The organism is Pseudoxanthomonas sp. PXM02 (assembly GCF_014851805.1).
GTDB lineage: Bacteria > Pseudomonadota > Gammaproteobacteria > Xanthomonadales > Xanthomonadaceae > Pseudoxanthomonas_A.
In genome coordinates this window covers 57,672-114,139 of sequence record NZ_JACVAK010000003.1, presented here as the reverse complement: position 1 = coordinate 114,139, position 56,468 = coordinate 57,672, and the positions used below count along the sequence as shown (strand labels likewise).

General features: G+C 64.7%; 51 protein-coding genes and 1 tRNA gene (2 of these 52 cut by a window edge). 28 read left to right on the top strand and 24 right to left on the bottom strand.

Annotated elements, in window-relative coordinates:
• The 4 genes from IB225_RS14595 to IB225_RS14580 form a co-directional block, all read left to right on the top strand.
• Positions 1–1,215, top strand: partial view of an autotransporter outer membrane beta-barrel domain-containing protein gene (locus tag IB225_RS14595; RefSeq protein ID WP_192311998.1) — the 3' portion only. It extends 363 nt beyond the left edge of the window; only the last 1,215 of its 1,578 coding nucleotides appear in the window; the start codon falls outside the window, past its left edge; its stop codon occupies positions 1,213–1,215.
• A gap of 77 nt (positions 1,216–1,292) precedes the next feature.
• Positions 1,293–2,069: an SDR family oxidoreductase gene (locus tag IB225_RS14590; RefSeq protein WP_192311997.1), complete on the top strand. Its 777-nt coding sequence runs from the start codon at positions 1,293–1,295 to the stop codon at positions 2,067–2,069.
• Between the two features lie 31 nt (positions 2,070–2,100).
• Positions 2,101–2,388, top strand: coding sequence for a hypothetical protein (locus IB225_RS14585; protein ID WP_192311996.1), 288 nt, complete (start codon positions 2,101–2,103; stop codon positions 2,386–2,388).
• A gap of 148 nt (positions 2,389–2,536) precedes the next feature.
• Entirely contained in the window at positions 2,537–3,565 is a 1,029-nt protein-coding gene (locus tag IB225_RS14580) for a type 1 glutamine amidotransferase domain-containing protein (protein WP_192311995.1), read from the top strand.
• Between the two features lie 12 nt (positions 3,566–3,577).
• Here IB225_RS14580 and IB225_RS14575 read toward each other — a convergent pair whose 3' ends face one another.
• The 10 genes from IB225_RS14575 to IB225_RS14530 all read right to left on the bottom strand — a co-directional run bounded on the left by IB225_RS14575 (position 3,578) and on the right by IB225_RS14530 (position 13,876).
• Entirely contained in the window at positions 3,578–4,240 is a 663-nt protein-coding gene (locus IB225_RS14575; protein ID WP_225583894.1) for a DUF4124 domain-containing protein, read from the bottom strand.
• 2 nt (positions 4,241–4,242) lie between these two features.
• Positions 4,243–4,968 carry a hypothetical protein gene (locus IB225_RS14570; RefSeq protein ID WP_192311994.1) on the bottom strand — a complete coding sequence of 242 codons (726 nt, stop codon included), beginning with the start codon at positions 4,966–4,968 and terminating at the stop codon, positions 4,243–4,245.
• 60 nt (positions 4,969–5,028) lie between these two features.
• Positions 5,029–5,592, bottom strand: coding sequence for an L-threonylcarbamoyladenylate synthase (locus IB225_RS14565; protein WP_192311993.1), 564 nt, complete (start codon positions 5,590–5,592; stop codon positions 5,029–5,031).
• Between the two features lie 21 nt (positions 5,593–5,613).
• Positions 5,614–8,142 (bottom strand): DNA topoisomerase I, encoded by a 2,529-nt coding sequence (locus IB225_RS14560; RefSeq protein ID WP_192311992.1) that lies wholly within the window; start codon positions 8,140–8,142, stop codon positions 5,614–5,616.
• 208 nt (positions 8,143–8,350) lie between these two features.
• Positions 8,351–9,322, bottom strand: a complete 972-nt coding sequence (locus IB225_RS14555) for an RDD family protein (RefSeq protein WP_192311991.1) — start codon at positions 9,320–9,322, stop codon at positions 8,351–8,353.
• Entirely contained in the window at positions 9,319–10,209 is an 891-nt protein-coding gene (locus tag IB225_RS14550; protein WP_192311990.1) for an RDD family protein, read from the bottom strand. Before IB225_RS14550 ends, IB225_RS14555 begins: the two co-directional genes overlap by 4 nt.
• Positions 10,210–10,260: 51 nt before the next feature.
• On the bottom strand, positions 10,261–10,998 hold the full coding sequence (locus IB225_RS14545) for a pilin (protein WP_192311989.1): 738 nt from the start codon (positions 10,996–10,998) through the stop codon (positions 10,261–10,263).
• A gap of 26 nt (positions 10,999–11,024) precedes the next feature.
• Positions 11,025–11,498, bottom strand: a complete 474-nt coding sequence (locus tag IB225_RS14540) for a DUF494 family protein (protein ID WP_192311988.1) — start codon at positions 11,496–11,498, stop codon at positions 11,025–11,027.
• Positions 11,495–12,673: a DNA-processing protein DprA gene (gene dprA / locus IB225_RS14535; RefSeq protein ID WP_192311987.1), complete on the bottom strand. Its 1,179-nt coding sequence runs from the start codon at positions 12,671–12,673 to the stop codon at positions 11,495–11,497. The genes IB225_RS14540 and dprA overlap by 4 nt, the downstream gene beginning before the upstream one ends.
• A 78-nt stretch (positions 12,674–12,751) precedes the next feature.
• The gene (locus tag IB225_RS14530) at positions 12,752–13,876 is read right to left on the bottom strand and encodes a LysM peptidoglycan-binding domain-containing protein (RefSeq protein ID WP_192311986.1); all 1,125 of its coding nucleotides are present in this window, start codon (positions 13,874–13,876) and stop codon (positions 12,752–12,754) included.
• Between the two features lie 132 nt (positions 13,877–14,008).
• Here IB225_RS14530 and def point away from each other — a divergent pair, with 132 nt between their 5' ends.
• The 4 genes from def (at position 14,009) to IB225_RS14510 (ending at position 18,220) form a co-directional block, all read left to right on the top strand.
• Entirely contained in the window at positions 14,009–14,521 is a 513-nt protein-coding gene (def, locus tag IB225_RS14525) for a peptide deformylase (RefSeq protein WP_192311985.1), read from the top strand.
• 73 nt (positions 14,522–14,594) lie between these two features.
• Positions 14,595–15,515 (top strand): methionyl-tRNA formyltransferase, encoded by a 921-nt coding sequence (gene fmt / locus IB225_RS14520; RefSeq protein WP_192311984.1) that lies wholly within the window; start codon positions 14,595–14,597, stop codon positions 15,513–15,515.
• Positions 15,512–16,807, top strand: a complete 1,296-nt coding sequence (gene rsmB, locus IB225_RS14515) for a 16S rRNA (cytosine(967)-C(5))-methyltransferase RsmB (protein WP_345776627.1) — start codon at positions 15,512–15,514, stop codon at positions 16,805–16,807. Before fmt ends, rsmB begins: the two co-directional genes overlap by 4 nt.
• A 135-nt stretch (positions 16,808–16,942) precedes the next feature.
• The gene (locus IB225_RS14510) at positions 16,943–18,220 is read left to right on the top strand and encodes an O-antigen ligase family protein (RefSeq protein WP_192311983.1); all 1,278 of its coding nucleotides are present in this window, start codon (positions 16,943–16,945) and stop codon (positions 18,218–18,220) included.
• A gap of 27 nt (positions 18,221–18,247) precedes the next feature.
• Here the strand turns inward: IB225_RS14510 and IB225_RS14505 are convergent, their stop codons facing one another.
• The 3 genes from IB225_RS14505 to IB225_RS14495 are packed head-to-tail and all read right to left on the bottom strand — an operon-like array spanning position 18,248 to position 20,984.
• Entirely contained in the window at positions 18,248–19,135 is an 888-nt protein-coding gene (locus IB225_RS14505) for a glycosyltransferase family 2 protein (RefSeq protein WP_192311982.1), read from the bottom strand.
• Positions 19,132–20,043, bottom strand: a complete 912-nt coding sequence (locus IB225_RS14500) for a glycosyltransferase family 2 protein (protein WP_192311981.1) — start codon at positions 20,041–20,043, stop codon at positions 19,132–19,134. The genes IB225_RS14505 and IB225_RS14500 overlap by 4 nt, the downstream gene beginning before the upstream one ends.
• Positions 20,040–20,984 (bottom strand): UDP-glucuronic acid decarboxylase family protein, encoded by a 945-nt coding sequence (locus tag IB225_RS14495; protein ID WP_192311980.1) that lies wholly within the window; start codon positions 20,982–20,984, stop codon positions 20,040–20,042. Before IB225_RS14495 ends, IB225_RS14500 begins: the two co-directional genes overlap by 4 nt.
• A gap of 156 nt (positions 20,985–21,140) precedes the next feature.
• Between IB225_RS14495 and IB225_RS14490 the strand changes: the two genes are divergently transcribed.
• The 3 genes from IB225_RS14490 to IB225_RS14480 all read left to right on the top strand — a co-directional run bounded on the left by IB225_RS14490 (position 21,141) and on the right by IB225_RS14480 (position 23,923).
• On the top strand, positions 21,141–21,956 hold the full coding sequence (locus IB225_RS14490; protein WP_192311979.1) for a glycosyltransferase family 2 protein: 816 nt from the start codon (positions 21,141–21,143) through the stop codon (positions 21,954–21,956).
• The gene (locus IB225_RS14485) at positions 21,956–22,984 is read left to right on the top strand and encodes a CDP-glycerol glycerophosphotransferase family protein (protein ID WP_192311978.1); all 1,029 of its coding nucleotides are present in this window, start codon (positions 21,956–21,958) and stop codon (positions 22,982–22,984) included. Before IB225_RS14490 ends, IB225_RS14485 begins: the two co-directional genes overlap by 1 nt.
• 108 nt (positions 22,985–23,092) lie before the next feature.
• Positions 23,093–23,923: a glycosyltransferase family 2 protein gene (locus IB225_RS14480; protein WP_192311977.1), complete on the top strand. Its 831-nt coding sequence runs from the start codon at positions 23,093–23,095 to the stop codon at positions 23,921–23,923.
• Positions 23,924–23,932: 9 nt separating this feature from the next.
• Here the strand turns inward: IB225_RS14480 and IB225_RS14475 are convergent, their stop codons facing one another.
• The 5 genes from IB225_RS14475 to IB225_RS14455 form a co-directional block, all read right to left on the bottom strand.
• The gene (locus tag IB225_RS14475) at positions 23,933–24,979 is read right to left on the bottom strand and encodes a glycosyltransferase family 9 protein (protein WP_192311976.1); all 1,047 of its coding nucleotides are present in this window, start codon (positions 24,977–24,979) and stop codon (positions 23,933–23,935) included.
• Positions 24,976–25,731 (bottom strand): glycosyltransferase family 2 protein, encoded by a 756-nt coding sequence (locus tag IB225_RS14470; protein ID WP_192311975.1) that lies wholly within the window; start codon positions 25,729–25,731, stop codon positions 24,976–24,978. The genes IB225_RS14475 and IB225_RS14470 overlap by 4 nt, the downstream gene beginning before the upstream one ends.
• A gap of 28 nt (positions 25,732–25,759) precedes the next feature.
• Positions 25,760–27,292: a PH domain-containing protein gene (locus tag IB225_RS14465; protein ID WP_192311974.1), complete on the bottom strand. Its 1,533-nt coding sequence runs from the start codon at positions 27,290–27,292 to the stop codon at positions 25,760–25,762.
• Positions 27,292–27,789, bottom strand: a complete 498-nt coding sequence (locus tag IB225_RS14460) for a PH domain-containing protein (protein ID WP_192311973.1) — start codon at positions 27,787–27,789, stop codon at positions 27,292–27,294. The genes IB225_RS14465 and IB225_RS14460 overlap by 1 nt, the downstream gene beginning before the upstream one ends.
• A 92-nt stretch (positions 27,790–27,881) precedes the next feature.
• Complete coding sequence (locus IB225_RS14455; RefSeq protein WP_192311972.1) at positions 27,882–28,781, bottom strand: lauroyl acyltransferase; 900 nt, start codon at positions 28,779–28,781, stop codon at positions 27,882–27,884.
• 90 nt (positions 28,782–28,871) lie between these two features.
• On the opposite strand from IB225_RS14455, the gene dtd reads away from it, so the two are divergent.
• The 6 genes from dtd (at position 28,872) to IB225_RS14425 (ending at position 36,153) form a co-directional block, all read left to right on the top strand.
• Positions 28,872–29,312, top strand: a complete 441-nt coding sequence (dtd, locus tag IB225_RS14450; protein ID WP_192311971.1) for a D-aminoacyl-tRNA deacylase — start codon at positions 28,872–28,874, stop codon at positions 29,310–29,312.
• Positions 29,313–29,412: 100 nt separating this feature from the next.
• Positions 29,413–31,266, top strand: a complete 1,854-nt coding sequence (rpoD, locus tag IB225_RS14445) for an RNA polymerase sigma factor RpoD (protein ID WP_192311970.1) — start codon at positions 29,413–29,415, stop codon at positions 31,264–31,266.
• A gap of 172 nt (positions 31,267–31,438) precedes the next feature.
• Positions 31,439–32,962 carry a glucan biosynthesis protein G gene (locus tag IB225_RS14440; protein ID WP_345776626.1) on the top strand — a complete coding sequence of 508 codons (1,524 nt, stop codon included), beginning with the start codon at positions 31,439–31,441 and terminating at the stop codon, positions 32,960–32,962.
• Positions 32,959–34,929, top strand: coding sequence for a glucans biosynthesis glucosyltransferase MdoH (gene mdoH, locus IB225_RS14435; protein ID WP_192312821.1), 1,971 nt, complete (start codon positions 32,959–32,961; stop codon positions 34,927–34,929). Before IB225_RS14440 ends, mdoH begins: the two co-directional genes overlap by 4 nt.
• A tRNA-Ile gene (locus IB225_RS14430) sits at positions 34,892–34,967 on the top strand. The genes mdoH and IB225_RS14430 overlap by 38 nt, the downstream gene beginning before the upstream one ends.
• A 307-nt stretch (positions 34,968–35,274) precedes the next feature.
• On the top strand, positions 35,275–36,153 hold the full coding sequence (locus IB225_RS14425; RefSeq protein ID WP_225583893.1) for a site-specific integrase: 879 nt from the start codon (positions 35,275–35,277) through the stop codon (positions 36,151–36,153).
• Between the two features lie 141 nt (positions 36,154–36,294).
• Here the strand turns inward: IB225_RS14425 and IB225_RS14420 are convergent, their stop codons facing one another.
• From IB225_RS14420 to IB225_RS14400, 5 genes are all read right to left on the bottom strand, one after another.
• A complete protein-coding gene (locus tag IB225_RS14420) occupies positions 36,295–38,481 on the bottom strand; it encodes a xanthine dehydrogenase family protein molybdopterin-binding subunit (protein WP_192311967.1) in 2,187 nt (728 codons plus the stop codon).
• Positions 38,482–38,492: 11 nt separating this feature from the next.
• Complete coding sequence (locus IB225_RS14415; RefSeq protein WP_192311966.1) at positions 38,493–39,485, bottom strand: xanthine dehydrogenase family protein subunit M; 993 nt, start codon at positions 39,483–39,485, stop codon at positions 38,493–38,495.
• Positions 39,472–40,257 carry a 2Fe-2S iron-sulfur cluster-binding protein gene (locus IB225_RS14410; RefSeq protein ID WP_225583892.1) on the bottom strand — a complete coding sequence of 262 codons (786 nt, stop codon included), beginning with the start codon at positions 40,255–40,257 and terminating at the stop codon, positions 39,472–39,474. The genes IB225_RS14415 and IB225_RS14410 overlap by 14 nt, the downstream gene beginning before the upstream one ends.
• Before the next feature lie 332 nt (positions 40,258–40,589).
• The gene (locus IB225_RS14405; RefSeq protein ID WP_345776625.1) at positions 40,590–41,615 is read right to left on the bottom strand and encodes an XdhC family protein; all 1,026 of its coding nucleotides are present in this window, start codon (positions 41,613–41,615) and stop codon (positions 40,590–40,592) included.
• An 89-nt stretch (positions 41,616–41,704) separates the two neighbouring features.
• A complete protein-coding gene (locus IB225_RS14400) occupies positions 41,705–42,592 on the bottom strand; it encodes a LysR family transcriptional regulator (protein ID WP_192311964.1) in 888 nt (295 codons plus the stop codon).
• Between the two features lie 139 nt (positions 42,593–42,731).
• On the opposite strand from IB225_RS14400, the gene IB225_RS14395 reads away from it, so the two are divergent.
• From IB225_RS14395 to IB225_RS14365, 7 genes are all read left to right on the top strand, one after another.
• Positions 42,732–43,781 (top strand): NAD(P)-dependent alcohol dehydrogenase, encoded by a 1,050-nt coding sequence (locus tag IB225_RS14395; protein ID WP_192311963.1) that lies wholly within the window; start codon positions 42,732–42,734, stop codon positions 43,779–43,781.
• A gap of 13 nt (positions 43,782–43,794) precedes the next feature.
• Entirely contained in the window at positions 43,795–44,823 is a 1,029-nt protein-coding gene (locus IB225_RS14390; protein WP_192311962.1) for an alpha/beta hydrolase, read from the top strand.
• Between the two features lie 58 nt (positions 44,824–44,881).
• On the top strand, positions 44,882–45,373 hold the full coding sequence (locus IB225_RS14385; RefSeq protein ID WP_192311961.1) for a cupin domain-containing protein: 492 nt from the start codon (positions 44,882–44,884) through the stop codon (positions 45,371–45,373).
• Entirely contained in the window at positions 45,351–46,139 is a 789-nt protein-coding gene (locus IB225_RS14380) for a carboxymuconolactone decarboxylase family protein (RefSeq protein ID WP_345776624.1), read from the top strand. Before IB225_RS14385 ends, IB225_RS14380 begins: the two co-directional genes overlap by 23 nt.
• A gap of 141 nt (positions 46,140–46,280) precedes the next feature.
• On the top strand, positions 46,281–47,408 hold the full coding sequence (locus tag IB225_RS14375) for an MFS transporter (RefSeq protein ID WP_345776623.1): 1,128 nt from the start codon (positions 46,281–46,283) through the stop codon (positions 47,406–47,408).
• Between the two features lie 27 nt (positions 47,409–47,435).
• The gene (locus tag IB225_RS14370) at positions 47,436–47,957 is read left to right on the top strand and encodes a cyclophilin-like fold protein (RefSeq protein ID WP_225583891.1); all 522 of its coding nucleotides are present in this window, start codon (positions 47,436–47,438) and stop codon (positions 47,955–47,957) included.
• 1,356 nt (positions 47,958–49,313) lie between these two features.
• Complete coding sequence (locus IB225_RS14365) at positions 49,314–49,766, top strand: fasciclin domain-containing protein (protein ID WP_225583890.1); 453 nt, start codon at positions 49,314–49,316, stop codon at positions 49,764–49,766.
• Between the two features lie 495 nt (positions 49,767–50,261).
• Here IB225_RS14365 and IB225_RS14360 read toward each other — a convergent pair whose 3' ends face one another.
• Positions 50,262–50,591 (bottom strand): YkgJ family cysteine cluster protein, encoded by a 330-nt coding sequence (locus IB225_RS14360; RefSeq protein ID WP_192311959.1) that lies wholly within the window; start codon positions 50,589–50,591, stop codon positions 50,262–50,264.
• A 762-nt stretch (positions 50,592–51,353) separates the two neighbouring features.
• Here IB225_RS14360 and IB225_RS14355 point away from each other — a divergent pair.
• The 4 genes from IB225_RS14355 to IB225_RS14340 form a co-directional block, all read left to right on the top strand.
• Positions 51,354–51,971, top strand: coding sequence for a TetR/AcrR family transcriptional regulator (locus tag IB225_RS14355; RefSeq protein ID WP_192311958.1), 618 nt, complete (start codon positions 51,354–51,356; stop codon positions 51,969–51,971).
• Positions 51,972–52,045: 74 nt separating this feature from the next.
• Positions 52,046–53,146 (top strand): efflux RND transporter periplasmic adaptor subunit, encoded by a 1,101-nt coding sequence (locus IB225_RS14350; protein WP_192311957.1) that lies wholly within the window; start codon positions 52,046–52,048, stop codon positions 53,144–53,146.
• Positions 53,143–56,241, top strand: coding sequence for an efflux RND transporter permease subunit (locus IB225_RS14345; RefSeq protein WP_192311956.1), 3,099 nt, complete (start codon positions 53,143–53,145; stop codon positions 56,239–56,241). Before IB225_RS14350 ends, IB225_RS14345 begins: the two co-directional genes overlap by 4 nt.
• A 15-nt stretch (positions 56,242–56,256) precedes the next feature.
• Positions 56,257–56,468, top strand: partial view of an oxidoreductase gene (locus tag IB225_RS14340; RefSeq protein ID WP_192311955.1) — the 5' end (the start) only. It continues 622 nt past the right edge of the window; only the first 212 of its 834 coding nucleotides appear in the window; it begins with the start codon at positions 56,257–56,259; its stop codon lies beyond the right edge, outside the window.

Here is a 56,468-nt window from a genome sequence, read left to right as displayed (position 1 = left end):
ACCCTCGCGCCGCGCTACGTGACCACGGTGCAGACCACCAGCGGTGATGCGTCCAACAACATCGCCATCATCGGCGAACGCGGCGGCTGCTTCGATACCGGCGTCAGCGGCGCCACCAACTACGGGGCTTTCGATGGCGCGTTCGCAAACTGCGATAGCTACGAGGAGTTCGAGGTCGCGCCCGGCACGATCAACACCAACACCCATACCACCGCCATCATCGAGACCATCGAGACGTCGTTCACCAACGAGGACTACCTCAACCTGACGCACTACCAGGTCACCGGTACGCTGATGCGCATCGGCACCGTGCACACGGCGGCGCAGGGCGAGGCGATCGGTGCCGGCGCCGACCTGGCCACGCGGTTGCTCGACGTGGAAGCGCGCACCGGACGCGCGGCCGCGTGGGTCCAGGGCCACGCGATGCGCAGCGACCTGTCGGCCAGCGGAGGAATTCCCGGCTATCGCGCGGCACGATCGGGCGCCAGCCTGGGCGGATGGTTCACGCCGGCGGGCAACTGGTGGCTGGGGGGCGCGCTCGACCAGACCCAAGGACACTTGGAGATCGCCGCCGCATCGGAGCGCTCGGCGGTGGAGCTGACCCAGGCCGCGTTGCAGGCGGGCTACCAGGGCTCCGTTGCGTACGCACAACTGGCGCTGGCCGGCGGCCGCGGCCATGTGGCCACGCGGCATGGCGACGACGGCTTGGGCGGCGTCTCCCTCGCGCGTTACGACGTGGACGTGACGACGGCCGCGCTGGAGCTCGGCGCGCGCTGGCGCCACGGCGGCTGGTCGGCCAATCCGCACGCGGGCCTGGAGGCGGTGGAGGCGGAGACCGATGCCTTCGCCGAGTCCGGCGGCGTGGCGCTCGCGGCACCCGGGCACACCACGCGACGCGTGCGCGCCTGGATGGGATTCCGCGGGGCGCACGAATGGACCTGGGCCGAAGGACGCGGCTTGCGGGTGGATCTGCGCGCACGCTGGTACTCGGTACGGTCGGGTCGTGCACGGTCGCTGCCGGTGGCTTTCGTGGACATGCCCGACGACCCGATGCGCATCCATGGCGCCACCGAGGCCGCCACCACGGCCGAGATCGGTATCGCGGCGGATCTGCGCCTGGGCAGACATCTCTCGCTGTTCGCCGCCTACCATCGCCGGGAGGGCGGCGATGCCGATGCGCGCGCCGCGCAGGCAGGCCTGCGCATCGACTGGTAGCGTGGATGGTCGGGCATCGCCCGATCATGCATGCTGGGGGTCGACACGCTGCGGGGCGGCGCGAGGAACCGGAACGGATGAGTGCGATGCGGTGGCGGCTGGACGGACAACGGGCACTGGTGACTGGCGCGAGCGCGGGCATCGGGCTGGCGATCACCCGTGAGCTGCTGGATCTGGGCGCCGACGTGCTGATGGTGGCGCGCGACGTGGACGCGTTGCAGGCGGCGCGCGCCGATCTGGGCGAGGAGTTTCCCGAGCGCGAGATCGGCACGCTGGCCGCCGACGTCGCCGACGACGAGGACCGCCGCGCCATCCTCGACTGGGTGGAAGACCATGGCGATGGCCTGAACATCCTGGTCAACAACGCCGGCGGCAACGTCACCCGCGCCGCGGTGGACTACACCGAGGACGAGTGGCGCGGCATCTTCGAGACCAACCTGTTCTCGGCGTTCGAACTTTCGCGCTATGCGCATCCGCTGCTCACGCGCCACGCGGCTTCGTGCATCGTCAACGTCGGCAGCGTGTCCGGCATCACCGCGGTGCGCAGCGGCGCGCCCTACGGCATGACGAAAGCCGCGCTGCACCAGCTGACCCGCAACCTGGCCGCCGAGTGGGCCGAGGACGGCGTGCGCGTGAACGCGGTGGCGCCGTGGTACATCCGCACGCGCCGCACCTCCGGCCCGCTGTCGGACGCGGACTACTACGAGGAAGTGATCGAGCGCACCCCGATGCGTCGCATCGGCGAGCCCGAGGAAGTCGCAGGCGCGGTCGCCTTCCTGTGCCTGCCGGCGTCCAGCTACGTCACCGGCGAGTGCATCGCGGTGGATGGCGGGTTCTTGCGGTATGGGTTCTAGCGTCGTCGTCGCATCGGAGCTCGGTGGGCCCATGAAGAAAACCATGATGAAACTAGGTATAGGCGCAGCGATCTTCCTGGTCGTTGCTCCGACGTTCGCGCTTACGCTGCGCGGAGCGCCGCCGCTGCCGGTCTATCTGGTCTGCGGGGGCGTTTTCGCGATGTGCTTCGGGATCGCCGGAAAGCCGCTGCTGTTCGCGGGATTCCGGGGGCGGGGTCGGGTCGCCGTGTCATACGTCATCTCCGCCCTCGGCATGGGGGTTTGCATCTACGCACTCTGGCTGGTGTTCCAGTTCACGGCACCGAACGCCGGGACCTGACGAGGTCGCCAGCTCGCATCACGCGGTGTGGCATAGCGCGCGCCCGCACGCACTCTTGTTGACGTTCGTTTGATCTCTGTCGCGTAGGTTCCGTCCCATTCTTGGATATGGGGCGCCTGCAATGCGGCAATGGATCAAATGTGGACTGATGCTGTTCGCCGCCTTCGTGCTGGTGATCGGCATCGGCGGCGTCGCCTACGTGCGGGCGCTGGACCTGGACAGCCAGCCGCCGGCGAGCGCGGACAGCACGGTGGCGGATCTGGACTTCATGCGCGATGCGATGCCGGCGACGCGCGGGAAGATCCTGGCAGTGCTGACCAGTACGGCGCATTTCCCGGACGGGAAGAAGAAGGCCGGCTTCGAACTCACCGAGCTGTCGCGCGCGTATTACGTGTTCCGTGCCAACGGCTACGAGGTCGACATCGCCAGCCCGCAGGGCGGTTCACCGCCGATGCGGCTGGACGAAGAAGACGTGGTGATCGCCGACTACGCCTTCCTCAACGACGCCGAGGCGCGCGCGAAACTCGAGGCGAGCCTGCGGCTGCGCGATGTGTATCCGGCGCGGTATGCGGCGGTCTACTTCGTCGGCGGCAAGGGCACGATGTTCGACTTCCCCAACGATCCCGATCTGCAACGCATCGTCCGCACGGTCTACCAAGCGGGCGGCGTGATCGGTGCGGTCTGCCATGGACCGGCCGCGTTGCTGGACGTCGCACTGGACGACGGCACGCCGCTGCTGCGCGGCCGTCGCGTCGCGGGGTTCAGCAATGCGGAAGAACTGTTCCTGATCAAGGATGCGCGCGATCGCTTTCCGTACCTGCTGCAGGATCGCCTGGTGGAGAAGGGCGCCCGCTACGTGGAAGGCCCGATGTACGTGGACACCACCGTGGTCGACGGCCGACTGGTGACCGGACAGAACCCATGGTCAACGTGGTCCACCGCCGAGGCGATGGTGCGCGCGCTGGGCCATGAACCCGTCACGCGTGCACCGGGCCGCGATGAGCTGGCGGTGCGGGTGCTGGCGGCCTATCACCGCGATGGCATGGAGGCGGCGCGCATGTTGCGTGCGACGCTTCCGGAGGCGGACACGCGCCTGCTGCTGATGCATGCGCTGGTCGCCGGCATGCAGGGGCGCCTGCATGAGGCGTGGCAGCTGCAGGCGCTCGCGCTGGGCTGAGCGCCGGCGGCGTTACTGCCCGCAGCTGCTTTCGGAGAGGATGCGCACCACGCGCTCGTACTCGCCGCGGTTCTTCTCGACGTTCTCGGGACGGGCGAAGCGGAAGGCGACCTCGGTTTCGTCGCGGCGCTTCTTCCATGCATCGCACAGCGCGCCGTCCGGCACGCGGGCGCAGGTGTCGCGCACCACTTCACACGCCTCGCCGGCGCCGGACTGCGGATTGCCATCCAGGCCGACGGTGCGCAAGGCGACGCAACGCGAGGCCGGTTCCGGATCTTCGGTGACGTAGCCGCCCTTGTCGTAGGTGGTGCACTGGAACAGCACCGGCGGCGGAAGCCAGCGGGCGTCGGGCACCGCGGACGGCGTCGCCGGCGGCTGTGCCTTCGTCGTCGGTGCTTCGGTGGGCGTGGAGGTCGGTGCGGTGGCGGGGGGCGTGGGTGCTGACGGTGCGGCGGTACCTGCTGCGCCCGGCGCCATCGGCACGGTGTTCACGCCCTGCATGGTGCGTGCTTCCTGCTTCATGCCCTTGGGGCACGGCGAGTTCTGCAGCGTCAGCGCACCGCTGGCATCGGTGCAGCGGTAGATGGTGACTTCGGCATTCGCCGTGGCGATACCGAGGCTGCTGCAGGACAGCGCGAGCAGCAGGCGTGCGAAGGAACGTACGGGGGAACTCATCATTACCTGCAGTCGTTGGCGAGACGCGCGTCGATGCCGCGCTGTTCCAAGTCTAGCGTGCGGCGTTCGCTGGGCAGCGCAGCGCCGTAGCGGCGCAGGATTTCGTAGCGGCGGTCAGACAGGCGCGCGCAGACTTCTTCCTGTGGCAGCGGATGGCAGGTATCGCGCACCCACGCGCCACCGGGAACGAAGACCGGGCCGGTACCGGGGTGATGCCCGCCGCCGCCGGGAGGACGCGGGCGGCGATCACCGCTCCCGAACGACAGATTCCCGTTGCCGATCGACACGTTGCCCGACACGCTGCCGCCGCTGCGGGGATACACCGGATAACCGGAATAGACCCCGCCATACGGTACCCAGCGCGGATTGCCGTCGTCGTTGTCGCTGGTATAGGTCTGCCCTTCCGGCGTGGTGCATTCGTACATCGGCTTGGGCGGGCTGAGGTAGACGACGCGCGTGGAGGGCGGATCGGGCGCGGCTTGCGGTGCGGGCGCCGGTGCGACGGCGGCGGGGCGAGCCGGCGGATCCTGCGGGCGCTGCATCGCGCGGACTTCCTGCTTCTCGCCTTTCAGGCAGGGCGAGTCGCGCAGGGCGACGGTGCCGTTGGCGGCCACGCAGCGGTAGATGGTCACCTGGGCGGCGGACGGTGCCTGCGCGCGCGCTGCGGACGGCGCGGCCGTCAGCAGGACCAGCAGCAGGACCAGCAGCAGGGGCAGGACGGGACGCATGGTCCCATGGTGCGCGCCGGGGCAGGGGATGGGAAGGCGATGGCGCGGCCCGTATGGCCGTCAGTCACGCAGCGACTGGCCGGTCAGCGCATCCCGGATGACGGTGGGGCGATCCAGGCCGCCGGTGGCGCCTGGCACCACGGCGTCGACACGGGCCAGCAGGGCGGGATCCAGCGCGGCCTGCTCGCTGACGGCCGGCTGGCCGCTGAGGTTGGCGCTGGTGGACACCAGCGCGCCGCCATAGGCCTGGCACAGCCCAACGACGATGGGATGCTGGCTGACCCGTACGGCGATGCCGCGGTGCGCGCCGGTGATCCAGCGCGGTGCCTGCGCGGTGGCGGGCATGATCCAGGTATGCGGGCCGGGCCAGCTGGACAGCACCTCGGTCAGGCGCTCGGTCGGCACGGCGGACACGTCGATCAACGGCTTGAGCTGTTCCAGCGTGGCGGCGATCAGGATCAGCCCCTTGTCGACGGGGCGCTGCTTGATCGCCAGCAGGCGGTGCACGGCGCCCTCGTCGAACGGATCGCAGCCCAGTCCCCACACGGCTTCGGTGGGGTAAGCGACAACGCCGCCGCTACGGATGGTTTCCGCTGCTTCCTCGATGGTCCTTTCGATCGGCATCGCCCGGGTCCTTCGAGCAGGTCAGAACGGCGCGTCGTCGTCGGCCGCCGGCTTGGTGGCCTTTTTCACCGCGGTCTTCTTGGTCGCGGCTTTCTTGGTGGCGGTTTTCTTCGCTGCCGTTTTCTTGGTCGCCTTCTTCGCCGCCTTCTTGGCCGGCGCTTTCTTGGCGGCTTCCTTCTTTGGCGCGGCTTCCTTCTTCACCGCGGCTTCCTTCTTCACCGCGGCTTTCTTGGTCGCGGTCTTCTTGCCGAAGCCCTTGCGCACCGGCTTGCCGGTTTCTTCCAGCAGCTTCTGCACTTCCTCGAACGTCAGCGAGGCCGGCTCGCGGTCCTTCGGGATCTTGCCGTTGAGTTTGCCGTCGCTGATGTACGGGCCGAAGCGGCCGTTCAGCACCTGGATGTCGCTGCCGTCGAATTCCTTGATGATGCGGTTGCGCGCGATCTCTTCCTTCTCTTCGATCAGGAACACCGCGCGCGCCAGGTCGATCGTGTACGGATCGTCTTCCTTCTTCAGCGAGGCGTAGGTGCTGCCGCGCTTGGCGAACGGGCCGAAGCGGCCGATGCCGACGCTGACCTCTTCGTCCTTGTCCTGGCCCAATTTGCGCGGCAGCTTGAACAGCTCCAGCGCGTCTTCCAGGGTGATGGTATGCATCGACTGGCCGGGACGCAGCGACGCGAACTCCAGCTTCTCGTCAGTGTCCTTGTCGCCGATCTGCGCGTACGGCCCGTAACGGCCGAGGCGCACGCTGACCGGCTTGCCGGACTTGGGATCGGTACCGAGTTCGCGCGCGCCGGTGGCTTCGCTGCGGTCGACGGTCTCCGCCTTCTCGTCCACCAGCTCCTTGAACGGGCCCCAGAACTTCTCCATCAGCGGCACCCACTCCTCCTCGCCGCGGGAGACGGCGTCGAGCTCGTCTTCCAGCTTGGCGGTGAAGTCGTAGTCCACGTACTGGGTGAAGTGGCCGGACAGGAACTTGCTGACGGCGCGGCCGACATCGCTGGGCTTGAAGGCGCGGCCTTCCATTTCCACGTACTTGCGGAAGATCAGCGTCTGGATGATCGAGGCGTAGGTGGAGGGACGGCCGATGCCGTATTCCTCCAGCGCCTTCACCAGCGCCGCTTCGGTGAAGCGCGGCGGCGGCTGGGTGAAATGCTGGTCGGCGTGGATGCGGTCCAGCGGCACGCTGTCGCCGGGCTTCATCGGCGGCAGCTTGCGGCCTTCGTCGTCGTCCTCGGCGTTCTTCTGGTCCTTGCCTTCTTCGTACACGGCCAGGAAGCCGGGATCGACCACGGTGGTGCCGCTGGCGCGGAAACTGTGCTGGCTGCCGGCGGCGAGGTCGACGCTGACGGTGTTCAGCGTGGCCGGCACCATCTGGCAGGCGACGGCGCGCTTCCAGATCAGGTCGTAGAGCTTGCGCTCGTCGTCGCTCAGGTACTTGGCGACCTGCGCGGGCGTGCGCAGTGCACTGGTCGGGCGCACGGCCTCGTGCGCTTCCTGCGCGTTCTTGGATTTGGTGACGTAGACGTTCGGCTTGTCGGGCAGCGCCTGCACGCCGTAGTCACGGGCGATGACGTCGCGGATCTCCGCCAGTGCGTCCTGCGACAGGCTGACCGAGTCGGTACGCATGTAGCTGATCAGGCCGACGGTGCCTTCGTCGCCGATGGCCACGCCTTCGTACAGTTTCTGCGCGACCTGCATGGTCTTGCGGGTGGTGAAGCCGAGCTTGCGCGAGGCTTCCTGCTGCAGCGTGGAGGTGGTGAACGGCGGCGCGGGACGGCGCTTGCGCTCCTTGCTGGTCACGTCGGTGACGTGCAGCGTGCCCTGTGCGGCCTGCTGGATGCGCAGGCGCGCGGCTTCGGCGGTGTCGCCGTCGGTGACGGTGAACTGTTCGAACTTCTGGCCGTCCAGCTTCGTCAGCTTGGCGGTGAAGGACTGGCGCGGATGCGCGCACTCGGCCTCGATGCTCCAGTACTCGCGGGCGATGAAGGCTTCGATCTCTTCCTCGCGCTCGACGATCATGCGCAGCGCCGGCGACTGCACGCGGCCGGCGGACAGGCCGCGCTGCACCTTGCGCCACAGCACCGGCGACAGGTTGAAGCCGACCAGGTAGTCCAGCGCGCGGCGCGCCTGCTGGGCGTCGACCAGGTCGCCGGCGATCTGGCGCGGCTGGGTCATCGCTTCCTTGATCGCACGCGGGGTGATCTCGGTGAACACCACGCGGTGCAGTGGCTTGTCCTTCAGCAGGCCGCGCTCCTTCAGGATCTCCGCGATATGCCAGCTGATCGCCTCGCCTTCGCGGTCCGGGTCGGTCGCCAGGAAGATGTCGTCGGCGCCCTTGGCGGCCTTGGCGATCGCATCGACGTGCTTCTCGTTCTTGTCGATCAGGTCGTAGCGCATGGCGAACCCGTTGTCCGGATCCACCGCCCCCTCCTTCGGCACCAGGTCACGGACGTGGCCGTAGGACGCCAGGACGGTGAAGTCCTTGCCGAGGTATTTGTTGATCGTCTTGGCCTTGGCGGGCGACTCGACGATGAGCAGGTGCTTGGGCATGTCAGGGGTTCAGGGGAGTTCGGGTGGGCCGGCAGGGTCGGCTAGGGTGCCCGGGACGCGGGCGCCAGAGAAGCGGACGCCCGGGGCGGGGGCCCCGGGCGTTCAGTTTTCCTTTTTATAGTGGTGTCATGGCCGGACCCGGCCTGTCAAGCAGGAGCATCCGGGCCCGGCATGAGGCCGGGACGCCGGTCACGCCTGGCAGGCGGTGTCAGCGGGCCATGGACAGGAGCGTGCCGAAGGCCACCAGCAGCAGGATCAGCGCGCCGACGGTCAGCAGGCCGCCGATCACCAGCACGGCCGTGGCCACGCCCCCCAGTTCGTCACGCTGGCGCTCGGGCTGCGAGGTGAAGGCCCACTTGTCCACCACCAGCGTGTCGCACATGAAATCGTGCAGGCCCTGCTTGCGGGCAGTGAAGGCGGCCATGACCAGGCCGACGAACAGGAGCAGCGTGCTGAGGATGTAGGCAAAGTAGCGACCGAAGCCGCGCAGGAAGCTGATCTTCTCGCCGTCGGTACGCACCACCTTGATGCCGATGGCGAGCTTGCCGGGTGTCGCCATCAGGCCCGCACTGGAGTGGAACCAGGCGTAGATCGCCGCCGTCAGCGGGTAGGACACCAGCGTTTCGAGGGCGTTGAACGGTTGGGACGATTCGATATTGCTGAAGCTGCTTTCCCAGCCAAACAGTTCGCCCAGGATCACCAGCAGGATCGACAGCGGGATCCCGATGGCGAAGACGTCGATGAGGCTGGCCGCCACGCGCTTCCAGAAGCCGGCGTACACCACGTGCCCCGCGCGCACCGGCGTGGCATAGCCATAGGCGCCGATATCGGCCTGCGGCGCCGCGTAAGGCGAATCGGTCTGCGCGGCACGCACGATCGGCGCGGGTGCGGTGTAGGTGGGTTCGCTGGCGGTGAACACGGCACGGCCGGTGAGCGGACGCTCTTCCTTCACCTCGATCACCGGCGGCGCGTCGGGCGCTTCCGGCGCGGGCGGCGGTGGGGTCATGTCCAGCCGCAGTTCCGGCGCGACGTTGACCAGCGCGGTCCACTGCTGCATGCCCTCGCGCCAGACCAGCGAGGCGCGGCTCAACGTGCCGTTGCGGAAAAGTTCGCCCATCGCGCCGGCGTCGACCGGGCCATGGCGCTGCTGCTCGGCGTCAACGTAGTACCACTGCGTCATGACAGGTCCTTCATCAGCATGGCGCCCATCACCCCATAGATCGCAAGGGTGCCGAGGATGGCCAGACCGGCGAGGACCAGGATCACGATGGTGACCACGCCCAGCTCATCGCGCTGCCGCTCGGGGAACGAGGTGAACGCCCACTTGTCCACCACCAGCGTGTCGCACAGCATGTCGTGCGGCGCCTGCTTGCGCTCGGTGAACGCCACCATCAGGCCGGAGATCAGCACGCCCAGGCCGCAGGTGATCATGCTGAAGACCAGATAGGCCAGCGAGCGCAGGAAGCCGCGCCAGAACCCCGTGCGCTGGCCGTCGGTACGTACGACCTTGATGCCCACCGCCAGCTTGCCCAGGCTGGCCTGCAGCGACGAGGACTGCATCCAGCCGAAGTAGACGCAGGGCGCCAGGAACAGGATCGGATAGATGGCCAGCATCGAGGCGATGCCCGCGCCGGCGGCGAAGGGATTGTCGGAACCGCCCACGCCCATGATGCTGACGCCGATCAGCATCAGCGGGATCATCAGCGCATAGCTGATGATGGTGGTGACGATGCCGTCCAGGAAGCTGGCGGCGAAGCGCTTCCACAGGCCCGCCTGCACGACCGGGCCGGCCACGACCGGCTGGAACGTGGCGAGGTCTGCCGTCGGCGGCGTGTAAGGCGCGTCGGCGCTTGGCACCGCGACGTCCGCAACGGGCGTTGCCGGTGCATCGAACTGCAGGTTCAGCTCTTCCGCGACCGTGGACAGCGGCTGCCAGTCCGGCAGGCCTTCCCGCCACACCAGCGTGGCCGTACCCAGGTGTGCATGACGCACGTGGCTTTCCATTTCCTCGGCCGAGAACGGCCCCTGCCGCTGCCCGCTGGCATCGGCGTAATACCATTGCGTCATTGCGTCATTCCCCGGTGAAAAGCGTGGCCCGCGTCGCCACGCTGACGTTGTTCAACCGCGACAGTCGACGGGCAGCCACTTGTCGGCGATTTCCGACGAGCAGTTCCACTCGCTGTTGTCGCTGCCGAGATCCCACCACAGTTTCCCGCCGTCGATCTCGGTATTGCCCGTGTTGCCGAATTCCAGTTCGAACCCGCAGGTGCCGTCGTCGAATTCGCCGACGGTTGCGCGCGTGATGTAGGTGCCTGCGTAGCTCTCGGGTGTCCCGATGCCGTCCTCGCCATTGCCCGGGCAGCGCCCTTCGCCGGTGCGGATCGCTTCCACCTGCAGCTTGAGCGGCTGGCTCTCGGCGATGGCCTGGGACACCTTGGAACGCACCACGTAATCGTTGTACGCGGGAATGGAGATCGCGGCGAGGATGGCGCCGATGCCCAGGCAGGGCACCAGCAGCACGGCAGCGACGATCAGCGCGATCTTGCCGCCGGACATGCGGGGTTTCGCGGCGGGCGCGACAGGCTCGCGCAACAGGCGGTCGTGCGGCCCCGCGGTGGCGGTGGGAGCCGGCGCGGCGCGGGGGACCGGCGGCGGCAAGGTGGCCGTTTCCGCAGGGGAGGGATTCAGGCCGATTTCGTCGGCGAAGTCGCGCAGCGGCTGCCACTGCGCCATGCCTTCGCGCCAGACCAGGCTGTCCAGCGCAACACGTCCGAAACGATAGTGGGTGACCAGTTCATCCGACGAGACCGGACCGTGCTGCTCACGGTTCCGGTCGGCGTAATACCAACCCGACATGCTTCCCCCTGAAGCGGATCAACGCCTCAGTGTACCGGCTCGGGCTCGTCGGCAAACATCTGGGTTTCCATCCATGCATAGGCGGCTTCCGAGCCAGGCTGGTTGAACAGCACCATCAGTACGACCCACTTGAGGTCGTCCAGGTCCAGCTCGTCCTGGTCCAGGGCCATCGCGCGGTCCAGCACCAGCTCGCGCTGGTCGGCGTCCAGCACGCCGTGCTGCTCCAGGAACAGCAGGAAGCCGCGGCACTCGACGTCCAGCTTCTCGAGCTCCGGCCCGTGGAAGACGCGGGTCGGGCCGCCGACGCGCGGCGCGGACGCGGCGGGACGCTGGTCCGCCAGGGCGTCCAGCCAGTCGAAGGCCTTGCTGATCTCGGTGGGGCTGAAGCCGGCCTGGATCAGGCCGTTCTGGAGAGAGTCGCGGTCGCGGACAGGGTCCGCGTCTTCGGTGAAGTAGTGTTCAAACAGGTACAGCAGTACGTCCAGGATGCTCTCTTTCATTGCCCCTCGGCCTGCGTCATCGACGCTGTGGAGGTGAAGAAACCGGTCTTTCTCTGGTATCGGCCGTGTTCCGCCGTTACTAAGCCATCCAGTTCCATGACCAGCAGCATGGAGGACAGTTCCGCGGCCGTCAATCCGGTTCGTGAGACGAGTTGATCCATACCTGTTGGGTCATGACCGAGTGCTTCCCACAAGCACTGGTAGTCACGGTCCTGGCGGAAGGGCGTCTCGCCCGGGCCTGCGATCACCCCCGATTCAGCCTCGCCCAACCGTGCACGCAGGGCGTCGGCCAAGTCGGCAGCCAGATGCGCGAGCGCGTCGACGACTTCCCGCGGCTCCTCCACCAGGGCGGCACCGTCGCGGATCAAGCGGTGGCAGCCGCGCGCTTTCGGGTTATGGATCGAGCCGGGGACGGCGAAGACTTCGCGTCCTGCCTCGCCTGCCTGGCGGGCGGTGATCAGCGCCCCGGACTGCTCCGCCGCTTCGACGACCAGCGTACCCAGGGTCAATCCGGCCAGGATCCGGTTGCGGGCAGGAAAGTGGCTGCGCAACGCAGGCGTGCCGGGTGGATGTTCGCTGACCACCGCGCCCTGTGCAGCCAGCCGGTCGCGCAGGCGGTCATGTGCAGGCGGATAGGTGACATCAGGGCCGGTGCCGACCACGGCCACCGTGGTGCCGCTGCCCACGGCCAGCGCCGCTTCGTGCGCCACTGCGTCGATGCCTCGCGCCATGCCGCTGACCACGACGATGCCTGCCGACGCGAGGGAGCGTGCGAAGTAGTGGGCGTTGTCGCGGCCACCGCTGGTCGGCGTCCGGCTGCCGACAATGGCGACGGCGGGCCGCCAGAGCAGCCCGGGATCGCCGTCCACGAACAGGGCCAAGGGTGGGCTGGACATCGCGCGCAGCGGCGCCGGGTAGTCGGCGTCGTGCCAACCGACCAGGTGGTGTCCCGGTGCCTGCAGCCAGCGCTCGGTGCGGGCCAGCGCGCCGTCGGCATCGCCGCCTCGCAGACGTGCGATCTGCGAGCCATCCAGTCCGTCTTCCCGCCAGGCATCGGTACCGGCGGCGAGGGCGGCGGCAGGCGAGCCGCATCGCTCCAGCAGGCGCCGGCGGGCCAGGACAGGGCCGCCCGCCAGCACCAGCCGGGCCAGTGCAATCAGGTCATCGTTGAGCATGAGGCCAGCGTAGGCCGCATACGGCGACGGCGCCCTCGGGCGCCGTCGTGGTCTTGCGTAGGACTTGCCTGACGCGCGTCAGTAGGTCGCGTCGGGGTGCTTCAGTTCATAGCCGACGCGGGTGGCTTCCACGCCTTCCATCACCAGCGCATAGCTGACCTTGTCGAACGTGCGGAACACCATCGCATGGCTGGCGTACTCGTCCGGCAGGGCAACGCGTCCGGCACCCGATTTCGGCGTCTCGCTGATGCGTGAGGATTCCGGATGCGCCATGCGGTTGGCGGTGTGGCTGCCGTTGCGCCAGATCGAGAACACGGTGCCGTTGTCGACGCCGTCCAGGCGGCCGCCCGAAATCGCGATCACGTCACGCGTGCCGCCTGAGGTCAGGGCGTCCGCCACGGCCAGCACGCGCAGCTTGCCAGCCGGATCGGTGGTAGGCGGGTGCGGGAAGAAGTGCAGATCGTAGGGCTGCGCATCGACCGGGATCAGACGGTCGCCAACGCGCACCTCATGGCCGCCGATGTCGGCGACCAGCGTGCTGACCTCCGTGCCCGGCACGACGCCGCGGGTGAAGGTGGCCACATTGACCTTGGCCAGCTCGTAGCCGAGGAAGGCGCCCTTGCCGCTCTGCTCGACGATGTCCTTCCACTGGTCGACTTCGCCACGGATCGTCCGGCCGCGGAAGTCCAGGTCCTGGGCGCGCGGGTTGTCGGTGAACTTGGCGGTGGGGCGCACGACCAGGAAGCGCTGGCCGGCCTGTCCGCCATCCAGGCCGCGGACGTAGATGTTGTGGCCGCCGGAACCGCGCAGGCGATCCTCGTCCAGTCCTGCCACATGCGGCAGCTGCTCGAAGCTGTCGACTACGCGGCGGTCCTTCAGGTAGGCCTCGATGTCGGACAGCGGGATGGCATTGAGCGGCGCTTCCTGGCGCGGACCCGGCTGAACCGCCACGCGGTCCAGATAGGCCAGGCTGATGACGTCGCCGGGATAGATCAGGTGCGGGTTCTGGATCTGCGGGTTGGCCTGCCAGATTTCCGGCCACAGCCACGGCTTCTTCAGGAAGCGGGCCGAGATGTCCCACAGCGTGTCGCCACGCTTGACCACATAGGTATCAGGATGGCTTCCCGCCATCTCGGCGGCAGCCGCATAGGTGCCGACGGTCAGCACCGCGACGGCGAAAACCGTACGAAAACATTTAAACATGGCGGTATCTACCTGATTCCCCGACAGGTGGTCAGCACTATAGTCCAGAAAACCCGGCGCAACGCAAGCGCCCGCGTTAGAATTCGTGAGGCCTTGCCGGATTCCACTGGCGCCCCCATCCCGAGACGTACCATGGCCCTGCTCCCCATCCTCGAATTCCCCGATCCGCGCCTGCGCACGAAGGCGGCACCGATCGACGCTGCGCATGTGACGACGCCCGCATTCCAGCGTCTGCTCGACGACATGTTCGAGACCATGTACGACGCCCCGGGCATTGGCCTGGCGGCCAGCCAGGTGGATGTACACCAGCGCTTCATGGTTATCGACATCAGCGAAGAGAAGAACCAGCCGCAGGTCTTCATCAACCCCGAGTTGAGCGACAAGGCAGGTGAGCAGGTCTATCAGGAAGGTTGCCTCTCGGTGCCCGGCATCTTCGCCGATGTCACCCGTGCCGATGAGATCACCGTGCGCTTCCTCGACCGCCAGGGCCAGCCGCAGGAACTGCGTGCCGACGGTCTGCTGGCCGTGTGCATCCAGCATGAGATGGACCACCTGGACGGCAAGCTGTTCGTCGACTACCTCTCGCCGCTGAAGCGCGAGATGGTGCGCAAGAAGCTGGCGAAGCAACGCAAGCACGTGGCCTGATCGCCGCGCCACGGGATCGGACGCACGGGATGCTCCCGCCGGTTCCGTCCTCCTTTTTCGAAGCCAGTCCCCCATGAGAATCGTCTTCGCCGGCACGCCGGCTTTCGCCGTTCCCTGCCTGCGCGCGGCGCATGCCCACCACGAAGTGGTCGCGGTCTACACCCAGCCGGACCGGCCGGCTGGCCGTGGCCGAGGCCTGACGCCGTCGCCGGTGAAGCTGGAGGCGATCCAGCGCGGCATCCCGGTGCTGCAGCCGCTGTCGCTGAAGAAGAAGTCCACCCAGGACGCGCTGCGCGAGATGCAGCCGGACGTGATGATCGTGGTGGCATACGGCCTGATCCTGCCGCAGGCAGTGCTGGACATTCCCCAGTACGGCTGCTGGAACGTGCACGCGTCGCTGCTGCCACGGTGGCGTGGCGCCGCGCCGATCCAACGCGCCATCGAGGCCGGCGACGACGAGACCGGCGTCTGCCTGATGCAGATGGAAGCCGGCCTGGACACCGGACCGGTGCTGTTGGCGCAAAGCCTGCCGATCGGGCCCGACGACACCGGCGGCCAGTTGCATGACCGGCTCTCAGACCTGGGTGCACAGGTGCTGCGCGATGCCTTGGGCCTGTTGCGGGCTGGCGTCCGGTTGCCCCCGCACCCGCAGTCGGAGGTGGGCGTCGAGTACGCGCACAAGCTGGACAAGGCGGAGGCCAAGCTGGACTGGACGCAGCCCGCCGACCAGCTGGCGCGCAAGGTGCGCGCCTTCAACCCATGGCCTGTCGCCGAAGCGCAGGTCGCTGGCGAGCGCCTGCGCATCCACGGTGCCGTCGCGATCGACCAGGTGCATGGCGCAGCGCCGGGCACCTTGTTGGCCGTCAGCCGGCAGGGACTGGACATCGCCTGTGGTAGGGGCGTGCTGCGTCTGCGCGTGGTCCAGCGCGAAGGCGGCAAGGCGATCACGGCGGCGGACTACCTCAATGCGCGGCGCGACCTGGTGTCGCCGTGACCACGCAGGCCGGGGTGGCGGTGCGGGTGCTCGCGGCCCGCGTCGTGGATGCGGTGATGTATCGCGGTCGTTCGCTGAAGGCCGAACTGGCCACGAACCTGCCCCGCATCGAGGATCCGCGCGACCGCGCGCTGCTTGAAGCGATCTGTTTTGCGGTGCTGCGCGCGCGTGCGCGCAGCGATGCCGCGCTCGCGGCGTGGATGGCCAAGCCGCTGGGACGTGCTGACAACGAGCTGCGCGCGCTATTGCACGTAGGGTTCGCGCAGTTGGTGGTGATGGAACTGCCGGCCCATGCCGCGCTGTCCGCGACCGTTGAGGCGGTGCGCGCGCTCGGGCGCCCCCATCAGGACAAGCTGGTCAACGCGCTTTTGAGGCGTGCACAGCGCGAAGGTCTGCCGGAGGCGCCTGCTGACGCCTTGTGGCCGGCCTGGCTGCGGCGGCAGGTACGCGAGGACTGGCCAGCGGAGGCGAACGCGATCTTCGCGGCCAGCCAGCACGAAGCGCCGCTCTGGCTGCGGGTCAACTCGCGACATGGCACTCGCGAGGCCTACCGACAGCGCTTGCATGAAGCCGGCATCGCAGCCGAACCGGTTGAGGGCATGGCGGATGCTCTGGTCCTGCAGACCCCTGTGGCGGCCACCGCCCTGCCGGGCTTCACTGCGGGCGATGTCTCCGTACAGGACGGCGCTGCGCAACAGGTGGCCGACCTGTTCGCGGATCTTCCTCCCGGCGCGCGCGTGCTGGACATGTGCGCAGCGCCCGGCGGCAAGACCGCGCACTTGCTCGAACGCGATCCTTCATTGCAGGTGCTGGCGCTGGATGTCGACGAGCGTCGCCTGCAGCGCGTGCGCGAGACGCTTGGGCGCGTCGGCGTGGAGGCAACGTTGCGCGCAGCTGATGCGGCCGACACGGCAGCGTGGTGGGATGGCCAACCCTTCGATGCGGTGTTGCTGGATGCCCCCTGTTCGGCGACCGGCATCGTGCGCCGGCAGCCGGATGTGCTGCTGCATCGGCGCCCCGAGGACCTGGTCGCGCTGACGGCGCTCCAGTCCCGTTTGCTAGACGTCGCCTGGCAGGTGCTGCGGCGTGGCGGGGTGCTGGTCTACGCCACCTGTTCGATCCTGTCGTCCGAAAACACCGCGCAGATCACGCATTTCCTTGAGCGCACGAAGGATGCGGTGCCGGGAGACCTTCCCGAATCGCTGGGCCGACAAACGGCGACGGCTGCGCAGCGGTTGCCAGGAGAGCAGGCGATGGATGGCTTCTTCTATGCGGTGATGCGGAAGGCCTGACGCAGCATCGTCGTCCCGCAAGTGCGGGCATTGTCCAGGCGCTCGTCGTTCATGCTTCCTTGACGCTGACACAGCGATCTCTACGGGATACTCGCCGTCCACGCGCTCCGTAGCGCGCCGTGCCCGGACATCGGAATGTCGGTTGCCTCGCTCCACGTGCAGGAGCGCACGTTCTCCACCCTGCCCTGGATCATCGGGCGCATGTCGATGTGGATGGCAGCGTTCAGTGCGTGCGGCTTACTGGTCGTGCCCAAGGGGCTGTCTCTTTTCGCGGTGACACTGGTGATTGCCACGCTGCTGGCACTGCCGCAGGCGTTTGCACGGCAGCGCCCACCACTGCCCGGCGCGATCCGCTGGCTCGCGGTGCTTGCTGCTGCCTTGGTGCTGACGGCAGGCGTGTCCGCCGTCTGGTCGGGCGCCGGATGGAATGCGTTGGATAATCCATCCCGACTGCTGCTGTTGCCCTGGTGCGCGTGGCTGATGTGGATGTATCGATTGTCGGCATCCGCCTTGGGGTGGGGGGCAGTGGCAGGATTGCTGGTGGCCTGCGCGATCTCGATGGTCGAGGCGAGTCAGGGTGTCGGTCGCGCAGGGGGCGGCATCAACCCCATCGTATTTGCGAACGCGGTCCTGGCCTTGCTGGTGCTCGCCGTTTTCTGCAGGCCTGCCATGCCGAAGATCGCGGTGCGGTGTCTGCTGGTCGCGGTAGTCGCCATCGCTGCAGTGACGATCACGTTCAGTGGATCGCGTGGCGCTCTGCCGGGCCTAGCGCTGGTGCTCGTCGCGACGATGGCGGGCGGTCACGTCGGACGCTGGAAGAGGATCGCGGTTGCGTCGGTCGTACTGCTGGTGGCGTCGTTACTGGTATGGAACGTGTCGTGGCTGTCATCCAAGTTCAGACTGGATGACGTGCAGATGGAGGTCGAGCGCTATGCGCTCGGTGACGTGGATACGCCGGTGGGCGCCAGATTGGCGCTGTGGGGCGTCGCGTGGAAGGCCGTTAGTGAGTCACCGATGTCGGGCGTCGGCATCGAGGGTTTCGAGGCCAGGATCGATGCGAGCCCTTACTGTCAGCAGGGGCCGCGGCATTTCTGCGATCTCAACCATGCACACAACGATCTGGCGCAGTGGGCCTCGACCATGGGCATTCCCGGACTGGGTGCGTTGCTGGCGCTGTACCTCGTCCCGTTTCTGCTGGCGACTCGCTTGCTACGCAAGGCATCCGCATCGAGCGGTGACGGCGTGGCTGCGCGATCCTGCGCCCTGCTGATCGCGGCCTACGTCGTATCCGGACTTACCCAGTCCATGTTCGCGCATGCGCTGAGTGCCAGCGCCTATGCGATCTTCGTCGGGATGCTGCTTGGCGCCGCTGTGGCGCGAGTGGATCCGGTGACTCGCGTTGCGCCAGAATGAAACGCGGGCAGTGCGCCGTTGGCTCCGTTACGCAGCGCGCACTGCGCGCGAACGCGGAATTTCGAGATCCGGCGTCTGCAACGCGTTCTCTTGGTGTGCAAGATGCGAGTCCAGCCCGATCGGGCTTCGCGTGTAGTCACCTTTCAGTGCTTCCGCGATAAGCCTGTCGTTGGGACTGGTTTCGCCATCGTGCCGTTCGGGGTGGTAGAGGTGGGTCGCCAGTCCGGCAAAGCGGAGCGAGCGGCGCTTAATGCCGGCCCGGACGGCGCGGACGGCGAGGTCGACGTCCTCCCGTCCCCATCCCTCGTAGCGCTCGTCGAATCCATTGAGTGCAACCAGGTCTGAGTGCCACCACCCCTGGTTGCAGGTCTTGATCGCTTTCAACGAGGTGCCTTCGCTTGCATCCGCAATCAGCGTGGCGAGCCAGGGCAGGCGAAGCGTATGGCGGCGGCGGCGGATGCCGCGATCGAAGAAGCCCAGCGTATTCCGATCGCTGGCCATCAGATCGTCACGCCCGGTCTCGTCGGTCAGGACGCGCATGCCCTGGATGAAAGAACCCGGCCGGGCGGCCGCGAGATGATCCGCGATGAATGACGGGTGCGGCACCATGTCACCGTCCAGCATGATCACGTACTCGCCGGTGGCTGCCGCGATCGCGCGGTTGCGCGACAGCGCGGCACGGAAGCCCTGGTCGGGCTGCCAGCTGTGGCGGAGCGTGACGGGATACCACTGGGCGATGGACGCGATGCGCGCCCGGGTCTGCTCGCCGGAGCCATCATCGGCCACGATGACTTCGTGCGGCAGCATGGTCTGGGCGGCCAGTGCCAGCAGCACCTTCTCCAGCGCCTCGGGCCAGTTGTAGGTGGTGACGAGGACGCTGACGGTGTCCGGGCGCGAGGTGGCGTGCATGGTCATGCTTTTCCTTTGCGGCGACCGGCAAGGATGCCCACCGCCCGCTCCCAGCGCTTCCACCACGGCGCCGCACCGCGCAGGGCGAGCGACGCGTAGCGTTTGCGCTCGCCACGGGATGGCGAAACCTTCGTGCGATATTCGTACTTGCTCAGATCGGCGGCCGAACGGTCGAGCCCGACGATGGCGGCGTAGTGGTTGATGATGCCGAGATTTCGCATGCGGTTGCGATACAACGAGACTGGATCGCGCCGCGTGGCCCACCATCCGTTCTTGCCGTGCGAGCGATAACGGACATTGCCGGTGGGCAGGAAGTACTTGCGTGCGCCCAGGATGCTGGCCCCATGGACGACACAGGCGTCCGCGCACAGACGCCACAGCGCGTCGAAGGATGCCGGAAGGTCCAGTGTGCGCAGTGCCCACGGGCGACGCAGGGACAGCGCCGACGTCGGTGCCCCGTACCAAGGATGCAGGATCAGCGTGCTGATCGCAGTGAAACCCAGGTCAACGGCCTTCTCATCGAACCGGATGTGTTCTTCGTCGTCGCCAAAGACATGCAGGTCGCTGAAGACGAAATCGATATCGCGACGCGCGTCGTAGAGTTCGCCGATGGCTTCCAGGTAACCGGGTTCCCAGAGGTCGTCCGCATCAAGAAAACAGACGACGTCGGCATTCGTTGCCAGCACGCCTTTCCGGAAGGCCGCCAGCTGTCCCTGGTTCTCTCCGAACAGCAAGGTGACGCGCGCGTCGTTGCTGTAGCGTTCGCGAAGCAGGTCGGGCGAGCCATCGGTGGAACCGTCGTCCACGACGATCACCTGCAAGGGTGCCCGCCGTTGCGCAAGCGCGCTGTCGACCGCGGCCTCGACGAAGGACCGGTAGTTGTAGTTGGTGACGACGACGGCGAAGCTCGTCATGCGCTTTCCCGCAACAGCTGGCGGAAATAGTCGATGGTCCTGCGCAGGCCTTCGTCGAGCGCGATCTTCGGTTCCCAGTCCAGTTTCTGTTTCGCGAGCGCGATATCGGGCTGGCGCTGGCGCGGGTCGTCGTGAGGCAGCGGCTGGAACGCGAGCTTCGATCGTCCGCCGACCAGTGTGATTACCTTCTCGGCGAGCTCCAGCATGCTGAATTCGCTCGGATTGCCGATGTTGATCGGTCCGGTGAAGCCGCGCTCGGTGTCCATCATCCGCTGCATCGCCTCGATCAGGTCATCCACGTAGCAGAAGCTGCGTGTCTGGCTGCCGTCGCCGTAGATGGTGATGTCCTGCCCGCGTAGCGCCTGGACGATGAAATTCGACACCACGCGTCCGTCGTTCGGATGCATGCGCGGGCCGTACGTGTTGAAGATCCGCACCACCTTGATGTCGAGCTCGTGCTGGCGGAAATAGTCGAAGAACAGGGTTTCGGCGCACCGCTTGCCTTCGTCGTAGCAGCTGCGGATGCCGATGGGATTGACGCGTCCCCAGTAGTCCTCCTTCTGCGGATGCACTTCCGGATCGCCATATACCTCACTCGTCGAGGCCTGCAGGATGCGCGCATCCAAGCGTTTGGCCAGTCCCAGCATGTTGATGGCACCATGCACGCTGGTCTTGGTGGTCTGCACGGGATCGTGCTGGTAATGCACCGGCGATGCGGGGCAGGCGAGGTTGAAGATCCTGTCCACCTCCACGTACAGCGGGAACGTCACGTCATGACGCATCAGCTCGAAGCGGGGATGGCCAAGCAGATGGGCCACATTCTGCTTGCTGCCGGTGAAGAAGTTGTCGACACACAGTACGTCGTGGCCTTGTTCGACCAATCGCTCGCACAGGTGCGACCCGAGGAAGCCGGCTCCGCCGGTGACCAGGATGCGCTGCATGGGGGGGTGGTGGGGGGAAAGTCGCAATTGTCCGGGGACGGCGTGTCAGTGCTAGGTGGTATTGAGAAGCGAGACAGCCGTCAGTCATATAAGTCGGCGAAATGGCGATTTCGCGGGCGCTCGCGTCATCGCGCGCGTGGGCTCTAGAATGTGTCTATGTCGACCTTGCCCCTGTCCCTCGTGGTCATCACCCAGAACGAGGCGGCCAACATTGGCAGGTGCCTTGATAGCGTGCGGTTCGTCGCAGAAAAGCTGGTTGTCGACAGTGGCAGTCAGGACGATACCGTTGCGATTGCGCGGGCGCATGGCGCCAAAGTGGTGCATCAGGACTGGCTGGGCTTTGGGCCCCAGCGCAATTTCGCCAGTACCCAGGCGGCACATGATTGGATCCTCGTGCTGGATGCGGACGAGTTCCTGTCTCCGGAACTGGCCTCGCAGCTGGAGGCCGGGCTGCCCACGCTGATGGCCTCGGGCAAGGCGGGTGCCTGGCTGCGTCGGCGAACGTGGCTGATGGGTGGGCCGATGCGCTGGTACCGACCGATGGTCGGTGAGCGCTCGGCGCGCCTCTATCATCGCGGCCGCGCGCGCTGGACGGACGTGCGCGTCCACGAGTCCTTGCGATTCGACGGCGAGACGACGGAATTCAAGGCGCCGTTCAACCACGCCGACAATCCCAGTCTGGTGCACAAGCAGTTGAAGGTGCTGCGCTACAGCGAGCTGAAGGCGCTGGACTGGCGTGACAAGCAGCGGCCGGTACAGATGTGGCTGAGTCCGCTCGTCTACCTGTCGGCTTTCATCAAGGACTATCTGCTGCGACTGGCTTTCCTGGATGGCTGGCGCGGTTTCATCATTGCGCAGACGGCGGCCAGCTACGCCCTCTACAAGCGCATGCGTTACTACGAGATGCTGCACAACCCCGCCTCGGTCGACGCCGCGCATCGCAAGCTCGCCCGCCACGAACTGGAACACTGATGGCCAAGCACTATCTTCTCTACGGCTCGGAGCGCTATGCGCTCGCCATCCTTCGTCCCGTGCAGGACGCCATCCGTGCGCGCGGCGACGAGGCTGCGTGGTTCTTCGATGGACCCGGCGCAGAGGACCTGCGCCCGGACGAGAAGCTGCTGGCGACCACGGAAGAGGTCCGGCGCTGGAGTGCCATCGCCGTGATCACCGGCAGCAATGCGGTGCCGCATTTTTTTCCTGGTGTGAAGGTCGAGACGTTCCATGGCTTCGATGCCGGAAAGCCGCGGCACATCTATATCCGCGGCTTCTTCGACCTCTACTGCACCACCGGACCGAACGACACGCGCGCGTTCTCGGATATCGCCGAGCGCGTTGGCCACTTCAAGGTCGTCGAGACCGGCTGGCCGAAGATCGATCCCTTCATGAAGGACATCGCCGGTGGCCTGCCGCCGGTACGGAAGCCGCCCGTCATCCTTTACCACTCCACGTTCTCGCCTTCGTGGAGCGCGGCGGAGACGTTGTACGAGGAAGTGAAGCGGTTGTCGCGTAGCGGCGAGTGGTACTGGATCGTGACGTTCCATCCCAAGATGAACCCGGACACGGTGGCGAAGTTCCGTGCGCTCGAGAGCGAGTACCTGCGGTTCGCCGACGACGACAACATCCTCGACCTGTTTCCGCAGGTCGACATGATGTGTTCCGACACCTCGTCGGCGCTGAATGAGTTCCTGCTCACGCACAAGCCGGTGGTGACGTTCAAGAACCGTCGTCCGGGCCCGCAGCTGATCGACATCGATGACGCATCGCAATTCGAGCCGGCGATCCGCCGTGCACTGGAGCGTCCGCCGGCGCTCATGCAGGCGATCGTCGACTACGCGGACAGCATCCATCCGTATCGCGATGGCCGGTCGAGCGAGCGCGTGCTGGATGCCATCGATGCGTTCATCGCTTCGGGGGCGCGCAACCCCAGGCCAAAGCCGATGAACCTGTGGCGCAAGCTGAAGATCCGCCGTCGCATCGGCTACTGGGGCCCGGCCTGACACCAGGCCGATCGTCACTACCAGCTGTCATCAAGGCGCGGGACAATCCACGTGGGAGCAGGCGCCGTGCCAGGGTCACGGGCGCCGCACGGGTGGGGGAGGAGCACCATGAACATCACGGTCATTGCCAGTACGTACAACGCCGAGGAGTGGCTTGAGAAGGTCCTGCTCGGTTATCGCAACCAGAGCTGGCGAAACTTCGAACTGATCGTTGCCGACGATGGCTCCCGCGATACGACCCGCGCGCTGGTGGAGCGCTTTGCCGCCGATTTTCCGGTGCCGCTGCGGCATGTGTGGCACGAAGATGATGGCTACCGTCGCCAGGAGATCCTCAACGTCGCCATCCTGGAGGCGAAGCACGACTACATCCTGTTCACCGACGGTGACTGCATTCCACGCCGCGATTTCGTGCAGGTCCACGCCGAACAGGCCGAGCCGGGCCGCTTCCTGTCGGGCGGCTACTGCAAGCTCAGCATGAAGCTAAGCAAGGCCATCACCGCCGCCGACATCCTCGATGGCCGCTGTTTCGACCGCGGTTGGTTGCGCGGACAGGACCGCCTTGGTCTGTCGAATACGCTGAAACTGGGGGCCGGCAAGGTGGCCGGCGGTCTGCTGGATACCCTCACCACAACGCGGGCGACGTTCAACAACTGCAACTCGTCCGCATGGAAGGCGGATCTGCTGGCGATCAACGGATACGACGAGCGGATGAAGTACGGAGGGCCCGACCGTGAACTCGGCGAACGGCTGGAGAACTACGGTATCCGTGGCAAGCAGATCCGCCATCGGGCTGTCTGCGTGCACTTGGACCACGCGCGAGGCTACAAGACCCGCGAATCGGTGGAGCGCAATCTAGCGATCCGTGCGCAGACGCGCGCCCAGCGAATCACCTGGACACCGTACGGCATCGACAAGTCCGCCCACCACCAGGCGGGTTGAATACCGGATTCAGCCCGTCCCGCGGGCAGGCAGGGCCGTCCAGGCCGCGATCACGTCCTCGGCGGGAATGTCGCGCACGCGACTGGCTTCCCCACGTTCTCCACCCAGAACGGTGATCGCGCCGGGGCCGATCGGTCGCCATTTTGCTGGCGACGCGGCGCCGAACATCACCACCAGCGGGCAGCCCAATGCCGCCGCCGCATGCGCGGGACCGGTATCCACCGACACCAGGCTGTGCGCCTGTTCCAGCAGGGCCAGCAGGCGAGGAACAGGCAGTTCGCGCGCGGCGTTGTAGAGGCGTGGGTCGTTCCCTGTGGCGGCCGATATCTCGTCAAGGACACCATGTTCAGCAGGCGAGCCACACAGCACGATGCGGGCCTGCGGCAGGTGCTGCCAGATAGCGGTGGCGACGTCGGCCCATGCCTGCGGTGGCCAGTACTTGGGGTGCGATGCGGTGCCGACGTTGCCACGCTTGTGGGTGCGCTTGTTGCCGGGCTGGAACAGCACGCACTGGCCTTCCAGCTGAGTTGCAGCGCGCCAGGCCGCGAGATCGTCGCGATCCGCCTCGGTGATCTGCAGTTGTGGAAAGCGGTAGATGGACGGTTCGACAGCGTGCGTCGGGTATCCGCTTGATGGGTCACGCATGCCGATCCGCAGCCAGCGGTCCGGCCACAGGCGGGTCACGCCGTCGCTCTCGTCATCCTCGCGGGTGCGCTGCACGATGTCGTCGGCATTCAGGCCTGCCCGGGACAACAGCTGCAACGTCGCCGCGTCGGTGTCGCAGACGTAGACCGGACCATTGCCCCGGCCGCGCAGCCATCGCACGGCAGCCCACTGGCTGGGGCACAGCAGGTAGGGCGTGTTGCGGCTACTCACGATCTGGACATGGCCGACTTCGGGCAGAGGTGTGAGCAGTGGTGGCGTCCAACCGCCTGAGCCGAGCACATCGACGCGCTGACCGTAACGGGCATGCAGCAGGCGGATCATCGTGGTCAGCATCACCACGTCCCCGAACGCGCCGCATCGGACCACCAGCGGCGGTGCATTGCCGCTCATGATTGCCTCCCCAGTGCGTGCAGATGGCGGTATTTGTCGATGACAGCCTGCGCGTGGCTGGCGTGGAACCACCAGCCCTGCCGGCCGTCGCGCCACGCAGCGCGCAGCAGGTACATCTTCAGCCAGTAGGCGGTCGCATGCGTCCAGGGGCTGAGCGCGGAACAGCGCTTGCCGTCGGTATGCCGCTGCTCGGCCCACAGGCGCGCATAGCGGGCATTCTTCGCGCGGTGCGCCTCCAGCGTGCGTGCGGTGTTGTGTTCGATCGTGATGTCGCTGTCCTTCACGCGTTTTCCCGTCAGATCGGGCTTCTCGTGCACGCGCATCGGCAGGTAGCGGTGATCCGGGCGCACCAGGCGCTCGGTGCGCTCGAAGCCGCTGAGCATGCGGCCCAGGAACCAGTTGCGGCGCTTCAGCCGCCACACATCGGCGTGCTCGACCTCGCCGCTGGCGAACAGCGCGCGCAGCGAAGCCTCGCTGCCCTCGGCAAGCCACTCGTCCGCGTCCAGCAACAGCAGCCACGGTTGCGTGGCGCGGCGGATGGCTTCGTTCTTCTGGCCAGCGAAACCCAGCCAGTCCTGGTGCTCCACGCGTGCGCCATGCGACTGCGCAAGGGCGACGGTGCCGTCTTCCGAGCCGCAGTCGAGTACCAGGATTTCGGTGCAGACACCCTGCACCGACGTCAGGCAGCGCCCCAGCCGGTCGGCTTCGTTCTTGGTGATGATGACGGCGGAGAGTGGAAGGAGCGTGTTCATGGCGTGCAGGCGTCGGTCAGCATCGGTATCACCAATGCAGGCGGCGTTGAGCCAGGGCCGTGGCGAGTCGCTCGTGGACGGCCCGGGCTTCGGCCTCGGGGACGAAACGCAACGCCAGCGGCGCAGAAATACCGCTCGCGCCGGCCGTGTCCAGCCACAGTGTCGCGGTGCCGCAGCGATGGTCCAGCGGCGAGCGCGACAGGCGCAGTGCCTGCAACTTGTCGATCTCGGCGAAGCGCCAGTAGCGGGACCACCATCCGCTGCGCACGGCAACCAGATGCCCGTCCAGCGTCCATCCCATACGACGGGCCTGTCGGTGAGCGGCGTACGCCGCCGCGGCCATCCAGGCGAGTCCCGGCAACCAGAGCCAGCCACCGAGATGCCACGCGGCCAGCGCGGTCACCGGGAGAAGCCAGGCAAGGGAGGGCAACCACAGGCGCCAACGTGCGGAGGCGTCCACGGGCTGCCAGTCATTGCGTGGCCAGTGCGCGTGCGGCAGCAGGTGGCTGATCAGCGCGTCGCAGGCATCGGGAGGCGCGATGGGGGCGACGTCCTTGAGGGCGCGCATGTCCTGCTGTCCGGACTTCTCGGCGACGGCGGTATCGATGCGCAGCGAGCGACGGCCGAACAGGCGGTGCAGGATGCCTTCATGCAGGGTCCATGCCTGGATGCGCCGCCGCGAAACACTGGTACGCAGGCGCGCGAACAGGCCGCGCTCCACCATCAGGCGACGCGGCTCTTCCGTCAGCCGGAAGCCGTGGAACTGCGACAGGGCCAAGGCGACGGACAGCAGACGCACCAGCGCCAACGCGATGCCGATCAGCGCGATACCGCCCGCAGCGCCGGTCAGCCAGCCCAGGTGCAGGCCTTCGGCGTAGCCATACGCCTGCTTGGCGCCCTGGCGGAAGAACTGCTCGATCATGTTCTCCGGCAGGATCTGCCACGCAGCGCCGAAGCCCGCCGCCACCACGATCATGCCGCGGTTGGAAATCAGGCCCAGCCGGATGACCTCCGGCGTGGACAGCGACAGCAGCGTGGTGCCTTCGGCGCGCGGCATCGCGCCCGGCTCGGATGCGGCGAGCGGGGCTTCCTGCGTCCGGTGCCGCGCCAGGTCTTCCAGCGCCAGCGCATCCTGCAGGCCGAGCACGCGCATCTCCGCCTCGGGCTTCGTTCCGCCGGCCGACTCCAGTCGCACCTCAGCCACGCCGAACAGGCGGTGCAGCAGCGACTGGTGCACCACCACGTTGTGAATGCGCGAGAACGGAATTTCCCGGCGCGAACGGTGCAGCAGGCCCTCGCGCACGGTCAGGCCGTCGCGGCCGATCGTGTAGCGGTACGTGAAGTACTGGAGGATCGCCAGGATTACCAGCACGGCGATGCCGATGACGGGAGCCAGTGATGCCCACAGCTCGCCATCGCCACCGCCCCGGCGCGCGCCAAACACGAGCAGGGCGACCAGCGGGAAGATGAACTGCTTGAGCTGCTGCAGCAGCACGAACAGCCACGACCAGGGGTGCAGGCGACGTTCGTTGGCCGCGTCGCGCGGGACGGCGTCTTCCATCACAGCGCGTCGTCGTGGTCGACCTGCGTTGCCAGGCGCTCGCGCAGGCGCTCGGCGTCGTCCGCGTCCAGGCCCGAGACGGACACGGCGGCCATTCTCGTGCCGGCGGTATGCACCACCAGTGTCGACAGGCCGGCGCTGCGTTCCAGCGGACCGCGTTTCAGGTCGAGATGCTGCACACGGGAGATCGGCACATGGGTTTCGCTCTGCCACCAGTTGCCACGACGGACAGCGAACCCGCGATCATCCAGGCGCCAGCGCGTGCGCCGGTGGCGTTTGACCGCCACCCACGCGCCCACCACGGCGCCGATGACGGCGGCTGCCGGGACGGCCAGCCAGGGCGATACGACGTCCGTCGCCCGCGAGATGAAGAAGACGGGGAAGCCCAGCGGGAACAGCAGCGCCGCACCTCCAAGGGCTGCCAGCCAGGCGCCGCGGGAGGGGAGGGCCTGCCAGTCCGGTGGCGGTACCGCGTCTTCGGCAGCGAGGGTGTGCATGGTGTCGATCATTGCGGCTGGCGCGTCCTTGTTGCATGGAATGCGTCGCGGAAACGTCGTCGTTGCGTCGTGTTCCCCGTCCCCTGCCGGCGTCAGCGGTAGGGAGTGTCCTCACCGCTGCCCGGAGGCCGCAGCGTATAGCGTTTGTACGTCCACTGGTACTGCGCGGGATCGCGTCGCGCGATCCGTTCGACGGTTTCGTTGAGTGCGGTGACGGCGGCGACCGGGTCCGCATCGGCGATGGCTGGCGACGCAGGTTCGACATGCAGCGCGAAGTCCGGCCCAGGCCCGATCCGCTCGCACCATGCGAACAACACCGTCGCGCCCGTGCGCTCGGCGAGACGCGATACGAGTGTCATCGTCAGCGCCTGCTTGCCGAAGAATGGCGCGAATTCGCCGTCACCGGCCTTGGGCTGCTGGTCGGGCAGGATGCCGACCGCACCGCCTTCCTTCAGTACCTTCCACAGTTGCCGTACGGCCGGGCCTTCCGCGCGCACCTGGCGGATGTTGTCCGCACCACGCACACGCAGCAGGAAGGCATCGCCGACCAGTGACGCAGGAGGCCGGTAGACGATGGCGAGCGGGCCACGCGAGGCGAGCCACTGGTTGAGCAGTTCCCAATTGCCGAAATGCGGTGCGGCGACGATCACGCCCTTGCCGCTCGCCAGCGCGGCGTCGTACAGCGCCTCGCCGTGGCGCTCACGCAGATAGGCCAGGTTCTCCGCGGGAGGGCGGGTCCAGAAGCGGAGGGTTTCCAGCGCCTGCCGTGAAGTGGTACGCAGGATGGCCTGGTGCAGGTCCTCGCGTTGGCCGGGCAGCAGGTCGGGGTAGGCGATCTCGACGTTGCGGCGGGCCACCCGGCTCTCGCGAGCGTCCGCCTTGCGCCAGGCCCACGCCATCAGGTCGCCCAGGGCGCGCAGCCAGGACCAGGGGAGACGCCCGACCAGGGCGGCGGCGTGGTAGCCGAGAGCGGCGAGGGTGTCCGGTTTCATTCGCCGAGTGTAGCCAACCCGCATGGCGGTCCCTGGCGGGTCGGACGGCGAGCGCCGTTATCCTGTCGTTCCCGGTCCGGACACTTGCCCATGCTCTCCCTGATCCAGCGCGTTACCCGGGCGTCCGTGGTGGTCGATGAGGTCGTCGTCGGCGCCATCGACGGTGGCCTGCTGGCCCTGGTCGCTATGGAGCCCGGGGACAGCGAGTCGCAGATCGCGCGCATGGCCGAGCGCCTGCTGGGCTATCGCGTGTTCGCCGACGAAGCGGGGCGGATGAACCGGTCCCTTGCCGATACCGGCGGCGGCCTGCTGCTGGTGAGCCAGTTCACCCTGGCCGCGGATACCCGCTCGGGCATGCGCCCCAGCTTCACGACGGCAGCCCCACCCGCCGAGGCTGAACAGGGCTTCAATCGACTGGTGGCGATCTGCCGCCAAACGCACGCAGGAAGGGTGGAAACCGGGCGTTTCGGTGCCCATATGGTGATCAGCCTCGTCAACGACGGGCCCGTGACCTTCCTGCTCCGCCCCTGACGTTCTCCCCTTGCCGGGTGTAGGGCTTCAGGAACCGAAGCCGGTCCGGGCTGGTATAATACGGGGTTCTCCCTTCCTTACTCCCGGTGGCGCAACCTCCATGGCCAACGAACGTCCTGCGCAGCAGTCCGATATCAAGCTCTTGATCAGCAAGGGCCTGGAGCAGGGCTATCTGACCTACGCCGAAGTCAACGATCACCTGCCGGACGACCTGGTCGACCCGGAGCAGATCGAGGACATCATCGGCATGATCAACGGCATGGGCATCGACGTCCATGAAGTTGCCCCCGATGCCGAAACCCTGCTGCTGGCCGACGGCAACACCGGCAACCGCGAAGTCGACGAGACCGCGGCCGAAGAAGCCGCCGCCGCGCTGACCTCGCTGGACACCGAAGGTGGCCGCACCACCGATCCCGTGCGCATGTACATGCGCGAGATGGGCACCGTCGAGCTGCTGACGCGCGAAGGCGAAATCGCCATCGCCAAGCGCATCGAGGAAGGCCTGGGCCAGGTCCAGGCCTCGCTGGGCAACTTCCCGTGGTCGATCGAACTGCTGCTGGAAGAGTACGAACTGCACAAGGCCGGCAAGAAACGCCTGGCCGAAGTCGTCGTCGGGTTCAACGACGTCGAGGAGCCGGCCCCGGAAGTACCGGCCGCCGAAGAGGTTGCTGACAGCGCCGAGGATGCCGACGAAGACGAAGACGGCGACGATGACACCGCCGAGGAAGCCGCGCCGACCGGTCCGGATCCGGAGGAAGTCGCGCGCCGCATGCAGGTGCTGGCCGATGGCTATACCAAGTTCAAGAAGTCGTATGCGAAGAACGGCGCCGACAACAAGGCCGTCGCCAAGTTGCGCACCGAATTGGCCGAAACCTTCGTCACCCTGAAGCTGCCGCTGCCGCTGACCGACACGCTGGTGCGCAAGCTGCGCGAGGTCGTGGCGCAGGTGAAGGACCACGAGCGTCGCGTGCTGCACCTGTGCGCCAATGTCGCCAAGATGCCGCGCAAGGAATTCCTGCGTGCATGGGAAGGCAACCAGACCAACCTGGGTTGGGTGGACGAAGTCCTCAAGCGCAAGCAGAAGTGGTCGTCGGGCTTGCGAGACGTGCGCGAGCAGATCGTCGCCGAGCAGGAAGCCACCATCGCTGTCGAGCAGGCAATGCACCTGACGCTGGCCGACATCAAGGAAATCAGCCGTGCAATGGCCTATGGCGAAGCCAAGGCGCGCAAGGCGAAGAAGGAAATGGTCGAGGCCAACCTGCGCCTGGTCATCTCCATCGCCAAGAAGTACACCAACCGCGGCCTGCAGTTCCTCGATCTGATCCAGGAAGGCAACATCGGCCTGATGAAGGCGGTGGACAAGTTCGAATACCGCCGCGGCTACAAGTTCTCGACCTACGCCACCTGGTGGATCCGCCAGGCGATCACCCGTTCGATCGCCGACCAGGCGCGCACCATCCGTATCCCGGTGCACATGATCGAGACGATCAACAAGCTCAACCGCATTTCCCGCCAGATGCTCCAGCAGTACGGCCGCGAGGCCACGCCGGAGGAGCTGGCCAAGGAAATGGACATGCCCGAGGACAAGATCCGCAAGGTCATGAAGATCGCGAAGGAACCGATCTCCATGGAAACGCCGATCGGTGACGATGAAGACTCGCATCTGGGCGACTTCATCGAGGACACCAACGTCGAGTCCCCGATCGAGAACACCACCAACATCAACCTGTCGGAAACAGTCCGCGACGTGCTCGCCGGCCTGACCCCGCGGGAGGCGAAGGTGTTGCGCATGCGTTTCGGCATCGACATGAACACCGACCACACGCTGGAAGAAGTCGGCAAGCAGTTCGACGTCACCCGCGAGCGCATCCGCCAGATCGAAGCCAAGGCGTTGCGCAAGCTGCGTCACCCGTCGCGTTCGGAGCAGCTTCGCAGCTTCCTCGACATCGACTGACGCGTTCCGACGCGGCGACTGCACCAACGAAGCGCGGCCCCGATGGGCCGCGTTTCTTTTTGGTGCGAAGCGGGCGTGACCGCCGCGATCGCCTTGTCATTTTCATCACGGACAGACGCCTACACTGGCGATACCCCACGAGTCAGACTTCCGCGTGCAGCGACGGGATGCAGTGAAATCCGTCCTCGCCATGGCGTTGCTGGGCATCATGCCCCGCGCAATGGCGCAGGCCTCGACACCAGCGAATACCGCCGCCACACCCACACGCTTCACCTTGGAAACGGTTCCACGCCTCGCAGAGGCGTTGGCGAAGCAGCCTTACCGCGCGCCCGACGCGCAACTGCCCGCCGTCCTCGACGCCGACTACGACGCCTACCGCGACCTGCGCTTCAATCCCGCGCAGGCGATCTGGCGCAAGGAAGGGTTGCCCTTCCACCTGCAGATGTTCCATCGCGGCTTCCTGTTCAAGCAGCGCGTGGACCTGCACCTGGTGCACGAAGGTGTTGCCACTCCGCTCGCGTATTCGCCCGATCTGTTCACGCTGCCGCCCGGCACGGGATCGGCGCTTGATGGCGACATCGGCTTCGCCGGGTTCCGCGTGCATACGCCGCTCAACCAGACGACGGTATACGACGAACTGATCGCCTTCCTGGGTGCGAGCTATTTTCGCGCACTCGGAAAGGGGCATATCTACGGACTGTCGGCGCGGGGTCTGGCGCTGGGCAGCGGCGATCCGGGCGCGGAGGAGTTTCCGTTGTTCCGCGCCTTCTGGATCGAACAGCCTGCATCAGGTGCCGACCATCTGGTTGTGCACGCCCTGCTCGACAGCCCCAGCGTCGCCGGCGCCTTCCGCTTTGCGATCCGTCCGGGCGGCGAAACCGTCATCGACGTGCAGTCGCGCCTCTATCCTCGCGTGGATCTTGCACGTGCAGGCATCGCGCCGTTGACCAGCATGTTCGAGTTCGATGCCGGTGACCGCGTCGGCATAGACGACTACCGGCCCGCCGTGCACGACTCGGATGGACTGGCGATCCTCAGCGGCGCGGGCGAACAGATATGGCGTCCGCTGGGCAATCCGCCGCACGTACGGATCTCCGGTTTCGCGGACACGCGACCGAAGGGCTTCGGTCTGATGCAGCGCAAGCGCCGTTTCGCCGACTACGCCGACACCGAGGCGCGCTATCACCAGCGTCCCAGCCTGTGGATCGAACCCGTGGGCGACTGGGGCAAGGGGGCGGTGACGCTGGTCGAGATTCCCACCGCCGACGAGTACCACGACAACATCGTGGCGTTCTGGCGTCCCGAGCAACCCTTGCGCGCGCACCGCGAGCATCGTTTCGATTACCGCATGCACTGGTGCGATACGCATCGCTGGCAGCCCGGGCTGGCCGTCGTCACCGACACGCGCATCGGCGCCGCGCCGGACCCCGCGCGGCGCTTGGTGGTGATTGATCTGGAGGGTGGCCGACTGCCGTCACTGCCACACGAGGCCAAAGTGACGCCGGACGTCTGGGCCACCGGCGGTGAGGTGGTGAGCGCGGTGGCGTATCCGAATCCTGAAACCCAAGGCTGGCGTCTGAGCTTCGAAGTCCGTCCGAAGCCGGGCGAGCGCGATGTGGAACTGCATGCCCGCGTGCTGGAGGGGCGCGCGCCGTTGTCCGAAACCTGGCTGTACCGCTGGAGCCTGCAAGCATGAGCAACAACCGAATCCCTCCTCCCCCGCAACAGGCCTGGCTGCCGCAGGAATCCCCGCTGCCCATGCCGGTGCAGGACCTGCATGTCCGCCATCCTTCGCCGCGTGTGGTCCCCACGTCGCCGGCCATGATCGGAGCGCGTCGCGCGCTGGTCCTCGGCATGGCCATCGTGCTGACCGTGTTCGCGACCTACCAGGTCTGGTGGGTGTTGCGGGGCGGCGGCATCGACGTACTCGAAGCGGTGTTGCTGGCCTTGTTCGTCGCGCTGTTCGCGTGGATCGCGCTGTCGTTCTCCAGCGCGCTTGTGGGCTTCGTCCTGCTGCTGCGCAGGCGTCCGCAACCGCTGGGCATCGACGAAGATGCACCGTTGCCTCCGTTGGCCACGCGCACCGCACTGCTGGTGCCGACCTACAACGAGGATCCGGGCCGCGTGCTCGCCGGCGTGCAGGCGATGCACGAATCGCTGGCGGCCAGCGGGCAGGGCGATCGCTTCGACTTCTTCCTGCTCAGCGACACGACCCGCGCGGAGGTGCAGCGCGAAGAGCTGGCAGCCGTGCGTCAGCTGATTGCGCGGCTGGGCGACAACGCCCGCATCTACTACCGCCGTCGCGAAAAGAACACCGAGCGCAAAGCCGGCAACATCGCGGACTGGGTCCGCCGCTTTGGTGGGGCCTACCCCCAGTTCCTCATCCTGGATGCCGACAGCCTGATGACCGGCGACACGCTGGTCAGGCTGTCCGCGGCGATGGAGCGGCAGCCCACGCTGGCGCTGCTGCAGACGCTGCCGATGATCGTCAACGGACGGACGTTCTTCGCACGCATGCAGCAGTTCGCAGGACGCGTGTACGGTCCGGTGGTGGCGCATGGCATCGCGTGGTGGCATGGCGCGGAAGGCAACTACTGGGGCCACAACGCCATGATCCGCACGGCCGCGTTCGCACGGCATGCGGGCCTGCCCCATCTGGGCGGCGGCAAGCCGTTCGAAGGCGCGGTGCTGAGCCACGATTTCGTCGAAGCGGCACTGCTGCGTCGTGGCGGCTGGGGCGTGCACATGGCGCCTGGCCTGAGTGGCAGTTACGAAGAGGGTCCGCCGTCGCTGACCGACATGCTGGTGCGCGACCGGCGCTGGTGCCAGGGCAACCTGCAGCATGGCGCCGTGCTGCCCGCGCGCGGGCTGCACTGGATCAGCCGGCTGCACCTGCTGGTGGGCATCGGCCATTACTTCACCGCGCCCATGTGGGCGATGCTGATGCTGGTGGGTCTGGCGATTCCGCTGCAGCAGGCCGGCTTCAACCTGTCCCAGCTGCATCTCGATGGATTCACGCCGGCGCTTTACTGGCGCGGAGGCGATCCGGAGCGGTTCCTGTGGGTGTTCTACTTCACCATGGCGATCCTGCTCGCCCCGAAAGTCATGGGCTGCATCACCACCATGCTCGACCCGGTCCTGCGTCGGCAGTGCGGCGGCGCGCTGCGCATCACCGCCAGCGCACTGCTGGAAACGGTGATGGCGGCGCTGATGGCGCCGGTCACCATGTACGTGCAGTCGCGTGGCGTGGCCGAAGTGCTGGCAGGCCGCGATTCGGGTTGGGAAACGCAGCGCCGCGACGATGGCAGCGTGCCGCTCGGCAGCCTGGTGAAGCGGTATGCCGGCCTCACCCTGTTCGGCGCCTTCAGCGGCGTGCTTGCCTACCTGGTATCGCCCGCACTCGCGGCGTGGATGGCGCCGGTGGTGCTGGGCATGGTGCTATCCGTCCCCATCAACGTCCTCAGCGCATCGGTGCGCGCAGGCGATCGCCTGCGCTCGTGGGGATGGCTGCGCACCCCCGAAGAGCTCGTCCCGCCGCCCGTCATGGAGCGTGCGCTGCAGCTGCGTGCACCGCCCTCCGCAACGCCATTGGTCGCCGCCGCCTCCGGTACAATCGCCGCGGCGGGGGCCTATAGCTCAATGGTTAGAGCAGAGGACTCATAATCCTTTGGTTCCAGGTTCGAGTCCTGGTGGGCCCACCAGATAAATCAATTGGTTAGCTTGTGGCCTCCCTTTTCGTCTGATCAGCTGGTACATTTTCGGTACAGTTCTTGGCCGGTGTACTGAGTGGCGACCATAGTCAAAACCTCTTCGAGTACCTGGAAGGCGGTAGTCAGAAAGGTCGGGTGGCCGACGGCTGCCAAGACCTTTCGCCTTCGACGAGATGCTGAAGATTGGGCTCGCAGGACCGAAGACGAAATGGTCCGCGGAGTCTTCATAGATCGCGCGGCTTCTGGGAGGCTGACATTCGGAGCGGCACTAGATCGCTACCTGTCAGAAGTAACGCCTTTGAAGAGGCCAACGTCTCAGCGAGCTGAGAAGCTGAAGGCTGTACCTCTTCGGCAATTCTTTGGTTCCTATTCGCTTGCAGCAATCACTCCAGAGTTGGTAGCACGCTACCGAGACCGTCGCCTTACGACCGTGGCTGCAAGACGGGACAGAGAGGGCAACTCAAAGGTACTGAGTCCCAATACGGTAAGGCTAGAACTTGCCCTGCTTGGCCATCTCTTCACCACCGCGATTCGCGAGTGGCAAATCGGGTTGCCCGCAAACCCAGTAGCGAACGTTCGAAAGCCCGCTCCTGGCCAAGGCCGCAATCGCCGTCTTCGTCCAGACGAAGAGAAAAATTTGCGCGAGGCCATCGAAAGTCATTCCAATCCAATGATTGGTTGGATCTTCGAGATAGCGCTGGAAACTGGCATGAGATCAAGCGAGATCACCGGTCTCAAGCTTTGGCAGGTAGATGCCGAGCGAAGACTTGCACGTCTGGACTTCACCAAGAATCACAGTGCCCGAACCGTTCCGCTTACGAAGCGTGCGGCAGAAGTCTTCCGCGCGGCTATTGCCAATCCGACCCGCCCGCCAAGCTGCGAACTGATCTTCTTTGGCGAGCCTGGTCGTGACGGAGCTCGGAGGCCATACACCTTCACTAAGGCATGGAATGACATCAAGAATTCCCTTGGGTTGGGGGATTTCCGTTTCCATGACCTTAGGCACGAGGCGGTAAGTCGCTTCGTTGAAGCGGGACTGAGTGATCAGGAAGTCGCGACGATAAGTGGACATAAGTCCATGCAAATGCTCAAGCGCTACACGCATCTCAGGGCAGAAGATCTCGTGCGTAAGCTTGATCAATTGTCGGATGTCAAGACTGAAGTTGAACGCGGCTAGCAAGAGCCTTTAGCGACTCTTTTCAATTTTCGGCCAACGTCAGCTTCCGACCCGAAGCGGACATGATGTGGTGGCCCGCTTGATGCAGCGGGCTGATCGACCCCTGCACCTGAGCTCGGCTACACGTGAGCTGCTGGCTGGTTAGACCAGTTTGTCGGGCGTGATGGGCAGATCACGAATGCGCTTGCCTGTGGCGTGGTAGACCGCATTGGCAATAGCAGCCGGAATACCGACCATCCCCAGCTCTCCCATGCCCTTGACGCCCAGTGGGTTGACGATGGTGTCGTCTTCCTCGACGAAGATCGTCTCGATGGCGTGGATGTCGGCATTCACCGGCACGTGATAGTGCTGCAGGCTGGCGTTCATGATGCGGCCGTAGCGGTGGTCGATCTCGGTGGCTTCTTCCAAGGCCATGCCGATACCCCAAACCACCCCGCCGATTTCCTGGCTGTGGGAGGCCAGGGGATTGAGGATTTTGCCGCAGGCGGTGATCTCGATGACGCGGCTGACGCGGACGGTTCCCAGTTCGGGATCGACCTTGACCTCGACGAACTGGGCGCCGTGGGCGAGCGATGTGTACTTCTCGCGCTCGGGGGAAGGCTTTGAGTCGTAGACCTCGGTCAGCTCCTGCGTTCCGGCCCGTTGCATGATCGCGGCGATGTCGACCGAACGAGCGGCGTCGTTCTTCAGGCGCAGGCGGTTCTCAAACATCTCCACCTCATCGATTGAAGTACCTCGCAACGGCGAGCCCGCATCCTGGTTGGCTAGGCCCAGCAGCTTCTCAGTGATCGTCAAGGCAGCTCCGCGTACTGCGGACCCGACGCTGGACGTGGTCCATGAGCCGCCTTGCGCGGGCGCGCGCGGCTGGTCGGTGTCGCCCAGTTCGAACGTCACCTTCTCCAGCGGCAGACCGAGGAACTCGGCGGCGATCATGGTCATGACCGTATAGGTGCCGGGCCCGATATCGCTGGTCGCACTGGCGACGCTGGCGGTGCCATCTGCACGGTATGTCACCCTCGCACTGGCCGGCATCTGCATGGCACCCCACACGCTGGACGCCATGCCCCAACCGACCAGCAGGTTGCCATCGCGCATCGAGCGTGGCTCGGGATTGCGCTTGCTCCAGCCGAACTTTTCGGCACCCAGTCGGTAGCACTCGCGCAACGCCTTGCTGGAGAATGGCTTACCACTCTCTGGATCGACCTCGGCGTAGTTGATCAGGCGCAGTTCCAGGGGGTCGATTTTCAGCGCGTAAGCCAGCTCATCCATCGCGCTTTCCAGGGCGAACATGCCGCTCACCGCTCCGGGAGCCCGCATCCACGTGGGCGTGGCCAGGTCTGTGGCGGCGATCTTCAGAGGCGCGTGCAAATTGGGGCAGGCATAGACCTGCTTGAGAAAGCCCGTGGTGTTGTCCGAGAAGGACTCGAAGGAGGAGGTGTTGTGGAAGGCCTCATGGATGATGGCCTGCAACTTGCCGTCGGGTGCTGCGCCCAGTGCCACCTTCTGGATCGTCTCGGGGCGGTACCCGTGCCCGGTGAACATCTGCGCGCGCGTGAAGACCACCTTGACCGGCCGCTTGAGCTCGCGCGCGGCCATCGCGGTCAGCGAAGGATAGTAGTTGGGCTTGAGCGAGGCGCCAAAGGCACCGCCCACGAAGGGGGACACCACGCGGATGTTGCCGGTCGGCACCCCGAGGCCTTGCGACAAATGCTGCTGTACGCCGTAGACGTTCTGGGTCTTGTCGAAGATCGTCAGTTGATCGCCTTCCCAGAATGCGATGGCGGCATGCGGCTCCATCGGATTGTGGTGCTCGATCGGAATGCGGTACTCGGACTGGACCTTGACCGAAGCGGCCTGCATGGCGGCCTGTGGATTGCCCCGCGGCGGCGCTTCCTGCGGAGCCGGCTTGGCACGGCCCAGCACCGCCGCCACGTTGGTCTCATGCGGCTGCGCCTGATAGCTCACCTGCACCAGCCGCGCGGCATGACGCGCTTGCTCGTAAGTCTCCGCCACAACGAGGGCGATCGGTTGGCCGTTGAAGAAGACCTGGTCCGATTGCAGGGGCCAAGCCCACGTGGGTGACGCATCGGCCGCGGACGGCTTGCCCAACTTGCCGGCGTTGAGGTGTGTAAAGACCTTGATTACGCCGGCGGAGGCTTCGGCCGCACTGGTGTCGATCTGGATGATCCGCCCCTTGGCGATGGTGCTCAGGACGATGAAGCCGTACGTCAGGTGGGGGATCTGGAACTCGGCGGCGTACTTGGCCTTGCCGGTGACTTTGGCGATCCCATCTACGCGTGTTGTTTCCTTGCCTAGGTAGCGAGCCATGGTGGTTCTCCTTAAGCCAGGTGCGCCGCACGCGTCAGGGCGCGCACGATGGAGCGTTGGACCAGTTCGACCTTGTAGGCGTTGTGGGCCAGAGGCCGTGCCTGCTGCAGCGCCGCCTGGGCGGCCTGCTGGAACACAGCCTCACCCAGACGCTGGCCCTTCAATGCCGCCTCGGCCTCGGCGCTACGCCATGGCTTATGCGCCACGCTACCCAACACCAGTCGTGCATCCTTGATGGCTCCGTTCTCTATGCGGAGTGCAGCGGCCACGGCTACCAGGGCGAACGCGTAGGAACTGCGGTCGCGGACTTTCAGGTAATAGGAATGGCGGGCAAACTCGGCCGAGGCCACCGGCAACTGGATGGCCACGATCAGATCACCATGCCCCAGCACAGTGTCCCTGTGCGGCTCGTCGCCTGGCAGGCGATGGAACTCGCCAATGGGAATCAAGCGTTCTTTCCCGCCGGCACCACGGACACGCACGCTCGCATCCAAGGCGTAGAGCGCATTGGCCATGTCGCCGGGATAGGTCGCCACGCATCCCTCGCTCCAGCCCAGGATCGCGTGGATCTTGTTCAGGCCCTCGCGCGCGCCACAGCCACTGCCCGGCTCGCGCTTGTTGCACGGCATGGCGGTGTCGTAGAAGTAGTTGCAGCGCGTGCGCTGGAGCAGGTTGCCACCGTTGGTGGCCATGTTGCGTAGCTGGCCGGAGGCCCCGGCGACGATGGCCTGCGTCAGCAGCGGATAGTTCTCTCGGATCAGCGGATGGTTGGCTGTCTGCGTATTGGTGGCCAAGGCCCCCAGCGACAGGCCCGCTCGGGAGCGCTCGATCTTGTGCAGCGGCAGGTGGGAGATGTCCACCAAGCGGGTGGGCCGCTCCACGTCCTCCTTCATCAGGTCGACCAGATTGGTGCCACCGGCCAGAAATTTAGCCCCGGGTACGCCGACGACAGCGTCCACCCCGGCACCCGCGTTTTCGGCGCGGACGTACTCAAACGGTCTCATGGCCCGTCTCCTTGCGTACCGCAGCCAGCTGGGTTTCGGTCGCGAACTGCCAGGTCTGGGCGCTCTGACGTCCCGAATGCGCTTCCTGGACAGCCGCCACGATGCCGGGATAGGCACCGCACCGGCAGATATTGCCGCTCATCCGCTCGCGAATCTCGTCATTGCTCAATGACGTCGTGCCAGCACCCACATCAGCGGTGACATGGCTGACGTGGCCGCGACGGGCTTCGCTCAGGGCGCCGACGGCCGAACAGATCTGGCCCGGCGTGCAATAGCCGCACTGGAAGGCATCGTGCTTGATGAAGGCGGCCTGCACGGGATGCAGCCGATCGCCCTCGGCCAGTCCCTCGATCGTGGTGACCTTGCGCCCTTCCAGCGTGGCGGCCAGCGTCAGGCAGGACAGGACGCGCTCGCCGTCGACGAGGACGGTACACGCACCGCACTGGCCTTGGTCGCAGCCCTTCTTGGTACCGGTCATGCCCAGGCGCTCACGCAGCGCGTCCAGCAGCACCACGCGGGAGTCCAGCTCCAGCAATTGCGGTTTGCCGTTGATGGTCAGGCTTACCTTGACGACGTTCTGGGCTCTTATCGGCGCAGTGGCTGCGCCAGCGGCCAACGGCATGTGCGCCAATGCAGATTCCTGCGCAAGCAGGTTGGCGGCGAACAAGCCAATACCGCCTACGGCGGAGGTGACCATGAACTCGCGTCGCGACTGGCCTATCCCGTCCAGTGTTGGCATCTCTGCGAGGAGGGCCGCCTCGTCTTCGTTCAACTCGACGGGTTCGTTCGGGGGAGTGTGCGGCATGACAGGGTCCTCTCTGGAACGCGTTTAGCGTTGGCGATGTGGCTGGCCCAGGATAGATTGGTCGCGAGTACAGCAGGGACCAATCCGGAACTTATCCAATTTCCAGTTAAAAGTGCATATCCGTCCGAAACTAGCCCTTATAAGTCAGGCTAATCAATCGGGCTCGCGATGGAGGGTGCGGGATCTGCGACAAAGCGCCTCCCTCGGATGAAGCAGGCAAGTCGGACGATGGACGTAGTGCCCCGCCTATTCACAAGAAGGTCCTGAATGATGCCCGCTACCGAAGTTGGCAAGCCCACTCACGCCTCCATGTTCGGGTGCTTGGTTACTGCGCCGGGCTGCGTAGCCGTCAGCACGTGATCCTCGCGCAGCTCAACACCGACTCCTCCGCGGACACGTACCTGCCAAGCCAGAGCAATGTCCGCCAGAACGGAGAGCGCCAGTGAGCTCGCATCCCGCGCCTTGGGGAAGATGCCGATCGGCGCCTTGATTCTCGCGACGTCCTCGCTTCGGTAACCCAGCGCGAGCAACGCGTATGTTCTGCGCTCGTGGGTCCGTATGCTCCCCAGGGTGCCGATGTAGAAGGGCGCTGCGTCCAAGGCAGCCTGCAAAGGCCCCATCTCACGGTCCAGGTCATGAAACAGCAGCGCGATGGCGGTGAACTCATCGACCTTGGGCATAGGTCCTAAGTGACTCGCCAAGGCGACCTCGTAACCCGCAGCGTGCGCCAGCGAGGCGGTGGAAGAGGCTTCGATCGATCCGCCGAAAATCACCAGCCTGGGTCTGGGAACGAAAGCGAGATGGAACTGGCCGCCTGCCCAGCCGACAAACGCGGGGCATGGGATACAAGCGATCGATGAGTAGGAAGGATCATATGCCAGACCTGCAGACTGGCGTTGGTAAAGTCGCTCCAGGGTGTGCTGAAGGGGAGCGCTATTTCGGATGACATGGATGGCGAGCGCGATGCCTCCGCCGCAGGGCAGCACGATGTCGAAATAATCGGAACCCTCGCCAAATCGAACGACACGGTCCCGTCCAGAGGCAATGGCTTCAGATGCTTCACGTGCCGCTGCCGCCTCCACACAGCCGCCCGATACGAAACCGCAGTAACGACCATCAGCCAGGACCACCATTTGGGCGCCAGGCTGACGGGCGGCTCCGCCGCGTACTTCCACCAGAGTCACCAGCGCAGCAGAAATACCAGCGGCTACGGCGTCTACTGCGTACTGAAGAATCTCCAATGCATCGTCGGTCAGCACGTCCTGCCGCGAAGCGGAGATACCGCCTCGCGGCGAAAGCTTGTCGGTGTGAGCGTTAGCTAGCACGGCAGCACAGGTTCCTTGGAGTAGTTGTGCCGGTGAAAGCACCTCCACGAAAGCCAGAACGCTGTCGGCGTCTGCGCTCGCGTGGCGCGTCAGAGCCGAAGAGCATCAACGACAAGCGTGAAGGCAGGAGAAGGCTGGCGACGGCTGGGGTAGTACAGGTGGTATCCGGGGAAAGGAGGGCACCAGTCCTCGAGGACCCGCACTAACCTGCCATCGTCAAGGTAAGGCGCGAACTCTCCCTCGGGCAGGAAGGCGATGCCCAATCCCATCACTGCAGCCTCCACGATATGCGGCGAGGTATTGAAGATGCCCTGCCCACTCGCCCTGAAGTTGAGTTCTCGCCCCTTCTTCTCGAATTCCCAGACGTAAACACCGCCGCGCGTGGACTGACGGATGTTGATGCAGTTGTGGTTGACCAGATCCTGCGGCTTCTTGGGCAGTGGGCGAGTAGCAAAGTAGGTCGGCGCCGCAACGGCGGCCATCCTCAGCGGCGGCGTGATCGGCACGGCGATCATGTCCTGATCGATGGCCTCGCCAAGACGGACACCCGCGTCGAACCTGTCGGCCACGATGTCGCGAAAGCCATAGCAGACATCAAATTCAATATTGATGTCCGGATACTCCCTCATCAGCGGAACAAGCTTGGGCAGCAGCACCGACTTGAGGACCTGATCGCCCGAGGTTATCCGCACCGAACCGGCGGGCTTGTCCCGCAGCGCGGTGATGGCGTCCAGTTCGGCTTCAATTTCATCGAAACGATGGCCGATCGCCTTGAGCAGGCGCTCGCCCGCGGCTGTGGGAGACACGCTGCGTGTAGTACGCGTCAGCAGCCGGATCTCCAGCCTGGCCTCCAGCGCCTTGATTGCCTGGCTCAGCGCCGACTGGGTAACCCCCAGGATCGAAGCGGCGCGGGTGAAGCTGCCTTCCCGGGCCACGGTCACGAAGGCGACAAGATCATTGAGGTTTCGCTTAGCCATGAGACAAGTCTGCCACCACTATTGATTAGGTGCGCTTATAGGGTAAATCAGTATTTATTATCTAATCAAAGCGACCCGCGCCCGACAGAATGACCGCCGATACCCGTGCCACCAGGCACGCCTACTGTCCGGAGCCGACATGACTGTCAACGCCTATGGCGCCCACGCAGGCGACAAGCCGCTGGGACCCATCGCGATCACCCGCCGTTCCCCTGGATCTCACGATGTCCAGATCGACATCGCCTATTGCGGCGTCTGCCATTCCGACCTGCATCAGGTCCGCGCTGAATGGGCCGGGACGCTGTTCCCCTGCGTGCCGGGCCACGAGATCGTGGGCCGGGTGTCCGCCGTCGGAGCGCACGTGTCGGGCTTCGCCGTCGGCGACCTGGTCGGCGTGGGCTGCTTGGTGGACAGCTGCCAGCACTGCGAGGACTGCGAGCAGGGACTGGAGAACTACTGCGACAACACGGTGCTGACCTACAACTCGCCTTCCACCGATGCGCCCGGTCACACGTTGGGTGGCTACTCCGAGCAGATCGTGGTGCACGAGCGATATGTGCTGCACGTGCGTCATCCGGAGAAACAGTTGGCCGCAGTCGCCCCGCTGCTTTGTGCAGGCATCACGACTTACTCGCCTCTGCGTCATTGGAACGCCGGCCCAGGCAAGAAAGTGGGAATCGTCGGTATTGGTGGCCTTGGCCACATGGGCGTGAAGCTGGCCCATGCAATGGGTGCCCATGTTGTGGCCTTTACCACCTCCGATTCCAAGCGTCAGGCAGCCCTGGATCTCGGCGCCGACGAGGTGGTGGTTTCGCGTAACGCTGAGGAAATGGCCAGGCACGCCACCAGCTTCGACCTGATCGTCAACACCGTGGCCGCACCGCATGACTTGGATGCCTTCCTGTTGCTGCTCAAGCGGGATGGGACGATGACCCTTGTCGGTGCACCTGCCACCCCGCACCCGTCGCCCGGGGTCTTCAACCTGATCCTGAAGCGCCGATCGATTGCTGGCTCGGCCATCGGTGGCATCCAAGAAACCCAGCAGATGCTCGATTTCTGTGCCGAGCACGGAATCGTCGCGGATATCGAGCTCATCCGCGCCGATGAAATCAACGACGCCTACGAGCGGATGCTCAAGGGCGAGGTCAAGTATCGCTTCGTCATCGACAACGCCACGTTGTCCGCGTAATCGAGGAACAAACATGAAGAAGACATTGCTGTCACTGGCTCTGCTGGCCAGCTCATTCACTGCGTTGGGGCAAGACATGTCAAACGGTGCAAACAACTTCTACAAGAGTGACCGGCTGATCGCTGAGAAGGTCGCATTCAACAACCAGTACCGGATGAAAGTCGCCGGCAATCTGTTCCTGCCCAAGGACCGCAGGCCGGGCGTCCGGTATTCGGCCATCATCGTGGGTCACCCGATGGGTGCGGTGAAGGAGCAAAGCTCCAACCTGTACGCGCAGAAGTTGGCCGAGCAGGGGTTCATTACCTTGGCGATCGACTTGCCGTTCTGGGGCGAGAGCGAGGGTCAGCCACGCAACGCGGTAGCGCCAGATCTCTATGCGGAAGCCTTCAGTGCAGCCGTGGACTACCTGGGCACCCAGACGTTCGTGGACCGCGAGCGGATTGGCGTGCTCGGCATTTGCGGCAGCGGCAGCTTCGTTATCAGTGCAGCCAAGATCGATCCGCGGATGAAGGCCATTGCCACCGTGAGCATGTACGACATGGGGGCCGCCAACCGCAACGCGCTCAACCACTCACTGACGCTCGATCAGCGCAAGCAGATCATCGCCGCGGCGGCGGCACAGCGCTACGCCGAGTTCGAAGGCGGGGAAGTTGCGGTGTCGGGCGGCACGGACCTGGAACTGACCCAGGATACCCATCCCATCCAGCGCGAGTTCTACGATTTTTATCGCACCTCGCGCGGCGAATTCACCCCGGCTGGCGCCTCCGATCAGAGAACTACGAAACCGACGGTCACCAGCAATGTCAAGTTCATGAACTTCTATCCGTTCAACGACATCGAGACCATCTCGCCACGCCCCATGCTGTTCATCGCCGGCGATCAGGCCCACTCGAAGGAATTCAGCGAAGAAGCCTATCGCTTGGCAGGTCAACCCAAGGAACTTTACTGGGTGAAGGGTGCTGGGCACGTGGATCTCTATGACCGCACGGACCTGATTCCGTTCGACAAGCTGACTTCATTTTTCAAGCAGAGCCTCCGGTAGGGCCTGTCCATTGCGACCGTAGTTCGGTCTGCTGCCATCACTTTCGAGGAACCTCTGAATGAAGACCTCTTTGCTTGGAGCCGGGCTACTGGCAGCGATGCTGCCTCTCGGTTCGACCGAAGCGGCCGAGCCCGTCGGGCCGGCTGACGCCCAACAGATCAAGCGGGTGGGAAGCCAGCCATCACAGACTGGCCCGGCGGACTACTTCACGGGTCGCGTGCGGGTGGATCACGTCTGGCAGGCGGACGATCACCTCAATACCTCGGGCGCTATGGTGACGTTCGAGCCCGGCGCGCGTTCCGCGTGGCACACCCATCCCGCAGGCCAGCGCTTGATGATCGTCTCTGGCGTGGGGCTCACCCAGCAATGGGGCAAAGGCGTGCAGGAGTTGCATCCTGGTGACGTGGTCGTGTGTCCACCCGGGGTCAAGCATTGGCATGGTGCGGCACCCACCACGGCGATGAGCCATCTGGCGGTCACAGGCACGGTGGATGGCAAGAATGTGGAGTGGATGGAGAAGGTCAGCGATGTCCAGTACAACGCTCGTTAAAGCGATACGTCTGCAAGGGAGCAGGGGCTTCCTTGTTGGCGTTCTCTTCTGCGTCACGGCGGTCTGCCAGGCGGCGCCCAACACGCAGGACGACCCCAGAATGCGCGGCACTCAAGCTTCATCCGAGACACTCTCGGATCGGCAGCGAGCGATCGTCCCCATCGCCGCGTTCGCTGCGTCGGGAGAGATGGCAAAGCTCGGCGCTGCGCTCAATCAGGGCTTGGATGCGGGACTGACGGTGAGCGAGGTCAAGGAAATCTTGGTACAGGTGTACGCCTACGCGGGCTTCCCCAGAAGTCTCAACGCGTTGGGAGAGTTCATGACTGTTCTGGATGCGCGCAGGCAGCGCGGCATCGAGGATGCACCCGGTCGCGCACCCGGCAAGGCGATTCCGCAAGGTGATGCGCTCTTGGCTGCGGGGGCCTCCAACCAGACCAGGTTGTTGGCGGGCCCTGCAGAGGGGCCGCTGTTCGACTTCGCCCCGGCCATTGACGAGTACCTCAAGACACATTTGTTCGGCGACATCTTCGAGCGCGACAACCTCGACTGGCAGAGCCGAGAGATCGCCACCGTCAGCATGCTGTCTGTGCTGCCGGGTGCGGAATCCCAGTTGCAATCGCATATGCGAATCAGCATGAATGTTGGCATCACCGCCGACCAACTGCGCCAGCTTGCTGAAGTACTGGCGGATCACGTCGAGAGTGAACCTGCGCACCGTGCTCGGCAGGCACTGTCCGACGCAACACGGACAACAGGTGTCGACTGATATGCAAACCGTCCTTTGTCGTCATCAGCGTGCCAAACGACTGGGGGTTCCCGTATGAATGGCGCTGCAGCAACCGTGCCGGCTGACGGCATGGAAGAGGTGACTCAGACACGACCCGCGAGGTGGGGTGGTGTCTTCGCCATGACGCTGTGCGTGTTCGCATTGATTGCGTCCGAGTTCATGCCTGTCAGCCTGCTCACGCCGATCGCCGCCGACCTGGCGGTCAGCAAGGGATGGGCGGGCTACGGCATCGCCATCTCCGGCGCGTTCGCGGTGCTGACCAGCCTCTCGATCGCCACAGTGACCCGTAACATCAACCGCAAGGCGCTGCTGCTGTCACTGACGGGCCTGATGGCGGTTTCAGGTGCTGTCGTGGCGTTGGCGCCCAATTACCCCATTTATATGCTGGGCCGGGCGCTCCTGGGCGTGGTGATCGGCGGCTTCTGGTCGATGTCCGCCGCCACGGCCATGCGCTTGGTGCCGCCTTCGCAGGTGCCGCGCGCCTTGGCCATCTTCAACGGTGGCAACGCACTGGCCACCGTGATTGCCGCACCCTTGGGCAGCTACCTTGGCTCGGTCATCGGCTGGCGCGGCGCGTTCTACTGCCTCGTGCCGGTGGCGCTCGTTGCGCTGGTTTGGCAATGGGTCAGCTTGCCAACCATGCCCTCAGCGAACGGGTCCGCGCCTGCCAATGCATTCCGATTGCTTCAGCGCCGAGCCGTCGCGCTGGGTATGGCCGCCTGCGGTGCCTTCTTCATGGGGCAATTCGCACTGTTCACCTACATCCGACCATTCCTTGAAACGGTCACGCACGTACAGGTGTCGACGCTGTCACTCATTCTTCTGGTGATCGGTGTGGCCGGCTTCATCGGCACCGCCGTCATCGGCGCCTTCCTGAAGCGCGGTCTGTATAGAACCCTGATTGCCATCCCGTTGTTGATGGCAATCATCGCGCTTGCGCTTATCCCGCTGGGCGCCTGGGCGACTGGCGTAGCGATCTTGTTTGGTCTCTGGGGACTGATGGCCACTGCCGCCCCTGTCGGCTGGTGGAGCTGGATTGCGCAGGAGTTGCCTAAGGATGCTGAGGCTGGGGGCGGATTGATGGTGGCAGTGGTCCAACTGGCCATCGCCCTGGGCTCAATCATCGGCGGGTTGCTGTTTGACCATGCCGGCTACCAGGCTACCTTCGCTATGAGCGCCGCCGTGCTGCTGTTTGCCGCCTTTCTGACACGGGCGGTCGCGCGATCGCCCGTGCAGCCCTCGGTATAAGCGGACCATCCTTGTAGGAGTCGTGCCATGAGCTCAAATACTACGGACCCCACTCAAAACCGCTCAGCGAAACGTGGATGCCTGCTCGGATTGGGTGTTCTACTCGGTCTGACGATCCTGGGGGGCTGCAAGGCCAGCCAGTTCGAGGCACCCGTTATCGTTGCCCAGGATGCAGGTCGTGCATCCGCTACTTCGGAGGGTGCTCGCATGTGGATGACAGTCGGAGAACGTCGTTTCGCCATAACCTTGGCCGATACCGCGGCAGCGCGCGCGTTCGTGGCCAGACTTCCCTTGACGCTCGATATGGCAGAGCTCAACGGCAATGAGAAGCACGCCGATATGCCGCAAGCGCTGCCAACCCATGCAGAGCGTCCAGGCACGATACAAAACGGCGACTTAATGCTTTACGGCTCCAGTACGGTTGTCATCTTCTACAAGACATTCCGTTCGTCGTACTCGTATACACGGCTCGGGCTTGTTGACGATCCCAATGGCCTCAGCGAGGCCCTCGGACCGCGCAGCAGCAGAGTGACGTTCACCGAGAACTAGCCAGTTTGAAGCAGACGATCAGCTGAGTGCGCTTAGGTCCGCTTCTGGCCGATAGCAGGCATTCGCGAGATGGAAACTGGCACAGACTGAGAAAGGTCGCTACTAACCTAGCCAAGGGATGCCCACACCAGCATGAGCCCGATGGCTCCCCCAAGTAGCAGCGGCTACCGTCCTAACTTCTATGCGTCCATTGAGATCAGCGTAAAGAAGTAGCCGTCCGCATCCAGTATCGCGCGTAGCTTCTGCTCGGCTGGGATACGATTAAAGGCATATCCTGCCCACAAGCCGTAACAGGGGCGAATGCCGTAGCCGGGATTGTTCTGTGTCCTGCGGCTGACGCCAACGTCTGGCGAGTCGCAGGCCGTAGCCCATATCGACCTCAGTGCGAGCGGGCCAATTGACTGGCCAAGGCCAAGACGAAGAACGAAGACCTGCCTTCTTTCATTCTGAGCCTTCGTTCGATAGGCGCGCAGTGGCATTGGTCCTGATCGCTTGTATGACGGCTATTGGAACATGCCTAGCCAAAGACAATGGTGTGTAGATGCATGCCATTGCTCCGCGCGGGAAAGGGCCTCCGGCTTCGTAAGGTCGGCCTTGGCGAAGAAGAACCAGCAAGCGACCCCGCCATGATTTCTCTGCTCATGAACGAGGCGAAATGAATTCAATCGGGAGTCCATCTCCGGATCGAGGCGACCTTCGATGCATTCAACGCTTTGCGATGAGATAACCAACGAGATGCTAGCCATGGCTGCGATGCTGTGCGCCCGAGGTCACAAGTGCCAATCCGCGTCGCGTGCTCGGTCCTATGCGACGTGGCGCAGCGGTTCTCCGAGACCAGAAGAACGCTTCCTCTTCGATAGGCTGGTCGCGTGGCCCCGCGATGCGTTGAGCAAGATTGGACTGGGCTATCACGAAAGAGGGTTCGATCACGTCATCAAGGACGGGCCATCCCTCATTCTCGGCACACTGCAACGCGCAATCCCTCAGCGCATGAGTGATGTTCTGAAAAGGGGATTCGGTCGAAACGACACGATGTCGTTTGATAGTCATGGCAGCTCCGGCAAATTGTGCGAGCCGGCACACTGCGGGCGCGAAAGCTAACCAAGCATCGGAATTCCGCGTTGCATGAATCTACCACATTTCTTGACGTGGCGGCACTTCATTCCTGACAGCGTCACACCAGACTAACAACCAAAGGCGCAGGGTGTGGGGGTTGCGGTGCAATACCGTATCGGCTGCTCAGCCGCGCTCCACCCCTCCTACTCTCCGCATTGAGCTCGCGCCTGGCATTTCGCCCGGCCACGGCTTTGGCCGTCCGTTTGACCCTTATACGGGTCTACTTCGTAGGAAATTCCCATGGAAATGCAACAGAAAGAAGGCCTCGCCCAGCAGAATCTGTTGGGTACGCTGAAGACCAACAAATCCTTCTCGACCTTCATCAATGCCGTCGACAAGGCAGGCCTTACCGCCTCACTGGCAGGCGATGAGCAGTTCACGCTCTTCGCCCCCACCGACGAAGCGTTCTCTGGCCTGCCGGCAGGCGCACTCGACCGGTTGCTCGAGCCCGCCAACAAGGATGAGTTGGCTTCATTGATCAACTATCACTTGGTCAGTGGCCGCAAGACGACGACCGATGTCGGGAAGTGGCAATCGGCCCGCACGCTACAAGGTCAGGCTGCGCCGATCAAAGTTACCGAAGGCAAGCTCAGCATTGGCGCCGCTCGCGTAACGCTTCCGGACATCCTGGCCAAGAATGGCGTGATCCACGGTATCGACAAGGTCAACCTTCCGGAATCCAAGCCTAACTAAGGGATGGGTGCAAAGGACTGCTAGCGGCGGGAAGAAATTCCCGCCGCATCTTCCCTCCAGCCGCTCAGAGTAATATGAACCGAGAAGCTAACCGCCACGTATCAGCTTCGATCGGCGATATTGCGGATCGCGCACAGGCTGCGGCAGCCCTGATGGACAAGATTGCATATCAGTTAAGACCCGCAAGCAAGACGACCATGTCGCCTTGTGCGAGATGCTGCCGGCCGAGCCCGGGTGGCCAACCCTGTGCGAAGTGCCTGACCGATGAACTGGGCAGTCTAATCAAGAATTATGGCGCTGCAGCTCGCTGGCTGGAATCAACCAAGCAGGCGACTCAGGATGCGGGAACGGTACTTCGCTATGCCAGTCTTACCGGTGATGACTGATCGAGGCAGCACATGCTGATGGGGCGGGCGAAACTGTGTTCGACTCTTTGCGTTGCACGTGATGCACGTTGGCTGCTGATCCGTCAGGACGTGCCATCCATTTTCGTCACTAGTAAAGTGTCAGAGGGATGCCGCGGGAAGTGCTATCGAAATACTCTGTTCGCACCGCGAGGCAATAGGGTCCGGACATTCTGAAGCGACGGCAGACGTCGGGCCGGGTCTCGTAAATGGTGCAGCGCATGCGACTTGCATCAATCGCGACGCACCAGCCCTCTGCGTCGCGTGCCATCACCATCAAGCCAGCTGATGTGTGTCCGGTGAGGTGCGATGGAATGCCGTCTTCCGGTTGTAAGATGACGGTCAGGCGGCAACATACTGCATCGCATCGCGCACATAGCGGCTTTGCCTGGTCGCCGCTCTCCTGAGCGCTGGGCCCCATTAGTTGGCGCCCCAGCCATGCTGTCTTGCAATGCTGACAATAGCCTCATCAGCGGCTTCACGAGTAGGATGACGCTTCTGAGTAATTAGGTGGATGGTGCAGGGTGCCGTCGGGCTTCTAAAGCTGGCCCTGGCTTCCACATAGAGACCATTCTCGGTTTTGCGCTCAGCAAAATGGATGCGAAGCAACACTCCCGCTTCGGAGGCGTCTCTGGGTTCCATGTTCGGCGCTCGTGGGCGCCGAGAGTGTGCGCGCTATCGTTGTACGCCCTTCCAATGTTCGCAACAAGTCCCTTGACTAGCAAAGGGCTTAATGACCCGCCATTCAGCTGTGCTAGCACTGCATTAGCGCTGAGTGACGTTGAAATTGTGGCTTGCAAGAGAAATGCCTATGCCTCCAAGCATCACCGAACAAGGTCTGCTAAGGCGGGACTCTGCGTTCTCAAGTGTTACCAGCTAATGTGGATCATGATCTTCCCTGTGCGGCGTTGGCGCTTCCGATGCAAGATCGGTTTAGCACCGGCTTCTGTCGTCTGACTGCTTCCGACCCAAAGCTGACGTCGTGGCCCGCCCCTCTAATGACCAGGTCTCCCCATCATTTCTGCGTGCTTGAACGTGGGGCCTTCGGCTCGTCGTCGCTTCGGGAAGTGCACCCAATTGGCCCTGAAGGCTACAGCGACCGTGTGAGCTAGAGGAGCCCAGTGACCAGTAGCCATGTTCGTCACACGTTGATGGTTCATGGAGGCTCGGATAATCTGGGCCCATGAACGCCACAATTTCTCCACCTGGGTCAGGCCGTGGGCCAGCTACACACGACATTCGTGATCAGATTGTCGTCGCGGCTACCGAGCACTTCAGCCACTACGGCTACGAGAAAACCACCGTTTCCGACCTCGCCAAGGCGATCGGCTTCTCAAAGGCCTACGTCTATAAGTTCTTCGAATCCAAGCAGGCCATTGGCGAGGCGATCTGCTCCAACTGCTTGAGTCAGCTCGAACAAGAAATCCTCCAGGCCCTTGATGGGGTGGAGCAGCCTGCAGAGCGGCTGAGAAGGCTTTTCAAGGCCTCTACTGAGGCGCATCAGAAGCTTCTTTCCCAAGATCGCAAGCTCTACGAGATAGCGCAGTCGGCCGCTGCCGAGCGGTGGCCATCCGTACTGGCTTATGAGGAAAGGCTGCGCGCACTACTCCAGGAGATTCTCCAGCAAGGCCGGGAGTCAGGCGACTTCGAGCGCAAAACGCCATTGGACGAAACCACCGATGCGATCCATCTGGTGTTGCGCCCCTACCTGAATCCACTTTTGCTGCCGCATAGCCTCGAGTACAGCGACCAGGCTCCCATGCTGCTCTGCAGCCTCGTGCTGCGGAGCTTGTCCCCTTAGAGGCACTGTTGTGACTATTGACTAATATAGTCACTAGGTTCAAAGTGCCGTCGACTTGGATCGACGGTACTCCCATGCGCTCTTTTGTTAAAAATTCATTAGCTTTCGCGCTCGTTGGTCTTCTGGCCGGGTGCGGTACCGAAGCGCCTGCTGACCCGCGGACCGAGACGCCTTTGGTGCGCACGGCCACCGTGATGGGTGATGGCGCCTCATCTCGTGCTTTCACAGGAACGGTAGCGGCGAGAGTCCAGAGCGATCTCGGGTTCCGCGTGCCAGGCAAGGTGTCACAGCGGCTCGTGGATGCGGGACAGAAGGTGCGCCGCGGGCAAATCTTGATGCGCATTGACCCGGCCGACCTGCAGTTGTCAGCGCAAGCGCAACAGCAGGCTGTCATTGCCGCGCAAGCCCAAGCCAGACAAGCGGTCGCCGATGAGGCCAGATATCGCGCCCTGCTCGGCACCGGTGCCATCTCCGCCTCGTCATACGACCAGAGCAAGGCTGCGGCCGATGCTGCGCGTGCTCAGCTCAGTGCCGCCAAAGCCCAAGCGCAGGTGGCCAGCAATGCCAATCGCTACGCCGAGCTGCTCGCCGACGCGGACGGCGTCGTGATGGAGACGCTGGCCGAGCCCGGCCAGGTAGTGAGCGCCGGCCAGCCCGTCGTGCGGCTGGCACGGACAGGAGAGCGTGAAGCCATCGTGCAGCTCCCCGAGACGCTTCGGCCTGCATTGGGCTCGGTTGGGCAGGCGAAGCTGTATGGCGATCACCGGGACCCCGTGCCCGCCAAGCTTAGGCAACTCTCCGACGCGGCCGATCCGCTGACACGCACCTATGAGGCACGGTATGTCCTGGACGGCGTGCTAGCAGAGGCCCCACTGGGTGCCACGGTCACGGTCGAAATCGCGGATGCCGCTTCCGCCGCTGCCGCACTGCAGGTCCCGATCGGCGCGTTGTTCGATCCGGGGAAAGGGACCGGCGTCTGGGCGCTGGAGGGCAAGCCCGTCAAAGCCGTTTGGCGTCCAGTAAAAGTGGTGGGCCTCTCGGATGACCTGGCGCACGTCAAAGGCAACCTGCAATCAGGTCAAAAAGTCATATCGCTCGGCGCGCACCTGATCAACAACGGACAGATCGTCAGGCCATTGGGTGAGGGCGCAGCACCCTCCGGAGCGCAGCGATGAGCGAGGGGCGCTTCAATCTTTCCTCGCTCGCGGTTCGCGAGCGCTCCGTAACCGTCTTCCTGCTGTTCTTGATATCGGTGGCGGGCGTCCTCGCATTCTTCCAGCTGGGTCGTGCCGAGGATCCGCCCTTCACTATCAAACAGATGACGGTCGTCACCGCGTGGCCAGGAGCGACGGCGCAAGAAATGCAGGATCTGGTGGCCGAGCCACTGGAAAAGCGACTGCAGGAACTGCGTTGGTACGACCGCTCCGAGACCTACACAAGGCCAGGTCTCGCTTTCACGATGGTGTCCTTGCGCGATGCGACGCCCCCCTCCCAAGTGCAGGAGGAGTTCTACCAAGCCCGTAAGAAGTTGGGGGACGAAGCCGAGAGGCTACCCGCAGGTGTCATCGGGCCGATGCTCAATGACGAGTATGCGGACGTAACCTTCGCGCTCTTCGCCCTGAAGGCGAAGGGCGAACCACAACGCCTGCTGGTGCGCGATGCCGAGGCGCTACGCCAGCAACTGCTGCATGTGCCGGGGGTCAAGAAGGTCAACATCATCGGCGAGCAGCCAGAGCGCATCTTCGTATCGTTCTCGCATGATCGGCTGGCCACCGTTGGCGTCAGCCCACAGGACATTTTCGCTGCACTCAACAGCCAGAACGTGCTGACACCCGCTGGTTCTATCGAAACGCGTGGGCCGCAGGTGTTCGTTCGGGTAGAAGGCGCGTTCGATAGCCTGGAGAAGATTCGGCAGACGCCGATTGTGGCGCGCGGACGCACTCTAAAGCTGTCCGATGTGGCCACCGTCGAGCGTGGTTATGAGGATCCCGCCACTTTCCTTGTCCGAAACAACGGTGAGCCGGCGCTTCTGCTGGGCGTCATCATGCGCGACGACTGGAACGGCCTGGATCTCGGCAAGGCACTTGAATCGGAAGTCAGCAAGATCAACGCCCAACTGCCTTTGGGCATATCGCTGACCAAAGTCACAGACCAGGCTGTGAACATCAGCTCGGCGGTCGACGAGTTCATGGTCAAGTTCTTCGTCGCGCTGCTCGTGGTAATGCTGGTCTGCTTCGTCAGCATGGGCTGGCGCGTCGGCATCGTAGTCGCCGCAGCCGTGCCCCTGACGCTGGCCGCAGTGTTCGTCATCATGGCCGCCACGGGCAAGAACTTCGACCGCATCACGCTGGGCTCGCTCATCCTCGCGTTGGGGCTGCTGGTCGACGATGCCATCATCGCCATCGAAATGATGGTGGTGAAGATGGAAGAGGGGTACAGCCGTGTGGCTGCCTCGGCTTACGCATGGAGCCACACCGCCGCGCCGATGCTATCCGGCACCCTGGTCACCGCCATTGGCTTCATGCCCAACGGCTTCGCGCGGTCGACCGCGGGCGAGTACACCGGAAACATGTTCTGGATCGTTGGCATCGCCCTCATCGTATCTTGGGTGGTAGCCGTCGTGTTTACGCCCTACCTGGGTGTGAAGCTGCTGCCGGACATCAAGAAGGTGGAAGGCGGGCATCAGGCCATCTACAACACCCGAAACTACAACCGCTTCCGGGAGCTGCTGGCGCGTGTGATCGCTCGCAAGTGGCTGGTCGCCGGCGCGGTGGTGGGACTTTTCGTACTGGCCCTCGTCGGCATGGGCGCGGTCAAGAAGCAATTCTTTCCTACCTCGGACCGACCGGAAGTGCTGGTCGAAGTGCAGATGCCCTACGGCACCTCCATTCAGCAGACCAGCGCCGCAGCGGCGAAAGTCGAGGCGTGGCTCGCCAAGCAGGAAGAGGCACGTATCGTCACGGCCTACATCGGTCAGGGTGCCCCGCGCTTCTTCCTGGCGATGGCGCCGGAATTGCCTGACCCGTCATTCGCCAAGATCGTGGTACTGGCCGGCGATGACAAGGAGCGCGAAGCCCTGAAATTCCGTTTGCGCGAGGCGATCGCCGACGGGCTGGCGCCCGAAGCGCAGGTGCGCGTCACCCAGATCGTGTTTGGTCCACCGTCCCCGTTCCCGGTGGCTTACAGGGTCATGGGGCCGGACACGAGCAAACTGCGTGAGATCGCTGACGAGGCGGGCGCGATCATGCGGGGCAACCCGATGATGCGCACGGTCAATACCGACTGGGGTCCTCGCGTACCCACGCTGCACTTCGCTCTGGACCAGGATCGCCTCAATGCGGTGGGCCTGACCTCGAATTCGGTGGCGCTGCAGTTACAGTTCCTGCTCAGCGGTGCACCGCTCACCGACGTTCGCGAAGACATCCGCTCCGTGCAGGTCGTGGGCCGCGCAGCGGGCGACACGCGTCTGGATCCGCAGAAGATTGCAGACTTCACCTTGGTCGGAAGTGCCGGTCAACGCATCCCGCTGTCCCAGGTGGGCACCGTTGAAATACGGATGGAGGACCCGATCCTGCGCCGCCGCGATCGCACCCCCACGATCACGGTCCGTGGCGACATTGCCGAAGGGTTGCAACCGCCGGACGTCTCCACCGCGGTCCTCAACGACCTGCAACCGCTGATCGAACGACTCCCGGCCGGCTACCGCATTGAACAGGCCGGTGCGATCGAGGAATCCGGCAAAGCCACGACGGCAATGCTCCCCCTATTCCCGATCATGATCGCTCTCACGCTACTGATCATCATCCTGCAGGTGCGCTCCATCGCCGCGATGATCATGGTGTTCGCCACCAGCCCACTGGGCTTAATCGGCGTCGTACCGATGCTACTGCTCTTCCAGCAGCCCTTCGGCATCAACGCGCTGGTCGGCCTGATCGCGCTGTCCGGCATCCTGATGCGCAACACCCTGATCCTGATAGGTCAGATTCACGAGAACGAGAAAGAAGGCTTGCGTCCGTTCGATGCCGTTGTTGAAGCGACGGTACAACGAGCGCGCCCGGTCATCCTGACCGCACTGGCCGCGATTCTGGCCTTCATACCCCTGACGCATTCCGTGTTTTGGGGAACGCTGGCGTACACGTTGATCGGCGGCACCCTGGCAGGAACCGTCCTCACCCTGGTCTTCCTGCCGGCGATGTACGCGATCTGGTTCAAGATCAAACCATCCTCGCCCAATGAGAAGGCCGAGCCAGCGCTCGCGCCTGCTCACTGAGATGCAGTCCGACACATGAACTCAAATCTGATCAAGAAGGCAGTTATGGAAAAGAAGGTCGTTCTTATCACCGGTGTCTCTTCCGGTATCGGTCGCGCCAGCGCAAGGGCGCTCGCTGATACGGGGTGCGTGGTGTACGGCAGCGTCCGTGGGCTCGACCATGCGGAGCCCGTCAAGGGCGTGACGCTCGTGCATTTGGATGTCCGGGAGCAGGCAAGCATTGATCA

Excerpts from the sequence above, each read along its gene's own strand:
- IB225_RS14590 (WP_192311997.1), top strand. The coding sequence starts at position 1,293 with ATGAGTGCGATGCGGTGGCGGCTGGACGGACAACGGGCACTGGTGACT.
- IB225_RS14585 (WP_192311996.1), top strand. The coding sequence starts at position 2,101 with ATGAAGAAAACCATGATGAAACTAGGTATAGGCGCAGCGATCTTCCTG.
- IB225_RS14580 (WP_192311995.1), top strand. The coding sequence starts at position 2,537 with ATGCTGTTCGCCGCCTTCGTGCTGGTGATCGGCATCGGCGGCGTCGCC.
- IB225_RS14575 (WP_225583894.1), bottom strand. The coding sequence starts at position 4,240 with ATGAGTTCCCCCGTACGTTCCTTCGCACGCCTGCTGCTCGCGCTGTCC.
- IB225_RS14570 (WP_192311994.1), bottom strand. The coding sequence starts at position 4,968 with ATGCGTCCCGTCCTGCCCCTGCTGCTGGTCCTGCTGCTGGTCCTGCTG.
- IB225_RS14565 (WP_192311993.1), bottom strand. The coding sequence starts at position 5,592 with ATGCCGATCGAAAGGACCATCGAGGAAGCAGCGGAAACCATCCGTAGC.
- IB225_RS14560 (WP_192311992.1), bottom strand. The coding sequence starts at position 8,142 with ATGCCCAAGCACCTGCTCATCGTCGAGTCGCCCGCCAAGGCCAAGACG.
- IB225_RS14555 (WP_192311991.1), bottom strand. The coding sequence starts at position 9,322 with ATGACGCAGTGGTACTACGTTGACGCCGAGCAGCAGCGCCATGGCCCG.
- IB225_RS14550 (WP_192311990.1), bottom strand. The coding sequence starts at position 10,209 with ATGACGCAATGGTATTACGCCGATGCCAGCGGGCAGCGGCAGGGGCCG.
- IB225_RS14545 (WP_192311989.1), bottom strand. The coding sequence starts at position 10,998 with ATGTCGGGTTGGTATTACGCCGACCGGAACCGTGAGCAGCACGGTCCG.
- IB225_RS14540 (WP_192311988.1), bottom strand. The coding sequence starts at position 11,498 with ATGAAAGAGAGCATCCTGGACGTACTGCTGTACCTGTTTGAACACTAC.
- dprA (WP_192311987.1), bottom strand. The coding sequence starts at position 12,673 with ATGCTCAACGATGACCTGATTGCACTGGCCCGGCTGGTGCTGGCGGGC.
- IB225_RS14530 (WP_192311986.1), bottom strand. The coding sequence starts at position 13,876 with ATGTTTAAATGTTTTCGTACGGTTTTCGCCGTCGCGGTGCTGACCGTC.
- def (WP_192311985.1), top strand. The coding sequence starts at position 14,009 with ATGGCCCTGCTCCCCATCCTCGAATTCCCCGATCCGCGCCTGCGCACG.
- fmt (WP_192311984.1), top strand. The coding sequence starts at position 14,595 with ATGAGAATCGTCTTCGCCGGCACGCCGGCTTTCGCCGTTCCCTGCCTG.
- IB225_RS14510 (WP_192311983.1), top strand. The coding sequence starts at position 16,943 with ATGTCGGTTGCCTCGCTCCACGTGCAGGAGCGCACGTTCTCCACCCTG.
- IB225_RS14505 (WP_192311982.1), bottom strand. The coding sequence starts at position 19,135 with ATGACCATGCACGCCACCTCGCGCCCGGACACCGTCAGCGTCCTCGTC.
- IB225_RS14500 (WP_192311981.1), bottom strand. The coding sequence starts at position 20,043 with ATGACGAGCTTCGCCGTCGTCGTCACCAACTACAACTACCGGTCCTTC.
- IB225_RS14495 (WP_192311980.1), bottom strand. The coding sequence starts at position 20,984 with ATGCAGCGCATCCTGGTCACCGGCGGAGCCGGCTTCCTCGGGTCGCAC.
- IB225_RS14490 (WP_192311979.1), top strand. The coding sequence starts at position 21,141 with ATGTCGACCTTGCCCCTGTCCCTCGTGGTCATCACCCAGAACGAGGCG.
- IB225_RS14485 (WP_192311978.1), top strand. The coding sequence starts at position 21,956 with ATGGCCAAGCACTATCTTCTCTACGGCTCGGAGCGCTATGCGCTCGCC.
- IB225_RS14480 (WP_192311977.1), top strand. The coding sequence starts at position 23,093 with ATGAACATCACGGTCATTGCCAGTACGTACAACGCCGAGGAGTGGCTT.
- IB225_RS14475 (WP_192311976.1), bottom strand. The coding sequence starts at position 24,979 with ATGAGCGGCAATGCACCGCCGCTGGTGGTCCGATGCGGCGCGTTCGGG.
- IB225_RS14470 (WP_192311975.1), bottom strand. The coding sequence starts at position 25,731 with ATGAACACGCTCCTTCCACTCTCCGCCGTCATCATCACCAAGAACGAA.
- IB225_RS14465 (WP_192311974.1), bottom strand. The coding sequence starts at position 27,292 with ATGGAAGACGCCGTCCCGCGCGACGCGGCCAACGAACGTCGCCTGCAC.
- IB225_RS14460 (WP_192311973.1), bottom strand. The coding sequence starts at position 27,789 with ATGCACACCCTCGCTGCCGAAGACGCGGTACCGCCACCGGACTGGCAG.
- IB225_RS14455 (WP_192311972.1), bottom strand. The coding sequence starts at position 28,781 with ATGAAACCGGACACCCTCGCCGCTCTCGGCTACCACGCCGCCGCCCTG.
- dtd (WP_192311971.1), top strand. The coding sequence starts at position 28,872 with ATGCTCTCCCTGATCCAGCGCGTTACCCGGGCGTCCGTGGTGGTCGAT.
- rpoD (WP_192311970.1), top strand. The coding sequence starts at position 29,413 with ATGGCCAACGAACGTCCTGCGCAGCAGTCCGATATCAAGCTCTTGATC.
- mdoH (WP_192312821.1), top strand. The coding sequence starts at position 32,959 with ATGAGCAACAACCGAATCCCTCCTCCCCCGCAACAGGCCTGGCTGCCG.
- IB225_RS14420 (WP_192311967.1), bottom strand. The coding sequence starts at position 38,481 with ATGGCTCGCTACCTAGGCAAGGAAACAACACGCGTAGATGGGATCGCC.
- IB225_RS14415 (WP_192311966.1), bottom strand. The coding sequence starts at position 39,485 with ATGAGACCGTTTGAGTACGTCCGCGCCGAAAACGCGGGTGCCGGGGTG.
- IB225_RS14400 (WP_192311964.1), bottom strand. The coding sequence starts at position 42,592 with ATGGCTAAGCGAAACCTCAATGATCTTGTCGCCTTCGTGACCGTGGCC.
- IB225_RS14395 (WP_192311963.1), top strand. The coding sequence starts at position 42,732 with ATGACTGTCAACGCCTATGGCGCCCACGCAGGCGACAAGCCGCTGGGA.
- IB225_RS14390 (WP_192311962.1), top strand. The coding sequence starts at position 43,795 with ATGAAGAAGACATTGCTGTCACTGGCTCTGCTGGCCAGCTCATTCACT.
- IB225_RS14385 (WP_192311961.1), top strand. The coding sequence starts at position 44,882 with ATGAAGACCTCTTTGCTTGGAGCCGGGCTACTGGCAGCGATGCTGCCT.
- IB225_RS14380 (WP_345776624.1), top strand. The coding sequence starts at position 45,351 with ATGTCCAGTACAACGCTCGTTAAAGCGATACGTCTGCAAGGGAGCAGG.
- IB225_RS14375 (WP_345776623.1), top strand. The coding sequence starts at position 46,281 with ATGACGCTGTGCGTGTTCGCATTGATTGCGTCCGAGTTCATGCCTGTC.
- IB225_RS14370 (WP_225583891.1), top strand. The coding sequence starts at position 47,436 with ATGAGCTCAAATACTACGGACCCCACTCAAAACCGCTCAGCGAAACGT.
- IB225_RS14365 (WP_225583890.1), top strand. The coding sequence starts at position 49,314 with ATGGAAATGCAACAGAAAGAAGGCCTCGCCCAGCAGAATCTGTTGGGT.
- IB225_RS14360 (WP_192311959.1), bottom strand. The coding sequence starts at position 50,591 with ATGGGGCCCAGCGCTCAGGAGAGCGGCGACCAGGCAAAGCCGCTATGT.
- IB225_RS14355 (WP_192311958.1), top strand. The coding sequence starts at position 51,354 with ATGAACGCCACAATTTCTCCACCTGGGTCAGGCCGTGGGCCAGCTACA.
- IB225_RS14350 (WP_192311957.1), top strand. The coding sequence starts at position 52,046 with ATGCGCTCTTTTGTTAAAAATTCATTAGCTTTCGCGCTCGTTGGTCTT.
- IB225_RS14345 (WP_192311956.1), top strand. The coding sequence starts at position 53,143 with ATGAGCGAGGGGCGCTTCAATCTTTCCTCGCTCGCGGTTCGCGAGCGC.